Origin of the sequence: Chlorogloeopsis fritschii PCC 6912 (assembly GCF_000317285.1) — a bacterium.
GTDB lineage: Bacteria > Cyanobacteriota > Cyanobacteriia > Cyanobacteriales > Nostocaceae > Chlorogloeopsis > Chlorogloeopsis fritschii.
Genome location: NZ_AJLN01000050.1, coordinates 1 through 57,671 on the forward strand (window position 1 = coordinate 1; position 57,671 = coordinate 57,671).

The 57,671-nt window shown below is 40.3% G+C and carries 59 protein-coding genes (1 of these 59 running past the window's edge); 20 read left to right on the plus strand and 39 right to left on the minus strand.

The features are described from left to right. Nucleotides 1-55 precede the first annotated feature (55 nt). The 6 genes from UYC_RS0106660 to UYC_RS0106685 all read left to right on the plus strand — a co-directional run bounded on the left by UYC_RS0106660 (nt 56) and on the right by UYC_RS0106685 (nt 3,511). Nucleotides 56-436 (plus strand): hypothetical protein, encoded by a 381-nt coding sequence (locus UYC_RS0106660; RefSeq protein ID WP_016873939.1) that lies wholly within the window; start codon nt 56-58, stop codon nt 434-436. 61 nt (nt 437-497) lie between these two features. Beyond that, nucleotides 498-953 (plus strand): hypothetical protein, encoded by a 456-nt coding sequence (locus UYC_RS0106665; protein ID WP_016873938.1) that lies wholly within the window; start codon nt 498-500, stop codon nt 951-953. A gap of 269 nt (nt 954-1,222) precedes the next feature. Continuing rightward, nucleotides 1,223-1,774: a 1,2-dihydroxy-3-keto-5-methylthiopentene dioxygenase gene (locus UYC_RS0106670; protein ID WP_016873937.1), complete on the plus strand. Its 552-nt coding sequence runs from the start codon at nt 1,223-1,225 to the stop codon at nt 1,772-1,774. Between the two features lie 24 nt (nt 1,775-1,798). Then, nucleotides 1,799-2,446 carry an HAD-IB family phosphatase gene (locus UYC_RS0106675; protein WP_016873936.1) on the plus strand — a complete coding sequence of 216 codons (648 nt, stop codon included), beginning with the start codon at nt 1,799-1,801 and terminating at the stop codon, nt 2,444-2,446. Continuing rightward, the gene (gene mtnB, locus UYC_RS0106680; protein WP_016873935.1) at nt 2,439-3,068 is read left to right on the plus strand and encodes a methylthioribulose 1-phosphate dehydratase; all 630 of its coding nucleotides are present in this window, start codon (nt 2,439-2,441) and stop codon (nt 3,066-3,068) included. Before UYC_RS0106675 ends, mtnB begins: the two co-directional genes overlap by 8 nt. A gap of 140 nt (nt 3,069-3,208) precedes the next feature. Further along, a complete protein-coding gene (locus UYC_RS0106685) occupies nt 3,209-3,511 on the plus strand; it encodes a putative quinol monooxygenase (RefSeq protein WP_016873934.1) in 303 nt (100 codons plus the stop codon). A 286-nt stretch (nt 3,512-3,797) separates the two neighbouring features. Here the strand turns inward: UYC_RS0106685 and infC are convergent, their stop codons facing one another. After that, a complete protein-coding gene (gene infC / locus UYC_RS0106690; RefSeq protein ID WP_081588136.1) occupies nt 3,798-4,292 on the minus strand; it encodes a translation initiation factor IF-3 in 495 nt (164 codons plus the stop codon). A gap of 126 nt (nt 4,293-4,418) precedes the next feature. Next, nucleotides 4,419-4,628 carry a helix-turn-helix domain-containing protein gene (locus UYC_RS0106695; protein WP_039751029.1) on the minus strand — a complete coding sequence of 70 codons (210 nt, stop codon included), beginning with the start codon at nt 4,626-4,628 and terminating at the stop codon, nt 4,419-4,421. 233 nt (nt 4,629-4,861) lie between these two features. On the opposite strand from UYC_RS0106695, the gene UYC_RS0106700 reads away from it, so the two are divergent. Both UYC_RS0106700 and UYC_RS0106705 read left to right on the plus strand, forming a co-directional pair. Beyond that, nucleotides 4,862-5,641, plus strand: coding sequence for a class II glutamine amidotransferase (locus tag UYC_RS0106700; RefSeq protein ID WP_026087403.1), 780 nt, complete (start codon nt 4,862-4,864; stop codon nt 5,639-5,641). 156 nt (nt 5,642-5,797) lie between these two features. After that, nucleotides 5,798-7,381: an alkaline phosphatase D family protein gene (locus tag UYC_RS0106705; protein WP_016873931.1), complete on the plus strand. Its 1,584-nt coding sequence runs from the start codon at nt 5,798-5,800 to the stop codon at nt 7,379-7,381. A gap of 160 nt (nt 7,382-7,541) precedes the next feature. Here the strand turns inward: UYC_RS0106705 and UYC_RS0106710 are convergent, their stop codons facing one another. The 3 genes from UYC_RS0106710 to UYC_RS0106720 form a co-directional block, all read right to left on the minus strand. After that, complete coding sequence (locus tag UYC_RS0106710; protein WP_016873930.1) at nt 7,542-8,111, minus strand: HdeD family acid-resistance protein; 570 nt, start codon at nt 8,109-8,111, stop codon at nt 7,542-7,544. A gap of 304 nt (nt 8,112-8,415) precedes the next feature. Beyond that, on the minus strand, nt 8,416-9,045 hold the full coding sequence (locus tag UYC_RS0106715) for a thermonuclease family protein (RefSeq protein WP_392436158.1): 630 nt from the start codon (nt 9,043-9,045) through the stop codon (nt 8,416-8,418). A 232-nt stretch (nt 9,046-9,277) separates the two neighbouring features. Further along, entirely contained in the window at nt 9,278-9,541 is a 264-nt protein-coding gene (locus tag UYC_RS0106720) for a hypothetical protein (RefSeq protein WP_235082915.1), read from the minus strand. Between the two features lie 185 nt (nt 9,542-9,726). On the opposite strand from UYC_RS0106720, the gene UYC_RS0106725 reads away from it, so the two are divergent. Beyond that, entirely contained in the window at nt 9,727-10,473 is a 747-nt protein-coding gene (locus tag UYC_RS0106725) for a ferritin-like domain-containing protein (protein ID WP_016873927.1), read from the plus strand. 85 nt (nt 10,474-10,558) lie between these two features. Here the strand turns inward: UYC_RS0106725 and UYC_RS0106730 are convergent, their stop codons facing one another. Together UYC_RS0106730 and UYC_RS38815 are read right to left on the minus strand one after the other, a co-directional pair. Continuing rightward, nucleotides 10,559-10,873 (minus strand): hypothetical protein, encoded by a 315-nt coding sequence (locus tag UYC_RS0106730; protein WP_016873926.1) that lies wholly within the window; start codon nt 10,871-10,873, stop codon nt 10,559-10,561. 93 nt (nt 10,874-10,966) lie between these two features. Then, the gene (locus tag UYC_RS38815; RefSeq protein WP_016873925.1) at nt 10,967-11,110 is read right to left on the minus strand and encodes a hypothetical protein; all 144 of its coding nucleotides are present in this window, start codon (nt 11,108-11,110) and stop codon (nt 10,967-10,969) included. 260 nt (nt 11,111-11,370) lie between these two features. Between UYC_RS38815 and UYC_RS37595 the strand changes: the two genes are divergently transcribed. From UYC_RS37595 to psaK, 3 genes are all read left to right on the plus strand, one after another. Beyond that, nucleotides 11,371-11,547 carry a hypothetical protein gene (locus UYC_RS37595; protein ID WP_157171221.1) on the plus strand — a complete coding sequence of 59 codons (177 nt, stop codon included), beginning with the start codon at nt 11,371-11,373 and terminating at the stop codon, nt 11,545-11,547. Nucleotides 11,548-11,585: 38 nt separating this feature from the next. Then, the gene (locus tag UYC_RS0106740) at nt 11,586-13,349 is read left to right on the plus strand and encodes a Rieske (2Fe-2S) protein (protein ID WP_016873924.1); all 1,764 of its coding nucleotides are present in this window, start codon (nt 11,586-11,588) and stop codon (nt 13,347-13,349) included. A gap of 214 nt (nt 13,350-13,563) precedes the next feature. Then, nucleotides 13,564-13,824 carry a photosystem I reaction center subunit PsaK gene (gene psaK, locus UYC_RS0106745; protein ID WP_016873923.1) on the plus strand — a complete coding sequence of 87 codons (261 nt, stop codon included), beginning with the start codon at nt 13,564-13,566 and terminating at the stop codon, nt 13,822-13,824. Between the two features lie 128 nt (nt 13,825-13,952). On the opposite strand, the gene UYC_RS0106750 is transcribed toward psaK, so the two are convergent. Next, nucleotides 13,953-14,321, minus strand: coding sequence for a hypothetical protein (locus UYC_RS0106750; protein WP_016873922.1), 369 nt, complete (start codon nt 14,319-14,321; stop codon nt 13,953-13,955). Between the two features lie 651 nt (nt 14,322-14,972). Here UYC_RS0106750 and dapB point away from each other — a divergent pair. After that, a complete protein-coding gene (gene dapB / locus UYC_RS0106755) occupies nt 14,973-15,809 on the plus strand; it encodes a 4-hydroxy-tetrahydrodipicolinate reductase (RefSeq protein ID WP_016873921.1) in 837 nt (278 codons plus the stop codon). 88 nt (nt 15,810-15,897) lie between these two features. Then, nucleotides 15,898-16,659, plus strand: a complete 762-nt coding sequence (locus UYC_RS0106760) for a monovalent cation/H(+) antiporter subunit G (RefSeq protein ID WP_016873920.1) — start codon at nt 15,898-15,900, stop codon at nt 16,657-16,659. 3 nt (nt 16,660-16,662) lie between these two features. Here UYC_RS0106760 and UYC_RS0106765 read toward each other — a convergent pair whose 3' ends face one another. The 5 genes from UYC_RS0106765 to UYC_RS0106785 all read right to left on the minus strand — a co-directional run bounded on the left by UYC_RS0106765 (nt 16,663) and on the right by UYC_RS0106785 (nt 19,932). Next, nucleotides 16,663-17,295: a precorrin-8X methylmutase gene (locus UYC_RS0106765; RefSeq protein ID WP_016873919.1), complete on the minus strand. Its 633-nt coding sequence runs from the start codon at nt 17,293-17,295 to the stop codon at nt 16,663-16,665. Between the two features lie 140 nt (nt 17,296-17,435). Next, nucleotides 17,436-18,242, minus strand: a complete 807-nt coding sequence (locus tag UYC_RS0106770) for a TPM domain-containing protein (RefSeq protein ID WP_016873918.1) — start codon at nt 18,240-18,242, stop codon at nt 17,436-17,438. A 193-nt stretch (nt 18,243-18,435) separates the two neighbouring features. After that, on the minus strand, nt 18,436-18,969 hold the full coding sequence (locus UYC_RS0106775) for a DUF948 domain-containing protein (RefSeq protein WP_016873917.1): 534 nt from the start codon (nt 18,967-18,969) through the stop codon (nt 18,436-18,438). A gap of 14 nt (nt 18,970-18,983) precedes the next feature. Continuing rightward, nucleotides 18,984-19,337 carry a YtxH domain-containing protein gene (locus UYC_RS0106780; protein ID WP_016873916.1) on the minus strand — a complete coding sequence of 118 codons (354 nt, stop codon included), beginning with the start codon at nt 19,335-19,337 and terminating at the stop codon, nt 18,984-18,986. A gap of 289 nt (nt 19,338-19,626) precedes the next feature. Further along, nucleotides 19,627-19,932, minus strand: coding sequence for a hypothetical protein (locus UYC_RS0106785; protein WP_016873915.1), 306 nt, complete (start codon nt 19,930-19,932; stop codon nt 19,627-19,629). A gap of 189 nt (nt 19,933-20,121) precedes the next feature. On the opposite strand from UYC_RS0106785, the gene UYC_RS36420 reads away from it, so the two are divergent. Continuing rightward, nucleotides 20,122-20,268: an element excision factor XisI family protein gene (locus tag UYC_RS36420; protein WP_321164240.1), complete on the plus strand. Its 147-nt coding sequence runs from the start codon at nt 20,122-20,124 to the stop codon at nt 20,266-20,268. Here the strand turns inward: UYC_RS36420 and UYC_RS0106790 are convergent. Continuing rightward, entirely contained in the window at nt 20,265-21,062 is a 798-nt protein-coding gene (locus UYC_RS0106790) for an FHA domain-containing protein (protein WP_016873914.1), read from the minus strand. The genes UYC_RS36420 and UYC_RS0106790 overlap by 4 nt on opposite strands. A 663-nt stretch (nt 21,063-21,725) precedes the next feature. On the opposite strand from UYC_RS0106790, the gene UYC_RS0106795 reads away from it, so the two are divergent. Beyond that, nucleotides 21,726-22,310, plus strand: a complete 585-nt coding sequence (locus tag UYC_RS0106795) for a thylakoid membrane photosystem I accumulation factor (RefSeq protein WP_016873913.1) — start codon at nt 21,726-21,728, stop codon at nt 22,308-22,310. A 484-nt stretch (nt 22,311-22,794) separates the two neighbouring features. Beyond that, nucleotides 22,795-23,403: a hypothetical protein gene (locus UYC_RS0106800; RefSeq protein ID WP_016873912.1), complete on the plus strand. Its 609-nt coding sequence runs from the start codon at nt 22,795-22,797 to the stop codon at nt 23,401-23,403. 176 nt (nt 23,404-23,579) lie between these two features. Here UYC_RS0106800 and UYC_RS0106805 read toward each other — a convergent pair whose 3' ends face one another. From UYC_RS0106805 to UYC_RS0106815, 3 genes are all read right to left on the minus strand, one after another. Then, nucleotides 23,580-24,026 carry a tellurite resistance TerB family protein gene (locus UYC_RS0106805; protein ID WP_016873911.1) on the minus strand — a complete coding sequence of 149 codons (447 nt, stop codon included), beginning with the start codon at nt 24,024-24,026 and terminating at the stop codon, nt 23,580-23,582. Between the two features lie 177 nt (nt 24,027-24,203). After that, on the minus strand, nt 24,204-24,365 hold the full coding sequence (locus UYC_RS38820; protein WP_016879314.1) for a hypothetical protein: 162 nt from the start codon (nt 24,363-24,365) through the stop codon (nt 24,204-24,206). 662 nt (nt 24,366-25,027) lie between these two features. Continuing rightward, nucleotides 25,028-25,945 (minus strand): histone deacetylase family protein, encoded by a 918-nt coding sequence (locus UYC_RS0106815; protein ID WP_016873909.1) that lies wholly within the window; start codon nt 25,943-25,945, stop codon nt 25,028-25,030. Between the two features lie 460 nt (nt 25,946-26,405). Here UYC_RS0106815 and UYC_RS0106820 point away from each other — a divergent pair, with 460 nt between their 5' ends. After that, nucleotides 26,406-28,946: a CHAT domain-containing protein gene (locus UYC_RS0106820; RefSeq protein WP_016873908.1), complete on the plus strand. Its 2,541-nt coding sequence runs from the start codon at nt 26,406-26,408 to the stop codon at nt 28,944-28,946. A 56-nt stretch (nt 28,947-29,002) separates the two neighbouring features. Here the strand turns inward: UYC_RS0106820 and UYC_RS0106825 are convergent, their stop codons facing one another. From UYC_RS0106825 to UYC_RS0106880, 12 genes are all read right to left on the minus strand, one after another. After that, the gene (locus UYC_RS0106825; protein ID WP_235082914.1) at nt 29,003-29,728 is read right to left on the minus strand and encodes a DUF928 domain-containing protein; all 726 of its coding nucleotides are present in this window, start codon (nt 29,726-29,728) and stop codon (nt 29,003-29,005) included. 722 nt (nt 29,729-30,450) lie between these two features. Further along, nucleotides 30,451-32,340: a CHASE2 domain-containing protein gene (locus tag UYC_RS0106830; RefSeq protein WP_016873906.1), complete on the minus strand. Its 1,890-nt coding sequence runs from the start codon at nt 32,338-32,340 to the stop codon at nt 30,451-30,453. Nucleotides 32,341-32,520: 180 nt separating this feature from the next. Further along, complete coding sequence (locus UYC_RS0106835) at nt 32,521-33,198, minus strand: response regulator transcription factor (protein ID WP_016873905.1); 678 nt, start codon at nt 33,196-33,198, stop codon at nt 32,521-32,523. Nucleotides 33,199-33,355: 157 nt separating this feature from the next. Further along, complete coding sequence (locus tag UYC_RS0106840) at nt 33,356-34,063, minus strand: hypothetical protein (RefSeq protein WP_016873904.1); 708 nt, start codon at nt 34,061-34,063, stop codon at nt 33,356-33,358. A gap of 240 nt (nt 34,064-34,303) precedes the next feature. Then, entirely contained in the window at nt 34,304-35,716 is a 1,413-nt protein-coding gene (locus UYC_RS0106845; protein ID WP_016873903.1) for an HlyD family secretion protein, read from the minus strand. A 60-nt stretch (nt 35,717-35,776) separates the two neighbouring features. Next, nucleotides 35,777-37,927, minus strand: coding sequence for a peptidase domain-containing ABC transporter (locus tag UYC_RS0106850; protein WP_016873902.1), 2,151 nt, complete (start codon nt 37,925-37,927; stop codon nt 35,777-35,779). 85 nt (nt 37,928-38,012) lie between these two features. Then, entirely contained in the window at nt 38,013-38,330 is a 318-nt protein-coding gene (locus UYC_RS0106855; protein ID WP_016879315.1) for a hypothetical protein, read from the minus strand. A gap of 357 nt (nt 38,331-38,687) precedes the next feature. After that, nucleotides 38,688-38,954 (minus strand): CTB family bacteriocin, encoded by a 267-nt coding sequence (locus tag UYC_RS0106860; protein ID WP_016873900.1) that lies wholly within the window; start codon nt 38,952-38,954, stop codon nt 38,688-38,690. 530 nt (nt 38,955-39,484) lie between these two features. Further along, nucleotides 39,485-39,634 (minus strand): hypothetical protein, encoded by a 150-nt coding sequence (locus UYC_RS38825; protein WP_016873899.1) that lies wholly within the window; start codon nt 39,632-39,634, stop codon nt 39,485-39,487. Nucleotides 39,635-40,198: 564 nt separating this feature from the next. Continuing rightward, entirely contained in the window at nt 40,199-40,672 is a 474-nt protein-coding gene (locus UYC_RS0106870) for a lipocalin-like domain-containing protein (protein WP_235082911.1), read from the minus strand. Nucleotides 40,673-40,765: 93 nt separating this feature from the next. Continuing rightward, the gene (locus UYC_RS0106875) at nt 40,766-41,686 is read right to left on the minus strand and encodes a dioxygenase family protein (protein WP_016873897.1); all 921 of its coding nucleotides are present in this window, start codon (nt 41,684-41,686) and stop codon (nt 40,766-40,768) included. Between the two features lie 277 nt (nt 41,687-41,963). After that, on the minus strand, nt 41,964-43,325 hold the full coding sequence (locus UYC_RS0106880) for a cytochrome P450 (protein WP_016873896.1): 1,362 nt from the start codon (nt 43,323-43,325) through the stop codon (nt 41,964-41,966). 266 nt (nt 43,326-43,591) lie between these two features. Between UYC_RS0106880 and pdxR the strand changes: the two genes are divergently transcribed. Further along, nucleotides 43,592-45,169, plus strand: a complete 1,578-nt coding sequence (gene pdxR / locus UYC_RS0106885; protein WP_016873895.1) for a MocR-like pyridoxine biosynthesis transcription factor PdxR — start codon at nt 43,592-43,594, stop codon at nt 45,167-45,169. On the opposite strand, the gene UYC_RS0106890 is transcribed toward pdxR, so the two are convergent. From UYC_RS0106890 to UYC_RS0106930, 10 genes are all read right to left on the minus strand, one after another. Next, the gene (locus tag UYC_RS0106890; RefSeq protein WP_016873894.1) at nt 45,095-46,192 is read right to left on the minus strand and encodes an NAD(P)/FAD-dependent oxidoreductase; all 1,098 of its coding nucleotides are present in this window, start codon (nt 46,190-46,192) and stop codon (nt 45,095-45,097) included. The genes pdxR and UYC_RS0106890 overlap by 75 nt on opposite strands. Nucleotides 46,193-46,212: 20 nt before the next feature. After that, nucleotides 46,213-46,416 (minus strand): hypothetical protein, encoded by a 204-nt coding sequence (locus UYC_RS36425; RefSeq protein ID WP_071588429.1) that lies wholly within the window; start codon nt 46,414-46,416, stop codon nt 46,213-46,215. Between the two features lie 108 nt (nt 46,417-46,524). After that, the gene (locus UYC_RS0106895) at nt 46,525-47,046 is read right to left on the minus strand and encodes a hypothetical protein (RefSeq protein ID WP_016873893.1); all 522 of its coding nucleotides are present in this window, start codon (nt 47,044-47,046) and stop codon (nt 46,525-46,527) included. A gap of 309 nt (nt 47,047-47,355) precedes the next feature. Continuing rightward, nucleotides 47,356-48,276, minus strand: a complete 921-nt coding sequence (locus tag UYC_RS0106900) for an ATP adenylyltransferase family protein (RefSeq protein ID WP_026087401.1) — start codon at nt 48,274-48,276, stop codon at nt 47,356-47,358. Between the two features lie 591 nt (nt 48,277-48,867). Next, on the minus strand, nt 48,868-49,554 hold the full coding sequence (locus UYC_RS0106905) for a LabA-like NYN domain-containing protein (protein WP_016873891.1): 687 nt from the start codon (nt 49,552-49,554) through the stop codon (nt 48,868-48,870). Nucleotides 49,555-50,597: 1,043 nt separating this feature from the next. Continuing rightward, nucleotides 50,598-51,665, minus strand: a complete 1,068-nt coding sequence (locus UYC_RS0106910) for a photosynthetic reaction center family protein (RefSeq protein ID WP_016873890.1) — start codon at nt 51,663-51,665, stop codon at nt 50,598-50,600. 267 nt (nt 51,666-51,932) lie between these two features. Continuing rightward, nucleotides 51,933-52,898 (minus strand): hypothetical protein, encoded by a 966-nt coding sequence (locus UYC_RS0106915; protein WP_016873889.1) that lies wholly within the window; start codon nt 52,896-52,898, stop codon nt 51,933-51,935. A 167-nt stretch (nt 52,899-53,065) separates the two neighbouring features. Continuing rightward, nucleotides 53,066-53,557 (minus strand): universal stress protein, encoded by a 492-nt coding sequence (locus UYC_RS0106920; RefSeq protein ID WP_016873888.1) that lies wholly within the window; start codon nt 53,555-53,557, stop codon nt 53,066-53,068. Nucleotides 53,558-53,694: 137 nt separating this feature from the next. Next, complete coding sequence (gene ppsA, locus UYC_RS0106925; RefSeq protein ID WP_016873887.1) at nt 53,695-56,163, minus strand: phosphoenolpyruvate synthase; 2,469 nt, start codon at nt 56,161-56,163, stop codon at nt 53,695-53,697. Between the two features lie 825 nt (nt 56,164-56,988). Continuing rightward, on the minus strand, nt 56,989-57,213 hold the full coding sequence (locus UYC_RS0106930) for a DUF4327 family protein (protein WP_016873886.1): 225 nt from the start codon (nt 57,211-57,213) through the stop codon (nt 56,989-56,991). A gap of 398 nt (nt 57,214-57,611) precedes the next feature. On the opposite strand from UYC_RS0106930, the gene UYC_RS39850 reads away from it, so the two are divergent. After that, a protein-coding gene (locus UYC_RS39850) for a hypothetical protein (RefSeq protein WP_016873885.1) crosses the window boundary here: on the plus strand, nt 57,612-57,671 show its 5' end (the start). Its footprint extends 72 nt past the window's final position; 60 of the gene's 132 nt are visible here — the first part of the coding sequence; its start codon is at nt 57,612-57,614; the stop codon falls past the right edge of the window.

Sequence of the window (57,671 nt, forward strand, 5' to 3'; positions counted from 1 at the left end):
GTTACCGAAATTTGAGGCTGAAAAAGATGACTAATTTCACAAAAAGGATACACCCATGAAGAAAGTTCTTGGCTTGGCAATTTTGGCTGCTTTTTTTGCTACCCCTGCTTTGGCTGGCGAAACTTTTGTTCGTAATGAGTGGACAAATAGCCATACCCAAACAAAAACTGATTTAAATCTTGATTCTAAAACCTATTCAACTCGGAATGAAAAATATGAGTCTTGGGCAGATAAGATTTACGTAGATGGTGATGTAGAAGTCAAATACACTTTGGGTGGTAAAGAAGTTGCATTTGATGATTTTACCGTTCACACTGCTGGTTCTTCTTTGTATGGTAACTACCATGAAAGTAATTACACCAAAGTCTATGGTACTATCCATAGCATTATGAATTCATACAGTAATGCCCACGAAACCACTGCTGGTGTTCGTTAATCTTCAGACTGTTTGATGTTAACTGAAATGATTTTGGGGTGGGTATTCCACCCTTTTTTCTATGAAATATTTAATATTTTTATCGATTGCACTGTCGGGATGGATTGCTTTTATCTATTCCCATAAAGATTTTTTTCTGAATCACTTTCCGATTTTGTACATGAACTCTATGTTCAAAATACCTCATCAAAATCCCCAAGGAAATATGCAGATTCAGCAAAAAGATTCTCGGTCTAATCAAATCAACCAAGATTTATATAATTCTATCTCTACAGGAATGACTTATGCTGAAGTTCGTGCGATTATTGGCTGGGATGGTGTTTTGATTTACCAAAATGAGATTAATTTTGCTGGTGGAAAGATTCGAGAGAAGATTTACCAGTGGAATAATTATGATATTTATTCAACAGATAATGAATCTCAAACAGTAGATGATCCTAACCCGTACTGGAGCATCACACTCCAATTTCAAAATGATATTCTTATTCATAAAGCATCCTTTAACCTCAACCCTTAGGCTTTAAGCTGTAATTTGGCTGTCTGAGATCCTGCATCTTTCTCAATAAAAGTAAGGTGGGCACTGTCCACAAAGTAAAAATCAGGATTTGAGGAAAGCTAGGCAGTGCCACCCTAAAAAAATTGCTTAGGCTTTAAGCTGTAATTTGGCTGTACTCAAAACCTGTTAACAATTGATGAAAAGTCGCTCTTTCCTAGTAATACTGGGATAGATATACTACTAAATTGAGCGAGATACCGTATAATATTCATTTGTGCAGGAGATCTATTATGGCTAGATTACAGCTAGAAGATGGCAAGTTATACACCGATCTCAAGGAAATCACCCAGGAACTTGCACCCTTACATATTCAACTCAATCGTTGGTCTGTAGGAGACAATCCTCAATTAAATCAGTTATTGGCGAAAGATAACCTTGATGAAGACGAAAAAGAACAAGTTCTAAAAGCTTTGGATGGCTACTTTGAGCAATTGAAACAAACTGCTGGCTACGAATCTCGTGATTTAATTGTCTTACATCCACAAACGCCCAATCTTGATGGGCTTTTAACAAAATTTGACAAAATTCATACTCATGCTGATGATGAAGTTCGCTACATCGTTGCCGGAGAAGCTATTTTTGGCTTCGTTCGTCCCGATGGTAGTCAAGTAGAGCTAACTGTGCAGCCAGAAGAGTATATTAACGTACCAGCCGGAACGGAGCATTGGTTTTATTTAACACCAGCACGCCGAGTTAAAGCAGTACGTTATTTCGCTGGTACAGAAGGGTGGGTTCCCGAATATACGGGTACACCCATTCGCATCCATCAGGTGGTAGCTTGAAAAAGTTGGGTTGCGGGAGAGGAAGTGAAGAGAATCGTTTTTTGTGACTTTGATGGCACGATTACTGTAAAAGAAACCTTTGTTGCAGTTCTCAAGCATTTTGCGCCGCAACTTTCTGCGCAGTTAATACCCCAAATGTACGCACGAGAATTAACGCTACGTGAGGGAGTGCGGCGAATTTTGGAATCAATTCCATCCTCTCGCTACCCTGAAGTTTTAGAGTTTACACGGTGTGAGACAATTCGTCCGGGATTTACAGAACTGCTGGATTTTCTAGAAGCACAGAAAGTGCCTTTAGTTGTAATTTCTGGCGGGCTGCGGGGGATGGTGGAAGTTGTTTTGGGTGAACTGATACCGCGAATTCATGCTCTCCATGCAGTCGATATAGATACTAGTGGTGAGTATTTTCAAGTAAACTCGGAATTTGAGGGTGAAACGGAGTTAGTCGCCAAAGTACAAGTGATGGAAAAGTACTTGGTTGATGAGAAAATTGCTATTGGCGATTCTCTTACCGACCTAAATATGGCATTAGAAACACCGATAGTGTTTGCCCGCGATCGCCTTGCCCAATACTTAGAAGAACACCAAAAACCCTACATTCCCTGGCAAGACTTTTTGGAAGTGCGTGACTACTTAGCAAAATTGTGGAATTTAGTCTCAAACGATGAATAGCTCAACCCTAACTGATGCCCGTCTAGAGTTAATCGCTGCTGCCCGTCACTTTTACCAACAAGGTTGGATGGTGGGAACTGCGGGCAATCTCTCGGTGCGTTTGCCTGATGGTAGCTTCTGGATTACAGCTAGTGGAAAGTCTAAAGGCGAATTAGCACCCAGTGATTTTGTTCGCATTTATCCAGACGGTAGGGTGGAAAAAGCTGCTGATAATTCCAAACCCTCTGCTGAAACTGCCATTCACCAAGCTATCTATAATCTTTTTCCTGAAGCTGCTAGCTGCTACCACATCCACTCGGTTGAGGCAAATTTGGTATCTCATTTTGCCCAAGCAGATGTTCTACCCCTGCCGCCACTAGAAATGCTGAAAGGATTGGGAGTTTGGGAAGAAAATCCAAATTGTGTAATGCCTGTATTCGCAAACCATTTACAGGTGAAGCGCATCGCCGATGAGATAAAAGAAAGATTCAGTGTCACTCCTCCACAAGTGCCAGCCCTACTTATCCGCAATCACGGTGTTACAGTTTGGGCACCTTCTCCCACAGAAGCTCGTAATTATATTGAGTTAGTTGAGTATATTTTTCGTTATATGGTTGCAGCCCATCGAGTAGGGATGAGATGAGAGAGGGGAGATGGGGAGACAAGGGGACAAAGAGACACGGGGAGCAATAGACAACCAACTATTAATTGTACAGACGCGATTAATCGCGTCTGTACCAAATGACTAATGACTAATGACTATTGACAAATGACCAATGACTAATGACTAACAAAATGACTATTCGCGTTGTTGCCCGTATTATTGCTCTACCGGATAAAGTGGAAGCACTCAAGGCTGTACTGCTGGAATTAATTGAACCTACACGGCAAGAAAACGGCTGTATAAAGTACGAATTATTACAAAATCAATTCGATCCTACAGACTTGACTTTTGTTGAGGAATGGTCTTCTAATGATGCTCTTGATGCTCATCTTGCATCAACCCATATTGAAAAGGCAGTAGCTCAACTAGATGGTTTAGTCGCTGCTGAACCAGATATTCGCCGCTATCATCTTTTAAAATAGTAAAATCCCCTAATAGTTGTGCCTCTAAATTCGCTTCCAGCATGACAATAGCAAGCCCCTCCAAGTTGGCTTTACTTGGAGGGGCAGTTTGAAGAAAGAGGGTGATCGGGGGCAGCAAATCTCTTAGTTTAGTTGACAACTGCATAACTCTTGGGAAACTTAGGATTCAACAAGAATGCCTAAACACTTTCAGTTGCTGCAACCCAGTCATACTCTGCCAGCAATTTTGGAATGATTTTCAGTTGTTACTCGCTCGTTTTCACTTAGCGATCGCACAAATTTTCATTTAGGCAGGAATGACTTGAACAATTAGTGAGCGTTTATCAAGCGACTGGACTTTACCCACTGAACTAAGATCGCTGACAATGCGATCTAACAGTTTTCCAGCAGCATCGCGATACTGATGCTCTCGACCTCGTAAACGAATGGAAAACTTAACTGAATCGCCTTTACTCAACCACTGGGTAGCTTGATTGATGCGTAAATTATAATCGGCCGCACCTACGTTTGGCCGGAACCGAACTTCTTTTACTGTAGGTCTAGAACTCTGACCCTGACGTTTTTTCTTTTGATACTGAAGCTTGCCGTAGTTGAGAATTTTCGCCACTGGTGCCTCTTTGCCTTCGGAGACTACAACTAAATCGAGATCTACGCTCTCGGCTAGCTGTAGAGCCTCACGGGTGTTGACTAGACCACGATTGTTATTCTCATGATCTATCAAGAAGACTTGAGGTGACTTGATCTGCGAGTTAATTAGTTGTTTTTGGACTACGATAGTTATTTCCTCTCAATTTTTCAATTGTTTGCTTTGCAATTAATGCTAAGGTAGCACAATCCTAACTATGAACATAGATGCGGACATAGTTAGGGTAAGTTATGTGTTAAAAATAATACTTCTTTGGGAAGTTTAAAGCCTGTAATCAGAACTAGGACGATGCCTGACTTGATATGCCCTTAATGCGGCTTGAGGAATTACAGTTCTTCTATTTCTTCTAAAAACAGGGATTTGACCTTTTTGCACAGCTACATACAAATCGCTCTGGCTCATGCCCAAACGTCTTGCTGCCTCTGCCAGTGAAACACCTTGCATCCGCATACGCTGTTGCCTTCCTTGCAATCGTAATTAGATTGCTATCTAAATTAAATTGTAACTAATTATTGAAAAATGTTAAAAATAATAAATAAATTTTGAACAAAAAAGACAAAATCAGCGATCGCATAAAATGAATGCAAAATCGGTGCAAACCAATGGAATCATTAACAAAGTAATAATTGCACCAGACAAGTTGACGCATTCTAAAGTATCTTAAGACCACAGACATTAGTCTAAAGTTCACAACCACAACTGCTATGTGTCAACTGCTGGGAATGAATTGCAATGTTCCGACGGATATTTGCTTTTCTTTTGAGGGCTTTTCGGCACGGGGAGGAAAAACTGACGATCATAGCGATGGTTGGGGCATTGCTTTTTTTGAGGGAAAAGGGTGTCGGATGTTTATAGATCCCAAATCCTCTGTCAGTTCTCCGATCGCAGATTTCGTGCGATGCTATCCCATCCACTCTACCCATGTAATCGCCCATATCCGCAAAGCCACCCAAGGTGAAATTGCTTTAGAAAATTGCCACCCCTTCCGCCGCGAACTGTGGGGACAGTATTGGGTGTTTGCCCACAACGGCGATTTACCGAATTTTTCTCCGGTTGGTATGCAGTTTTATCAAGCTGTAGGTAACACCGACAGTGAAAAAGCTTTCTGCTTGATGTTAGAAACTTTACGAGAACGCTTTCCCTTTGGTAAGCCTCCTTTAGAAGAGTTATATCCAGTATTACAAGAAGTTACTGATAAACTCGCTTCTACAGGTATTTTTAATTATTTACTAACCAATGGCGAACACTTTTTTGCTCATTGCTCAACTAAACTTTGCTACATTGTTCGGCAAGCACCGTTTGCTGCTGCTCATTTAATAGACGAAGACGTAACAGTAGATTTCCGAGAATTGACTACTCCTAGCGATCGCGTCGCCGTGATTGCTACTACTCCTCTCACCGACAACGAAGTGTGGACACCGATCGCACCAGGGGAATTACTGGTTTTTCAAGACGGTTTGCCCATAACTAAAGAATTAAGCTGATATTAACTCCACCTTTGCAAACAATTAAAGTCTCAATGGTAGCTTCATCTCGGCAAAGTAACAGTTAACACCTTGACATTGGCAGAGATGCGATTACCCTGCTTGTGTTGTCTGTTGCTCTGCTTTTATTCACCTGTTAGCCAGGGAGAAAGTATGATGGACTACCAGAATTTTCAGCGGTTTCTAAACAGCCGAATCAAGCGGCGTAACTTCATCATTGGAACAGGGGCATTAACTGGTTTGGCGATCGCCAGCCAAATTCCTCATCCCAGAGCGATCGCCAAAGCAAGATTTTCTGATTATCCTTTTAAACTTGGTGTAGCATCGGGTGAGCCTTATCCAAACAGTGTAGTCATTTGGACTCGTTTAGCTCCCGATCCTGTAAATGGGGGTGGAATGCCTCTTGTGAATGTACCAATTCGCTGGGAAGTCGCAACCGACTCCAACATGAGGCAGATTGTAGCTAGAGGTACCGAGATTGCCACTCCAGAATTAGCTCACTCAGTTCGAGTTGTGGTTGAGGGACTCCAGCCGGAACGTTGGTATTGGTATCGATTCATCTCAGGTAAAGAAGCTAGTCCGATTGGTCGCACTCGTACAGCACCTTCACCAGGTAACTATGTAAATAAATTTACCTTCGCACTCGCTTCCTGCCAGCATTACGAGCAGGGATACTACACTGCCTACAAATACATGGCTCAAGAAAATCTGGATTTGGTAGTGCATGTAGGTGACTACATTTATGAAGGGCCAATTGTACAAGGACGTGTCAGACAACACAATGGCCCTGAAATTAAAACTTTAGAAGATTATCGCAATCGCCACGCCCTCTACAAAACCGATCCCAACCTGCAAGCTGCCCATGCTGCTTTCCCCTGGATTGTGACTTGGGACGATCACGAGGTGGAAAACAACTATGCTAACGCCATCTCTCAGCTCGACGATGACGATCAAGATCCTAACGAATTTCTAGCTCGTCGAGCAGTAGCTTATCAGGCATACTACGAACATATGCCGCTACGTCCATTCTCCCGACCACAGGGGCCAAATATGCAGCTTTTCCGGCGGCTTTCCTTTGGTAACTTGGCAACATTCCACGTCTTAGATACCCGACAGTACCGTACCGATCAGCCTTGTGAAGATGGAGTCAAGGAACGGTGTGCAGGAACTTTCGATCCGAATGCAACGATTACTGGCAAAGCACAAGAAGATTGGTTACTCGAAGGTTTAAATACTTCACAGACTCAATGGAACATTTTGGCTCAACAGGTTCCCATTGCTCAAAGAGATATGACACCAGGAGAAGGCGCAACTTTCAGTATGGATAAATGGGATGGATATCTAGCTTCCCGTAACCGACTGATGAGCTTTCTAGAACAGCGCAAACCATCCAATCCAGTTTCCTTGGCTGGTGATGTACATTCCCACTGGGCAATGGATCTTAAGGCTGACTTCGATCAGCCAGATTCTACAACTGTCGGAAGTGAATTCGTTTGTACATCGATCAGTTCTGGTGGAAACGGAGCCGATACAAACCCTACCGTAGCAGCCTATCTCCCAGATAACCCACATATTAAGTTTTATAACGGTCAACGGGGGTATGTTCGTTGCTTGCTAACTCCTATAAACTGGCAAGCAGACTTTCTGGTGATGTCAAATGTGACAACTGAGTCTGGCACCATCAGTAAACGTGCTTCATTTATCGTTGAAAATGGTCGTCCAGGGGTACAGCAAGTCTAGTTATTTGTTTATTGGCGGGTTTTTTTCTCATTACCATGCTCTGCATGGTAATGAAAACTCTGAGGCTCTGTCTCCAATCATCAAGCAGAGCCTCAATCAATGTTTTCCCAGGCTGGAGCCTGGGAAAGAGAAAAAACGGGATTACCCTACTCACTCCAGCTTAAGCTTCGGTAGGTTGGTTAGGTTGACTCAAACTAGAACGTCCATTCAACGAGAGCATGACGCGTGAGATGCCAGTAAACAGAACGCTAGCACCAACTAGTGTCCCAATTAGCCAACGCGCATTGAAGGGCCACTGGAACCAAATCATTGCACCTAAAAGCAGGGTTATAATACCATCACCCAAAACCCATGTCCAGTTTTGTTGTGGACGCAACCGAAATGCCAAGATTAACTCAAATATGCCTTCAGTTAGCAAAAAGCTACCCAATAATAGAGTCAGCGTCAGGACACCTGTTAAAGGGTAAACAAACAGCATCACACCAGTACCAATATATAATCCGCTTAACAAGAGCTTCCAAATAAAGCCGCCGCGATCGCGAGTTTGAAACGCATAGATGAGTTTGCTAACTCCGGCGCTAGCTAAAATCGCAGCAATCCAAGTTTCAGCAAAAATTGTGGAGACAGCTGGTGCAGCGATCGCAGCAATTCCCAGAACAATCAAAATAACACCAATTAAGAGCGAGTTGTTAAAACTCTTGTCAATTTCACCAGAAACATTGGTTGTCATATAAATTTTTCCCTTAGTATCGTGAACTCTACGATTAGGCTAGGGAATTTTTCAGGAACTTTTTAGAACCCTAAGGTAGATTGGGGAGTAGGGATTAGTCATTAGTCATTAGTTAGTGGTTAGTAGTTAGTAGATAGTAGGGGCGGGTTTATCAAGATAAATTATCAGTTTGAATAGCAAGATTATCAGCAAAACCCGCCCGTACAGTTATTAGTAGTTATTCTGCCCCTCTGCCCCCTGCCCTTGGTGCTTTCTTGTCTCCTTGTCCCGCCCCTCTTCCTAGTACCCAATCCCCGATCCCCAATCACTTTTTATAAAGACTTCTATATTCCCAAGGTTTAACAAACTTGGCATCACTCCAAACTCCTCGCTGTTGTTGCTTGGCTTGTGCTTCAGCTTGTTGAATTATGTCTCGACTCGGACATTTATTTAAATATGGACGATAAACCAGCGCTAATCCTTCACGCACCAATACTTCTTGAACAAACGTGCCATTCGGCAAGCGTACTTCAGCAACTTTGCGTCCGTAGCGATCGCTATCTGTTACTGTTAACTTGACGCGATCGCCTGCTTGTTGTACCAATTGCTGTAACCGTTCTTGCGCTTTTGCACCCCAGGCAAATTGGTTGCGATCGCTTGCTGTTTTACTTTCCCTTTCTTTTTTGGAATGTGGTATTTCTGGTGCATCCACACAAGCAAAGCGCACATTGAACTCATTGCCTTGAGAATCTTTCACTTTGAGGGTATCACCATCACTCACTCGCTCTACTACATCGCCGGAGGGGAAAAGCTGGGTAAAGAGGCGATCGCATCCTATTAAACCCAAAATTATGATTGCAGTACAAAGCCAAATTAAAGCCTGTTTGGTCAGTTTCACAACATCAACACATCCAATTCTCTGTTGATTGATAATACCAAAATGAACAGAAGCCAGAATCACCGCATCATAAGGGAATTGAAGAAGAATCCAGAAGCCAGGAGCCAGAATCCAGAATAAATTCTTTATTCTGACTACTGAATTCTTTTTGATAAAGACAAACTAATAGGGACGTAGCCACGCTACGTCCCTGTACTTTTTGTATCCTTTTTTGACATACTTAGTGTTTGCGATTCGCTTCCTCCAAAAATGACAGAACTTACTTAATCTCTAAAACTAGGGAAAATATTCAATCTTCATAACTAGTTACTTGTTTCACTGCTGTATTCTCCCCTTCTTGAGGGCGACTTAACAAGTAAACACAGCCTACTAATAAACTACCCAAAAGCATAGATCCACCCATGGAACTGCTAGTATCTTCAGTTTGAATGTTTTCACTAGAACTACTCATGCTTTTTTCAGAACTAGCTTGCGCAGAAGTCATAGAAAAAAACAAGGTGCCACTAGTAACAGCAGCAGACATCATTAAAACTAGAAATCGATTCTGCTTCATATTTCTACTAGTTAGGATTCAAAATTTTTAGTTAATAAAAAATTGTCAAAAAAATCCCCTTATTTACAATATAAACCTTGAGAAGGAAGCTACGCAATAGCAAATGAGCTATTTAAGCATTGAAAAAATAAAAGATTACTATAAAAAAAGGCATCTCACTTTCCAAAAATGAGGGCAAATCTCTGATGAACTTCTTGACTTACGTCTTGCATTTGATGGGTTCAGGCGCTGTTGCATATTACTCTGCCGCTCAGATCCGCGATTTCAAAACCCGTCCTAACATCCTAGCAGGGTTTCAACTCGCAGAATCTGGTTCTGTACCTTTTCTGACTAAACTCAGTGAACGAGCCGCAGCAGAAGGTGATACATGGTTGGCAGAAAAACTATCAAAACACGCAGCAGACGAAACCAGACACGGCCAAATTTTTGCTCATGCTTTAAAACAGTTGCAAAAACAAGTTATTGATTTTAAAAGTTTGCCAAAAGACACTGAAGAAAAGAAATCACAGGAACGACGCAGTCCTTTTTTTGCAGCATATTTTGAGGATTTCACTCCAGAACAATTAAAACCAGATGTAATGGACTGGAATGTATTTATGGGTAGTACCTACATTCTAGAGTTGGATGCTAGTAAGGATTTTACGCGCATGGCGAATGTTTTGCCTGAGGACGATCCAAAAACTCGCAATTTAAAGTTGGGTATGTTAAGTATTGCTAAAGATGAAACTGGTCATGCTGCTTATTTGTACGAAGCGATGATGCGGCGAATGTCAACAGATGAGGTGCAAAAACTAGTAAATCATTGGCGTACCCGTAAGGTAAACGCTATGTTGGCATTTGCTAGTAACCTGTTGCAGGGTAAAGGACAAACCCGTTCTTTAGTTCAGGATAGTGCGCCATCAGAAAATGATTCGGAATTAATTGCTGCGTAAGTAATACAAAAAATAAGGTAAAAGGTAATTATTTTCGCTACCTTTTACCTCTTGTCTGTTCTCTTGTTCTCTTTGTTTAGCTCCTCTAATTCTGAGGTTGCGAACTCTGGAAAGGTTGTTGCTGTTTTTCTGTTGGTTGTACTTGCTCAAATAAAGCAGGTGGCGTAGCTTGGCGAAAAGCTCCACAGTAATACATTGTCATCACCGCTTTAAAAGCCCAATGGTTAGATGGCACGTCACTAAAAGGATTGGGTAAAGTTTCAGCTTGGTTTTGAATGCAAGCGTTGAGAACTGAATTCGATTTTGCTGGAACTTTATTGCTAGGTTCTTGTGCGTCTACAGGAACAGCTAAACTGCTAGCAGCCATTACTATGACGCTAGCCAGAATTTTGATGTTCATAAGTTTTAAAAAGTTATCTGTTCTCCACCTCTAGTTTAGTGTTCTAGAGATGTTAGCGCCCTCTATTATCTATATCAGGCAAAGTCACAGAAACTATACGTAAGCAAACATCGCAACTAAAGTTAACATCACAGCTAACCCAATCATCCAAAGTATTAATGCTCCCCAACTAACAGAATCTTGTTGAATTTTTTGCCATAAATTATTAGTTTCTGAATTATTGCTGCGAATTGCCATATTTATCCCCTCCGATTATTTTTGCGCTTCACCAGACACGCAATTTAACCAATTAATCCGAGACAAAGAAAGATAGTATGATTCTGTTTGCTATCTTCTCAAGACTAACTAATTGAGATTGAAAGAAACATCTAATACTTTTTCTCCAAAAATTTGCACCCTATTATCTTCCTTTAACCGATAAAGTTGGTGTTAAGGGAATTGATAATATCTTGAATTGATTAGGAGAATAAGTATGAATTCAGTGCCAACTAATACTTATGTTTGTTAAGCGTTCCCTTACTAAAAAATTACCAACAGTTTTTTATGATGGTAGGATAGTAAATTTTATTTTCCCACAAAGAAACGAAAAGAGCGATCGCACTCTTAAAATTGTGAAGATTCTTAATTTATTTGTTGTCAGTTTCCTCCGATATAAAGCGCGATCGCTAAAGTAAAAGTAAGAACTTGTCATCTTCTGAGGAGGAGATGCAATATGGCTCAAGCTTTACATACCAATACTCAGACTAAACATTACATCCGTGTAGCTCAAGTTAGTGATGTAAAAGTTTCTGGTTTTTTGGTTGTTTATGCTGAAGGACAAGCGATCGCTCTCTTCAATCAGGGTGACAAAATTTACGCTATTGATAACCGTTGCCCTCACATGGGTTTTCCTTTACATCGAGGCACGGTCAAAGATTGTATTTTAACTTGTCACTGGCACCATGCCCGTTTTGACTTGGCTAGCGGTGGTACTTTTGATGCTTGGGCTGATGATGTACGTGCTTTCCCAACAGAAATCCGCGATGGGCAGGTGTGGGTAGATCTTGCACCCCATGCAGATCCGGTTGTTCATCAGCGTCAGCGCCTGCAAGATGGTTTAGAGCAGGGTATTTCCTTGGTAATAGCTAAGTCTGTTATTGCCCTATTAGATGCAGGTGTTGAACCCACCGAACCATTCCGCATCGGGCTTGATTTTGGAGTGCGTTACCGTCAAGCAGGCTGGGGAGCAGGTTTAACAATGCACACTTGTATGATAAACCTCCTACCGTACCTCGATCCAGAAGACAGGCCCCGCGCCCTTTATCATGGACTTGCAGCTGTGGCACGTGATTGTGCAGGGCAACCACCACGCTTCGGTGTTCAGCCACTACCTACTTCTACACCAGATATAGACACGCTGCAAAGATGGTTCCGTCAGTTTATTGAAGTGCGAGATGCAGAAGGCGCAGAACGGTGTTTAGTTTCGGCGGTACGTGGAGGTGCCAGTCAAAGGCAAATAGCAGAGATGTTGTTTACTACTGCAACAGATCATCGTTATATTGATGTCGGTCATGTTGTCGATTTTACAAATAAAGCATTGGAAGCTCTCGATGCTACCCATTGGCAGAATGCAGAATCAGTACTGACGAGCTTAGTGTCTGAGTATGCCAGCGCCGAACGTATGGAAGAGGCTAATTCTTGGCGTTATCCAGTGGATTTGGTAGCTATTTTGCAGCGTGCTTTTGCACAGTTACCAGCAGCTTTGGAATCGGGACAAATTAAGCGGGGAAATTGGTCTGGTCGTGAAGAACTGGTAAAAGTACTATTGGGTGAAGATGCCCAAGCGATCGCAGATTCTCTGGTTGAAGCACTGCGAGCAGGTTGCAGCGAAGAAGAACTAGCAGGTGCTGTAGTGTATGCGGCAGTATTGCGAATTGCTCACTTCCACACAAACAACGATTTTGGTGATTGGGATACAGCTCATCATACTTTTACCTTTGCCAATGCTATGCATCAAGGATTGCGGCGAGTACCTTCCCAGGCATTATTGCGGGGCGTATTCGACGCGGCGATGAGCACATATCTAAATCGGTTTTTAAATGTACCGCCAGCACGTTTGCCTGAACCAAATCAAATTGTAGAGAATCCGGAACAGTTGCTACACCAACTCCCAGAATTACTGGATCGGCAGCAACAAGTCAATGAAGCAGGCTCTTTAGTTGCTCGTTACCTTTACAGTGGTGGTAACCCCGATCGCCTTTTAGCCTTACTTGGCAAATTACTATTACGGGAAGACCGTAGCTTCCATGTTATTCAAGAAATAGAAGCGGCTTTTCGTCAGTATAGTTTGCTCGGCACTACAGAGGCAGGAATTCATATCTTAATTGCGGCAGCACGGTACTTGGCTGCTCATGCACCAACCATGCGATCGCAAGCACAAACTTATCAAATGGCTGAACGGTTACATAGAGGCGATCGTGTATTTGAAGAAGCCTAAAATTATGTTTATGGAGAGTAACAATAAAGATTTTAGGAGCGTTAATGTGTACCTAATTTTTTTAACTACTAGGAGAAATGGGAATTTGTTTATATTAAGTAATAAGAAAAAATATTAAATATTAATGCAAAATTAAAATTTAGATTGAATTTATTGGTATTAAATTCACATGAATAATTTCAGATGCATTAACCTATTTTAAGGAGAAAATAAGTTGTTGACATCGACTTTACTAGCCGCTGCAACCACACCCCTGCAATGGAACCCAACGGTTGGGGTAATTATGATTCTCTGCAATATCCTTGCCATTGCTTTTGGTAAATCAACCATTAAATATCCCAACTCAGAGCCTGCTTTGCCCTCATCTCAGTTTTTTGGTGGTTTTGGTTTACCAGCACTATTAGCTACTACCGCCTTTGGTCATATTTTAGGAGCAGGTGTCATTTTAGGGCTGCACAATCTAGGAAGGTTCTAGATTTATTCCATGCATGGCTTTAGTTTGATGCTAATGAAGGCTTTTGTCTCCAGTTATAAGCCAGAGAAATAATTCTCTGGCTTTTTTGTAGCTATTAAAATAAAACTCAATCGATAAACGTCAGTTTGCTAGACTCGCATAGGAGCTAAACCACGCATTTGACGTATAGCATTGAGACAAACAGGGCAATCACAGCCAAACATGGCTATAGCAGCATCACTCTCTTCTTCAGAAAAATTTAGTTCTTTAATATCACCGGAATCGTTATTCTGTTGTACCTTTACCTCTGGTTTAGATGTTATGGCATTGGTTCTGGTTACCTGTGCACATCCAAAACGAGAGGATACTGAGTGGGAATTTCTGACGCAGGAAAGGCGAGCTTCCGACGAATTCACTGTTTGATTTGCCCGTGCTGGATGAGCGATCATGAGCATAGACAGCATGGACGCAAAGAGCACAGGGCTGGAAAGTAAAGTGAGGGCAAATTTCTTGTTCATCTGTACTCCAGGAAGTTTTTGATTAACGAAGGTAAGGTGACCATATTCTCACATCAGTTAGTTGATGTTCAGTAAATTGTATACAAAGTTGTCTGAAGACATAACCCAAGTATTGCTGAAAAAGCAGGCGCGACTATTATCTTTGTTTTTGCATCTAGTTTATGCAGCGCACCCTTTCGCTAAAATTAACTAAAAAAAGGCAGAGGGCAGATGGCAGAAGGGATTCTGTGTAAGCAGTTCATGAAGGCTACTTGGAGTTTCAGCTGAACTTTGAACGATCACACAACCAACTTCAGCTAGATCAAACCAAGTTTAATTCATTGACTAACTCTACAATAGCCAAGTTCCTTGATCAGGCAAAGGAATAAGCAACTTAAAAAAGGGAACAGGGTTGGGGAAAACAGTGTTTGTAATTAATTCAGTCTAATAGGGACTAGAGACTAGAGGCTAGGGGCTAGGAAGAGGAGGGGGAGAGGGGACAGGGAACAGGGGACAGTAAACAGTGAAAAAATTGATAACTGGTAACTGATAACTGATAACTGATCCCCAATCCCTGAGTACATATTGCACTGTTTTTGGTAAGGAGCAAAGTTCTAGAACACCAAATTCTCCTACAATGCGCTTGTTGGGTACAAAAGTATTTCTTGGCTTATGGCAAATCAAAATCTGATTCCAGTGATTGTCAATGGTGCTGCGGGTAAAATGGGACGTGAGGTAATCAAAGCTGTGGCACAAGCACCAGATTTGAGTCTGATGGGTGCTATTGATACCAGCCCAGAACATCAAGGTAAAGATGCGGGAGAGGTGGCAGGTTTAAGTGAACCTTTAGAGGTGCCTATTACCAATCAATTGGAACCAATGCTGGGATATGTGGCTGGTGAGAGGCATATGCAACCAGGAGTAATGGTAGATTTTACCCATCCTGATTCTGTGTATGATAATATTCGCAGCGCGATCGCCTATGGTATCCGCCCAGTTGTTGGTACAACAGGATTAAGTCCTGAACAAATTCAAGATTTGGCAGATTTTGCCGATAAAGCCAGTACTGGCTGCCTAATTATTCCCAATTTCTCTATTGGCATGGTTTTGCTCCAACAAGCAGCAATAGCCGCATCTCAATACTTTGACCACGTAGAGATCATAGAATTGCATCACAACCAAAAAGCTGATGCTCCTAGCGGTACTGCCATTCAAACAGCTCAGATGTTGGCTGAGATGGGTAAAACATTTAATCAGCCAATTGTCAAAGAAACAGAAAAATTACCAGGAGCAAGAGGTAGTGTGGCAGACGAAGGAATTAGAATCCATAGCGTGCGTTTACCAGGATTAATTGCCCATCAGGAAGTTATTTTCGGTGCGCTTGGTCAAATTTATACTTTACGACATGATACGAGCGATCGCACTGCCTATATGCCAGGAGTACTACTAGCAATTCGCAAAGTTCTTCAGCTAAAGTCGTTAGTATATGGTTTAGAAAAGATACTCTAAATTTTCAATCCACAATCACGCCACGTGCTACAACGGGGGAAAACCACTAAGTGTGCAGTGGCTTTATCATCTCACATTCAAAATCCGAATGCTTGTCCCACTGACTCGCGAAAAATTTAATCAACTTGTCCCCTTAATTGCCACCGGGCCACAGTATAAGTATTACTGGGGAAAATTTCCAGATTTTTTACAGCGGCTGTTAATTTCTGTAGTTGCAGCAGCCATCGTTCTAGTGATTAAAGTCATTTTTCGGCTTGATTTTGGCCCCATAGTATTTTTACTAGGATTAATCGGTGCTCTTTATTGGTTGTGGGGGCCAGTTTTTTGGGCTAGTATGCAAAATGCCAAATGCCGCCGTTACAAATACAGTGGCTTTTTCCGCGGGCGAGTTTTGGATTGGTGGATCACTGATGAATTAGTTGGCAAACAAGAAACCGTTGATAGTAAAGGCGATTTGGTAATCGTAGAAAATCGAGAAAAACGGATTAACTTGGAAGTGGGCGATGACACGGGATTTACAGCCCAAATCAAAGTACCGCTACGGGTTGAACATAAGGCGATCGCTCGCGGGCAAGTAGCAGAAATGGTGGTGATGTCAAATCGTCCAGATTTGAGCAGAATCGAACAAATCAGCGATATTTACATTCCTAGACGCGAGTTGTGGGTGAGCGATTATCCTTATCTACGTCGAGATTACTTTCCTGAAGTTAGTCGCCGCTTGCGCGATCACGAACAGCAAAGACGCAATAGGCAACCTCGCCCAGAAATAGATACTAGGGGAAGCAGAAGAAGCAAAGAAATTAGGGAAAATCGGAGGAGATGGGAAGAAGAGGAAATAGATAACTACTAACTTTTAACTTCGCTGACTATTCCCTGCTTGCCCATAAGCTTGCCACGCTAAATCTACTAACCCATCGATAATTGCAACAGCCACCACAGCACTACCTTTGCGGCTATCAATTGTAATATTTGGCACTAGAGAGTCTCGCAAGCGTTCTTTGGCAGCATCCCCATTGATAAAACCTGCTGGTGTAGCTATTACTAAAGCAGGCTTAATTTCTTCCGTTTCAATTAAATCAACTAATGTTGTCAAAGCAGTTTGTGCTTGCCCTACCACAAATATGCCCTCTGGGTAGCGCTTGGCTAAAGTTTCTATTCCCCAAGCTACACGGGTTTTTTCTTTCTGAGGGCGAGTAGGGGTGTCTGTGCCACAGTATATGGGATTAGCGAAGGTATTTTGAATATCATAGCTAATTCCCACTTGTACCATCGGTAAATCTACGATGATAGTTGTACGCGCAGCCAGAGCCGCAGCCCCCGCTTGCAAGGCATTCTCAGAAAAGCGAATCAAAGATTTATACTCAAAATCTCCTGTAGCATAAATGATCCGTCGCACAATTTCGTACTCGGCAGGAGAAAAGACATGATCGCCAAATTCATCGTCAATTATTGCCAAACTTTGAGCATCAGTTGCGTGCCATTCCATTGTTATTAAGCTGTCAGCTAACAGCTTTCAGCTTATCAGTAAAGATTGGGGATTGGGGATCAGTTATCAGTTATCAGTTACCAGTTATCAATTTTTTCACTGTTTACTGTCCCCTGTTCCCTGTCCCCTAATCCCTAAACTTACGTCTCCGAAGCTGATGAGCGACTAAAAACAGGAGATAAGTACGCAACTAAAGCACCGATTAGAAAACCGGAGATATTGCGAATCAGAGGTAGCCACTCAGAGGTGCGCGATACTACTGGGCCAATACCGAAGGCAATAAATAAGATTCCCCACAAAGGAGAGAAAATTAAAGCCCATTGCCAAGCCAAGATTTGTCCTTCGCGCCGGGGTTGAGCAGCAAACCCACAAATAACCCCACCAATAACTGAGGTAACTAAGGTAAGAATCCACTGCTCTCTGGGCAGCCCAGGAACTACACGGCAACCTCCCTGACGCAAACAAGTTTCAATCGACTCCAAAGACTGTAAAATAGCTTGGTCTTCACCTTGCTCGCGTACAAAGTATAAATTGCCAAAACGGGTCTGTAATTCTACCCAAAATGTACGAGGAAGCAACTTATAAACAGCATCACCCACGTTGAAGTTGAGAATATTACCACCACTAGCATCGGCAACTAACAGAACGCTTTTGTCATCTAACCCCCAAAAATCTTTCACTGCTCTACCGGGTGTGCGATCGTACTGAGTCAAAACTCTTAGTTTCCAGCCAGTTTCAGCTTCAAATCGCTCTAGTTCTTGAGCAAGGTTTTCTTCTTGAACGATGGTAAGAGATTTGGCTAAATCTATGACAGGGGTTGGAATATCGGGTAATAAATCCGGGTTGTCGTAGGCGTAAGCGCGGGGAGAATGGGTTGCCCAAATTGACCCTGTCAGAAGAAACACCGCGCAAAATACCAGAATCCGTCGCCAAAAACAATGCTGCATGGGCTTTTCTATACAAATCTTCACAATGGACTTGAATTAGTTATTTTTAAAGATTAGGTGAAAAGTGATAATTCTTTACACTTTTTAACTTTACTCTAATTTATTTTATATGACAAAAGCGTTGCTTTCGCCTCCTGATGCTTGAATTGTAAGGGGCGACTCGGTATTTATCTGTATTCAGCTTTTCTAATTTCTATTCTTTGTCCAGCCAATCTTCCGTATTATTGCTGTCCCAGCTATTGGCGTCATCATAGACATCTTGATTCCGATAGGATTTGTACTGCCCGATCGCTTTTTGTGATCGCGGCGACAGCACACTTTTTTGGTTTACCGACAAGCGATCGCTGCTTCTGCGAGAAGATTTTGGGCGCGTAAAGGTTTTCCATGCCGCTTTGAAACCAACAAACAAGCTACGTGTACCAACTTGAAGATTTTGAGCCTGCTGTTTAGCGCTGTTGAAACTTTGATCGACTTGTTTGACTACACCAGAAGCACTTTTAACACCTTCACTGACGTCATCAGTTAAATCGGTGATTTCCAAGCTAGTCATGCGGATAGCATCTAGTGTTGGTGGCAGTTCCCGTGAAAGAGTATCAAAAAACTTTTCCGCACTACGAGCGGCACGCGCCACCTCTTGCAAAGCTGGTATCGCCGCCACCAAAACCGCAGTCAAACTGGTGGCGACTAGGAGTATAGATAGTCCCAGCCAAAAAAGAGGTTCACTCACAGTTACGTCGTTGATTAGCTATCTCTGTGCTGGGCAAGGGGATCTGAGTTAGCTTCTGAGGGAGCATCTTTTCGCTTGATTGCTTGGTTTTCCCGTTGACTGGCATCAATCCCAGCAGCGATCGCTTCCCGGAGCCGCTCTAAAGTTTCATCCCAATTTCGCAATGCATTTGCAGATAGACGATCTGCCTGAATTTGGACACTTGTTGATAAATCTTCTGCCAATTCTGGCAGGGCATTGGCAGATTTTTTTAGTAGTTGACGTGTTTCGCGCCCTGCACGTGGAGCCACGAGCAACCCAGTCAAAGCACCGATGGTAGCTCCTAGCATCAAACCGCCAAAAAATACTCCAGAACGGTTGTTAGACATTTTGCTGTTTTTCTCCTTACACCCATTTTATGCAGGTTTTCACGCCTTGCAAGCTCCAAAGGTAGAAATCATCCCAACTTACAGACAATATATCAGCCATAAAGGTTGCCTTGACGGTGCTATTGTTATGGACTTAACACAATTTTGATCGGGGATAGTGGTTAACAAGTTAAAGATTAACTCCTACCTACTAACTACTGTACGGGCGGGTTTAGAAGATAAATTATCAGTTTTAACCCAAAGATCATTAGCAAAACCCGCCCCTACCCTACTAACCACTAACTCCTACCTACCAACCTTTTCGCAAATATCTACGCCAAATTCGCTGCCCAAAAACTAGTAGACTAATAATCTGTCGCAATTGTTGGAGTTGTATTTCTAGCACTTGGTTGGTTTGTCGCAAGTTTTGAATTTTGTGCTGGCTAATATAAATAGCTTCCGGCGCATTACGCAATACAGCATGAGAGCAGCGTTCAGCGAGAATGAACCAATTAGTGATCCTAGTCCATCGTAGTCTTAGTTGCCATACTCGCCAAGCCACATAAAGTAGAGTCAACGAGATAAGCACATTAATTACAACTACAGTTTGTACCATTACTTTCCTTTAGCAGCACCAAAATTGAGAAATTTTTGCGGAACTTAACTAGGCTCTGACTTCATGATAGCGGGAGAGAATTTTGTCTAGCTAAGTTTGTGCCACAAATATTGAAAGTTATAGTCAATACCAAGAAAGCTAAAGCTGTACTGGATTTTTTAGGCATGGATACCTTAGATAAATATCGTCATTAACGATAAAATTTGGATTCAAAGGGACGGAATAGAAGACGGTATTGCCAACGAATTAGTCAAAGCCGGAATTCCTAAAAGTCAAATCGTTCTGGCTTTCCAACCGGTAGATGTGAGAAAGCATACAGCATTTGCGGTAACTTAATTACCTCTGTGTTTCTTTACTAGCACCTGGAGAGTCTGCAAATCGTACTTCCAAACTTTGCCAGAGGTAAACAACTGATATCCCGCAGCAAACAAAGCAGATGCTACCAAAACAGACAAAAGATTTATTGAGGCAAATATACCACCAGTAAAAGCAATAACTGCTATTCCTCCCAATATCAACAACCATCCTATAATGCGGTTGACACGACCCACTACCAGAACTGCAACTCCAGCAATACTCAGCAACACACCTGGTAGACGTACAAAAAAACCAACTTGAGTACTAGCAGCCAAAATCAAGATGGCGGCAACTATTAGGGATGCGCCTAAAATTTTGCTTGTTCGATCCACGCGATGTTGGTTTTGGTTATCAATTTGTTGAGTTTGAATCACTGTGGGATTGGAGATGGAGCCAATATTTGTTTGATCTTGTTGTTTGTGTCGAAAGATAAAAGTTACTTTGCTGTTTTGTCCCAGGTCAATTTTATCTCCTGGCTTCAGAGAATAGTGAGTGCTTGGCTCTAATCTGATGTCGTTGAGATATGTGCCATTAGAACTGCCTAAATCTTCTATATAAAAGCTACTTTCTTGTACCTGGATTTGTGCGTGTATGCGAGAAACTATATTCGCATCTGGTAAACCGGAAACATCTATATCAGGGTTAATTGTTTCATTTGGCTTACCTATACGCATGACAGGTAAACTTGGCCGTATTTCAAAAGACGTATTAGTTTGAACATGAAAAAGCTCTAAACCCAGCCCTGTTGTTTGTAATCTGCCTAAATTTTGCATGGCTTGTTTTCAGGGAGATTTTTTTCATTTATCCAGATTCTACAATCTAGAGGTAAAAAGTTTTCCGTTGATAATTAGAAATTTTTTATTTCAACTCTAGTAATAATTGTATCTACCAATTACCAATTATTAATGTGTGAGTATATTATCAAAGTTAATTAATAAAAAGACCCGGTAGTTAGCCGGGAGATTTGCACAAGAACGTATGGTGTTTCTACAATAATCTTCTGTTATTTCAAATATTTGCCAGAATGCCAAAATCAAGCTTATACCTTGCTAATAAAAACCCCGGCGGTTGCCAGGGCAATGCTCTACGAACCAGCTTGTAACTGATTCCCTTCATCTTAAAAGTCACAACTTAAAAAGCGTGCCAAAATGCCCAACAATCAACTTTCCACAGGATTCTGTTAAAAAAGTAATTGAACGAACAAAGTCAGAGGAGTTCTAAGAGCAGAGGAGAATTGGGACAAGGGGAATCGTGATTCGCGATCCTTCTACTTGTCCCCGTGTCCTCCCTTTCATTCTCGCCTACTTGAACTTTTCGAGAGATAATCCCTAAGAGGCGTTATCTTAAAAACTAATGGCAGACGTAATCAAATATTTACACCGTCTGCTGAGTTCAGTAAAAACTTACAAAGAAATAAAAGTTCAAGGTTTTTGTTGATGAAAGGCAGAAAGTTGCAATTTTTACCCAAAAATGTTCTTAACTGGCGACGCATTTTGTCTGGATGCTTGCTACTTGCGTGCCTGTTCATCCTTGGCATGACACCAGCGTTTGCTGGTCTTAAAGATGACAAATATGATGGGAATATCTTCGTAGTTTATGCTGGTAACGGTTCATTGGTACCCTCTAAAGCTACACTGGCAACAGCATTAAAAGAGCATAAACCCGCACTATTAGTTTTTTATGTAGATGACAGCAGTGATTGCAAAGAATATGCGATCGTTGTTTCTAAACTCCAGGCGTTTTATGGTGGAGTAGCAGAGATTATTCCCATCAATGTGGATACAATCGTACCCAAACAAAGTTATAAGCCAACTGAACCTGGTTATTACTACTCAGGCAGTGTGCCACAGGTAGTGGTGTTTAATCAATCAGGACAGGTAGTCTTGAATGGTAAGGGTCAAGTGCCGTTTGAACAAGTAGACGATAAATTTAGAGAAGTGTTTGATTTATTACCTCGTACCGAATCAGTAGAATTAAGACGTCGTTCCTTCAATGAATTAAATAGTGAGCTAACTCAGTAATTTTTGGGGCAGGCACATTTTGTCTGCCTTGGATTTTGGTTGAATTTGATACTAATTTTTTAAGAAACTTAATGGAGAATATCTAAACAAGCTCAGGAGGTTAAACAACGTAATACTGTTTTACTTTAAGGTTGTTACCTGCATGGCAAGCAGGGGAGACAAGGAGACAAGAAGCAGGGGAGTATTGAAGAAGAATACAGAAATCCTAGCTTCTGGTTTCTGGCTTCTGTAGACGCGGTAGACGCAAAGCAGCTACTTGCAGAAGTCGCTACTCTACGAGAACGTTTCGTGAACGCGCCTACCGTAGGTACGGCTTACATCGGTAGCGGATAGAAGTAGGTACGGCTTCCCGCAGGGTATTCTATTTAGATAAACCACTACGGGCGAGTTTAGAAGATAAGTTATCTGTTTAAACCCAAAGCTCATCGGCAAAACCCGCCCCTACCAATAACTAATGACCAATGACTAATTAGAGTGTGTTCTGATGTCAAAGGTTTATACTACAGAGGAGCTAATCAAAATTTTGGCTGTTGAGCGCCAGGCGTGCTTGAAAGGCGATCGCTTGAAGTTAGAGATCAAAGTCTCTGGTAATCCTGTAATTGACCAATTTATTAGAACCGATGGGCTGCAAAAATTTACTGCCTATCAAGATTTTAAAGCCGCTATTCATGATTATCAAAGGAAATATCAAGTTTCTGGTATCGTCTGGCGTGAGGTGACGGTGAAGGGTAAAACTCTACGCTACCCAGAAGTAGATTCTCAGTTAATTGCTTTATCTAATGATTTAGATATACTCAAGGCTGCCAAAAACTCTATTTTAGAATTTTGGGATGCAGTCACTGTGGAGATGGACTTGTATTTAAGTGTTAATCATGGCAAACAATATCAACAAATTCTAAAAGTTGATGTTGATAGAATTGCTCAAAGAACAGAATGGGCTAATTTGTGTTCTTTTGAAAAATCTCACTTTTTGGAAATAGTTTTACAAATGGGATGGGGGCAACCAGAAGAAGCTTGTTATAAAAGAGGGTTTCCAGCATCTGGCAGTGAGTTTATTCATGCAGTCAATCCTGGTAATTCTCCAATTGGATAATGAAATTCTGGTTTGCTGCTCCCTTGCTTAAAGGCTTGCATATTTATAGCCGCCTAAAAGCGAGATGGTATTACAGGGAGAGTAGGAGAAGAAAAGTTTTCTCTCACCTCCTCTGTTTTCCTATCTCTAAGATTCCCTGCTCTGATTGAAAATAAATTTTGGATGTTAAACAGAGATTATCCCCGATTTTTTATCAACATTACTTGTACAGCTTGTGTGGCAATATCAGTGGTGACGCCTAGAGCTTGATACAAATCGTTCAAAAATTCCTGCTCTTCTTGAGTTACGATTCCATCTGCTAATACCAAATCCGCAGTTATTACAAAGGCTGCTTCCCGCAGTTCATGAGGCAAAGACTCTTTGGCAGTATTGAACAAAGCATTAATACCCTCACGCCTCAAAATTACGAGGAGTTTGTCAAGCATTCCGCTCATCATCTCGTTGGAGTAACTTCTGAATAGCTTCAACCGAGATAGTGTAGATAAGATAGCACGTGCCTCCTCTTGGGAAGGATAACCATCTGAGGCAGTCGCAGCCAGGGTAATAGCAGTAAAAGCTTCTTCTGGACTGAGTCCGTTTTCAAGTAAGCTTTGTATGCCAGACATCTTGTCGAGTGAATCCATTGTAGTTTGCTCCGTTAGTAACGTCTCCATAGCGGTAAAACTACTGATATCTTCCTGACATCCTGGTAAATAATACAACGCTTTGAGACTTTCAGTATCTAGTGTTCCCAGGTTTGTCACCTAGCAAACAAGAGCACTCAATGGTTTCCGACAATAAGTTAAATTTTTAGCCTTTAGTTAACGAAACTGCTTGGGAGAAGTTTGACGAACGCCTGTTTTTTCCATTGTTTCGATAACTGCCAAACCGATACCGGAAGCTGCAATTAGCATGACTGCTGAGATTAAAAAGGCGTTGACAAGCATCCGGAGGGCATCGTCGAAGAAAATGTAGGTAGTCATAGCTTGCTCTTTTGAACTCGATGTTACTAGTACTATTTCTTTCTCCACACCCTAATAGTCGTTTTTCGCTCTTTAAAGTACTAGCATATGCATCTTAACAAAACTTTAGGTCTTTAGCGATAAGGCAAGAACTTTTTCTTTTGAAAGATTCAACAAGCTTTTGCCAATATTTGGTGAAGTTCTACATAATAGTTAGAGATATGGTAAGAAATAAGCACCTGGAAATTACTTAGGTAGCATTTGTACTTATTGGTAAATTAAGGCATATGTAGTTAGTTGGACAAGGTGATGTAATTTTGACAATATTGGTATTTACCTCTTAGCCTTATCAGCTATCTAGAATGATTACAACAAAAGAAAAATCATTATATGGATTGGGAGAACCTTTGGAAGCTGTATTGTGTACTTTAGTTATTCATAAGACATTTATAAAAATGAATCACGAATAAAATATTTTGCTCTTAAGATAATTATAATATATTGCTTTTATCTAAATATTGAAAAAAACATTACAATCCTAATAGGAATATACTGAAATTTAAGTCTTCAACAAAAAACTCTCAGCTAACGCAGTCAGAGGAGAAGATTTGAGCTGTTGTCTGACCTACACATTTCTTCACAACATCTACGACTTTAGCTGTTGTCAATTTACCCTTCGTTGGTTAAACTAAACACCGTTCAATTGTCGCTACAACCGATCGCGAAAGTGCTTCTAAATCGTAGCCACCTTCTAATCCAAACAAAATTTTTCGAGTTACTCCTAAACAATAGTCGGTAAATAAACCGTAATCTTGGGGTTGCAAATTAATCATTGCTAGTGGATCAGCAGCATTGGCATCGTAACCAGCACTAACAATCAACAAATCCGGCTGAAAGTCTGCTAAAAACGGTACTACCTTTTTTTCAAACACTGGCTGGTAAATGCCAATATCGCTGCCGGGGGGCATGGGCAAATTTAAGATGTTATTATGAAAACCTCTTTCGGAAATTTTGCCAGTACCGGGATAGCAGGGATACTGATGCAATGAGCAATAAGCTATTTGGGAATTAGTTTCTACAATTGCTTGGGTGCCATTACCGTGATGCACATCCCAATCTAAAATAGCGACTCGGTTAATGCCTGGTTGTGTTAAGGCACCTAAAGCAGCGATCGCCGCATTAGCAAACAAGCAAAACCCCATCCCATAATCTTTTTCGGCATGGTGCCCAGGTGGGCGCGCCATTACAAAAGCTGGATTGCCAGTTTCTAGTACTGCATCAACTCCATCCAACCAGGCACTCACTGCCAACAATGCTACATCATAGCTGCGGGGAGAAACGGCAGTGTCTGTATCCAAAAAACCACCACCACTAGAGGCGATTTCTTGAACTTTCTGAATGTAGTTCTCGGTATGTACCTCCAATAGCAAAGGCATCAGCAGACGCTTGTCAACTGGTGTAGGCGATCGCCATTCAATTTGGGAAGCAAACTCCGCTGCTTTTAGGGCGGTAGTAATGGCACTCAAGCGCTCTGGCTTTTCTGGATGGAGGTATCCAGTCTTGTGTTCCAGAAATTCATCAGAATAGATGACTGGCAACATACATTAGTAGATGTCTTAATCTCGAAACTACATGAAGTCTAACTTGAAAATAGGGGCTAGGGGCTAGGGAAAAGAGATTTTTATTTCCCTCATTGTGTTATTTGTTACATAATTGCTTGTTTTGAAAATAAGACAGAGGGTAGAAGGAATAAAGTTTTTCATACCTTTACTTGTGTATTAAATTTTTATAGAAATAGTTTGATGAATCAATAATTTGATTTGTGTAGTTTTGTGTAGTATTGATTTTGAATGAAGAGTTCAACACTACAAAAATTTATACATTTTATTACCTATCAAACCTTTGCGTTTACACATAATTTATTTACACAATATTCATAAAATCTCAGTATCTCTTCGGAAGTGGGACGTTAAATTAAAAAAAGATTTAACGGAAAATACAGCAAACTGTCTGTATCTAAAGTAAGCACGTTTGTTAACCATTTACCATAAAACTGCTTTTATGTTAGGCAGATATCGGACATATGGTGTCCGTCGCTTATTAAAATTATTATTTTTGTTCATTTTTACATCCAGCTTATGTCTGGTAAATTTACTGTTACCGCTTGGGCAGGGAAGATACGAACTAGCTACAGCACAAGTAACACATAAAAGTCTTGTTTCTTCTCACTTTTTTGATGTGCCTGTGAATGCTAGCCAATTGCTACAGCAGGGTAATCAAAAATACGAGCGGGGAGATTTACAAGCTGCGATCGCGGATTGGGAGCGAGCGATCGCCTATTATCGGCAAGGCAATCACTGGTTGAATGTAGGACAAATACTGCTCAAACAAGCTCAAGCATATAATAGTTTGGGAAAACCAGAGAAGGCTATTATTTTTTCTGAAAGTGCTTTACAGATTGCCCGTGCTTGCAATGACAATTCTTTAGAAGCGGCGGCTTTAGGAAGTAGAGGAGAAGCTCATCGACTACAAGGCGATTATCAGCAAGCGATTATTGATTTAAAATCGAGTATCGAAATTGCTCAAAATATTCATAATTCTGACTATTATGATTTTGCTTTAAATCAATTAGGAAGTACTTATATTAGTCTAGCTCTAATTAATTATAATCGTGCCTCTTCGGCTTTAGAGTCAGGCGATAATGACGAAGCTGAACTTTTTACTAAACAAGCTTGGGAATACGATTTAAAAGCATTAGAATATTTAAATAATAGTTTGAATATTGCTCGTAAAAAGCAAGATAAACTTCGTGAAGTACATTTATTACTCAATTCTATTTTACCTGCGTATCGCGTTAAAAAATCAAACTTAGCTATAACTAAATTGCAGTTGGCTTTACAGCTACTAGAGCGTTTACCAAATTCCCGGCAGAAAGTATATGCCGCGATTGAATTAGCTCAACTTGTACAATCTCTTCCTTCTGGAACAACTTCATCTTTAAATGAATGTTCAGTATCTCAAGGAGAGCCACAAGCTTTAGATTTGCTTGCACAAGCAATTTCAATTTCTCAAAGTTCAAACTATCAGCGCCCTTTGTCTTTTGCTTTAGGTTATCTCGCTCATATTTATGAGTGTCGCCAGAATTACCAGCAAGCGCTCAATATAACTCGACAAGCACAACAAGCTGCAAAACAAAAATTGAACGCTCAAGATAGCTTGTATTTATGGCAGTGGCAAGCAGGAAGAATATTAAAAGCACAAAATCGGCTGGTTGAAGCGATCGCTGCCTATGAACAAGCTATTGCTACTTTTGACAATATCCCCAATCCGATAGTAATTCATAATTCAGACTTACAAATTAATCATAGATATGCCATAGAAAAAATCTATCGCGAGTTGATTGCACTGAAGCTAAATTTAGAAAATGTCGAAATAAATAAACCAGGTAATACTTACAATAGTAAAGAGAATCTTAACTCTGTACTCAAAACTCTTGATGCTCTAAAAATTAGAGAGCTACAAAACTATCTTCATCAAGATTCTAGTGTCAGAACGCTTCAGCAAGTAAATTTGGATCTCAATATTAATAAAGATACAGCCATATTTTGGTCAATCATCCAAGATGAGCGTACTGCAATTATCGTTTATCTGCCTAACAGGGAAATTAAATTTAAATGGATACAGCTTGATAGTCAAAGCCTGAAGGATGAAATCAATAAATTTCGGATTGGGCTGGAGAAACGTAGTGACATAATTTATCATCGAGGTCAAGCACAAAGGTTGTATGACTGGATTGTTCGTGCTTTTGAAAATGATTTAGAGTCATTGCGTATCAAAACACTGGTTTTTATTCCAGATGGGCTTTTCCATAGTGTGCCGATGGCGGCACTGCATGATGGCAAGCAGTTTTTAATCCAGAAGTATGCGATCGCAACTGCCTCTAGTCTCAGTCTGACACCTCCACTCCCAACCAATCCTAAAAAATTACGAGTGCTAGCTGTAGGGTTAACTAAAGATGCGATCGTTGACGATCAAAAATATCAAGCTTTGATTAACGTCAAAGCAGAAATCAATCAAGTGATGGAGATAATTCCAGACGGCAAGCAGTTGTTAGATGAAGATTTTACACGCGATCGCTTATATGCAGAAATCCGTCAAGGAGTTTATTCCATTATTCACATTGCAACTCACGGTGAATTTAGTTTCGTTCCAGAAGATACCTTCCTTGTCACAGGCAATAATGGCAAGCTCTCTGTCAGCGACTTATACACTATGGTTCACAACATACCTAGCAGTCATAATTCAGTAGATTTATTAGTGCTAACCGCTTGCGAGACAGCCAGGGGAGATAACCATGCTAACCTTGGTTTAGCTAGTATCGCAGTACTCGCTGGCGTCAAAAGCAGTTTAGCCTCTATATGGGCGGTAAATGATGCCGCAACCGTAAAATTAGTCACAAAATTTTACGAATATTGGCACAACTTTGGATTAAGTAAGGCAGAAGCTTTACAAAAAGCACAGCAAGAACTAATAGCCTTAGGAAAAAAATACGCCCATCCCTATTATTGGGCACCGTTTGTTCTCTCTGGTAATTGGCTCTAAAGGCTAATGCATATGTGAGCTTGCCTGGTGGCTATCCTTCCCTACTAAATATTCGCTTAAGGTAAATTTAGAGAAATGCCTTCTTTTGATGGTTCTTCTAAATTAGCAAGATCTTGTAGCAAACTTGCTGCAACTTTACCTAATTCTCTTTGATTGCTGACAGCTAGAGCTTCAGATAGAGCATCGTACCATATACCTGCTTCAGCATACAGAGTAGCTCTTTGCAAACTGTTTTGGCTGCGAGCTAGTAGATTTTTCAAATCTGGTGGTATTGGTACAATATCAAGTTCTGTTCTAGCAACTAAATTGTGTGATGGGCGGTTGCGGTTACACAAAACTTCTACTTGCCATAAATATCTTTGACCAACAGTTAAACCTGGTACGGTTTGTGGTAAAGATAATTTCATGATGCCAGGGGAACTCTGCATTTCCAACTTATAAGCTAAATTCAACTGCTCGTTGGTATCAATTTTATAAAGAGTAAATTCTATCGGCGTTTTTTCCCGGCTGGCTACCAACCAAGCAAAGGTTGGATGAGATGAAGTAGTTTGCCCAACATGGGTGATGGGAGCAAGTAATCTTAAAGAGGGAGCACCAGAAGCCTTGCATCTCCCCCTAGTTCCTGATGAATCTGTATAACCACTAGGCGATTTTTGATCGCGCGGTGGTTGATAGGCAGCTAGCACCGCCTGAGTTAACGAAAGCGTTATCGTCAAAGCACTAATTACTAAAATCCTGAGATTAAAAGATTTGTGCAAGAGCCACTTTCTGCGAATCATCATCTTTCCCCTCTGGCATTGCACTAGAAAGTTATCAATAAAAGGTTATAAATTTACCCTCTTTGATTACTCTAGTCAAACCAAAAATTTGGTTCTTCTACTGCAAGTCTGATGTAATTTACGTTTTGGATGTGTACAGGCAAGAATTATTATTCTTTAATTCCTTAGATTTGAAATGATTAATAAAATTCTCGCCTCTGGTAACAAGCACACACAGCGCTCTGGCAAAAGTAATTATAGAGGGTTAAAGGACTATTTACCATAATTATATTACTAGAAATAACTCAACTCATTTCTGATTCTAGCGGTTTCTTTTGCAGAAAAATACATTAATTTTTATGGATATTATTTGTATATATATAAATAGTATAACCTATCTTTTTTATTCTGACAGTGTAACTACTCTAAGTTTTTTAGTTATTAGGATACAAATTTAACATACATCTGAAGAAATCTTGTGTTTAGTTTCCTAAATTTTATGTTTGCAAATGCTTATACAGTAAGACTTTAGGCTTTTTAACACCTGATTTTAATTAGAAATTAAATTACTTCAAATATTAAATCCGAAGTATAAATTATTGAGTATTATTTTTTCATTATCATTGCTGTAACTACATCATATCTTTAAATTTACTATTAATATTTCATGAAATTTTGTTGATATAAAAAACCTTAATTAATTCTTAATTAAAAATTAAGTAAATATTAAATAATTAATTTAATAACTAAAAACGTATACCAAAAAATAACCTAGTCGCTGGCCAAGATAATTCACAAAGAGTTCCTCTCGGAGAAAGGGGCGATCGCGTAAATTTTCCTTTCAATTGTCGAGCTAAGTTTCTAAATTGCTGCGTTCCTCGACCTTCTCTATACGAAATTATTCCCAAGCCATCATCGACAATTTTTAGGGTGTACCAACCTTCGTTTTTAGTGTAACTAACTTCTAGGCGAGTTACACCTATGGCGTGTTTACCAACATTACATAAAGCTTCCTCTAAAAACCGACAAAGTCCACGCTTTTGTTCTATATTCAAGTAGCGTTCATCTATAGGGTCGAATGTTACTATTTTGACTTTTAAAGTACTAAAGCATGGAAATTCTCGCTCTAGTGTGTGGTTATAAACTTGGTAAAGAACTGCATGAATAGGATCTTGCAAACTTAGCGATAAACCATTTCCTAAATAAAGGCTTCTATCTTGAGATAGAGGTTCTCGTTGTAAAAATTCATATATTCCTCGCAGTTCATGGTTTAGTTTCTCCAAGTCTTTTTCTAGTACTACAATCACTTCATCACTTGAATCTTTTTCTCGCACGCGTTTTAATGCTTTAGCAAGGGTTTGGAGAGGGCCATTGTGAATGGTTTCAAATGTACGCTCGATTAAAGCTTGACGAGCTTCAATTCTAGAACGCAATGCTTGGTCATATTGATACAAAGCGGTCATTCCAATCCCATTTAAACTCAAAACAAGTATTGCTGGTATTAATGGAACCCACCAACCCCAGTACAACAGAAGTAAGTAACTAATAACAATTAAACCACTGCTGGCAATACCAACAGCCAAAAGATTTATGTATGGAGACTTGGTGAGTTTGGCTAAAGCAATCCCCAATATACCCCAGCCTAATATCCATATATAATCCCAACCATCTGCCCAAGAGTAGAAAAGTGGTCTAGAGTTAAGCACTGCACTGATAATTTGGGAAATGGCGTGTGCTTGAACTTCCACTCCAAAAATGCGTCCGCTCGCAGGTTTAGCTGATACTACCGCAGAAGTAGTGATGAAGTCTTTAACACTAGAGGCAGTAATTCCAATAATGACAATGCGATCGCGTATCCACTCCGGTTTAAAATTTCCCGTTTGAATATCATCTAAAGATAAAATCCGAAATCGCTCTGCACCACTGCGGAAATTGAGCAATACCTGCACTCCACCAGCATCAGTTCTGACATATCCCCCAGAATTGGGAAAAAACCTGGGTAGCTCGGTGTTGCCGAACCTAATCGCAGCAGGATCGCGAATACCGTTTTCTAAGCTCAAACCTTCGCGAGCTAAGTAAGCTTGTGCCAAACAAAGAGATAGAGAAAATTTATAACCTTGAGATGTAGGTGTTGATAGTAGACTGCGCCGCAACTTACCATCAGCATCGGTAATTTGATCTGTAAAACAAACTTGCTTTGGAGGTAGTGTTGGTGGAGGAGCAATTTGCTCAGGTAATACTTTTTCTATCGCAATTAAATTTTTGATTTCACCAAATGCAGCAACAAGCTCAGTATGCCCAGGTTCTACAGGTAAATCCCTGACAATATCTAGACCGATGACTCTAGGAGCCAAAGAATGCAATTTATAAAGTAGTGCTGCAATTTCTCGATCTGGTATTGGGTATTGTCTGAGATTGCGAATATCTTTTTCATTAATTCCAACAATGACAATGCGTTCATCAATAGGTTCAGCAGGGCGCAGACGGAGGAAATTATCAAAGGCTAGCCACTCTAAAGATTGCATGGAACCAGTTAAACGGGCAAGTATCACCAGACCAATCACCGCCATTCCTGGTAATACACCCACCCGCCAAATAGCAAATTCTTCTTTGACTCTTCTCCACAATCGCGCCATAACTTTTTTCTTTTGTCATCTGTCAAAAGTCAGTTGTTAGTAGTTAGTGGTTAGTAGGGTAGGGGCGGGTTTTGCTAATCATCTTTGGGTTAAAACTGATAATGTATCTTCTAAACTCGCCCGTACAGTAGTTAATGGTTAATGACTAATAATCAATGACTAATGACTCATGACCAATGACTAATCTATCAATCCTTCTTCTCTAGCTCGCATTTCCGTTTGAATGCGCATATTTTTTCCCTCTTCAGGATAAACGTCCAAAGCGTCTTGCAATTTGCTCCAGTAATGACGCACCATTCGTTCGCCAACACACATTCGCTCTGCAATTGCCTTGTCTGTTAATCCTTCCTCAAATGCGAGAGTTAGCACCCTCAGCCATTCTGGTTTCACCTCTAAGCCAGAATGAATTCCCTTGATATCTTTTGTATGAGTTAATCCCTGTAGTGCCCAATCTACTCTAGTTAGCATCTCTTGGCTAGCAAGACTTTTATCTGCGACTGTAAAACCTCCTTTATGGACATCAATGTCAGGTCGAATCCTGACTAAGGTTCTCACATGAGCACTTTGGACTACAATATTCAGGCTAGAATAATGTAGCATCAAAGTCCTGAGTAATTTGACACCTGTCTCCGGTCGTGCCGTTTTTCCAGAGCTTTCTGGAAGAGAAAGATCCATAACTACAAGATCTGGCTGTATGCTTGATACCTGAGAGAGGGCTTGTTGGGCAGTTAAAGCTGTGATAAACTCAGCGTCTGGATATTTGTTCCTTAAAACATCAATAGTTCCGCCCAAAACTGATTCGTGATCGTCAATCACGAGAATTTTCAGCAAAGCTGTTCTGGATAAAACTTGTCTCATAGTTAACACCCCCCACTATGAGTAGATTATTATATGTTATGTGTTGTGTTTCTTAAATTTACACCAATAAAATCACTTATGTTTAAAGTAGTAAATTTAAATTTATATATGTAAAAAGTATAGTTATAAATAATCGACACAGCAAAATAATTGCCAATTACCAAGAAAAGTTGCAATTTAAGCTCAGATTTTTACTGTGACAAACGCATTTGCCTGATGTTAAAAATTTAAAACTTTGGCAGAGATAATCTAACTCTGGCAAGTGTGTATAAAATGCAAGAGTAGCTAGATCGGGATAAGTAATTTTTACTAATAAATTTCCTAAGTTTGCTTTTTGTTCCAACCTGATATAAATAGAGGTTTGGGTTAAAGCTTCCGAAAGAGTAATCTTTAATAACTCTTCCAAAGCTCTTAAAATTACCAAGCTCCGTTCTGCTGGCTCATGCCGCCAAGCACTAGGTAATTCAATCTGAAAATATATATGGGAATGGGATACAAGCCAAGGTTCTAATAGAGATTGAATAGCAAAAGGTAGGCTATCTTGGAGATAGACCGGAAATAAGCGATCGCTTAGTTGTGCTAAGGATTGATGAAAATTATCAATTTTTTTTAAAAATTCCTGAGTTTTGTTTGTTGATAATTCTCTAGACTCTACTGGTAAGAGTTCTAAATTACGGCGGATTGTAAAAGATTCTTGTAACAAATCGTCCCGAATTTTTTCTGCTTCTAGGAAGAGTTTTAGAGATTGTCGGCAAGACCACCACTGTAATGCTTGTTGAACCTTATAATAGGATTTAACAAACAAAATCAGTGTAACAATGTAGACAATTAAGATTATAATCTGTATAGCTAGTTGGTAGTTCACAGTCCATTGCGATTTGATTTATTTTCCTACTGTAAGAGGTCAACACTAAGTAGAATATGGCATATTTCTGCCAAATAAATCGTTGAAAGCAGACAAGATGATTGTCAGAATAAGATATTTGGATTACAGAAAACTGCATAGTTAATAACTAAATTAGTTTTTGGCTGAATAATTTAGTAAACAGTGCACAAAGTTGATAGCAACAGATGAGGAATAGATTATCCCAAATAAATAACCTAGTTATAAATCTGTAATCAGCCTTGCCTTTCTTAGTATAAATTGCAGTGCCGTTTCTTCTTTAGAAATAATGTCGGCAGTGGCGTTCATACCTACTTGGAGATTGCAAGTTTTATTATAATCTCCAAAACTTAATTTTTCAGGTTGAATGCTGGCTTCAAAATAGCTAGCACCAGGAGTAGCAGCTGTTGGTGCAATTGCACCTGTATTTTGAACGTTAGGTGCGATCGCATCTGGGGAGACATTAGTGACAGTACCTTTAAGAGTACCGTAATCGGGGTAGGGGCAGGCATCAACCCGCAGTTGTACTTTTTGTCCGATTTCGACTTTTTTGATTTCGGCGGCAGGAACATTTGCCTTTACAACCAAGGGTGCATAATCGGGAACTATTTCTGCAATTGGTTCTGAGGGGCGCACCACTTGCCCGGCGTTTCGTAAATTGAGCTTGAGAATAATGCCATCACTAGTAGCACGAATGACGCTACTTTGCCTTTGAAAAATATTTCTTTGAATTTCTTTTTGATATTGTCTAATTTGATTGCGCATTTCAATTTTGCGCTGAATTAAGGAATTTTTCTCTCTAATAAAAGCAGCGATACTTGATTCACCTTTAGCACTTTCTTGGGCGATTCTTTCTTGGGCGATCGCCACTGTTGCCGTACTGGGATTAAGAGCCGCTTTAGCAGTTTCGACATTAGCACGAGCAATATCAATAGCCTTTTGTTCAGCTGCAACTTGTAATTCTGCTTGCCTTACGGCTAATTTTCTCTGCTCGTATTCACGCTTGCCAATCGCCCCAAGTTGTGCCAACTCCTGGTAGCGATCGCGATCTTGGATGGCAAAATCTAAATCTGCTCTGGCTTTTTGTAAGCCTGCCTCTGCTTTTTGTAAGTTTGCCTGTGCGATCGCCAAATCGTTGAGAGTTTTTACTTGCCGATCTTGATAATCTCTTTGATTGCGTTCCAAATCAGCTTCGGCGGAAATAATCGTTCGTTCTGTAAGCTTTTTATCAGCATTAATTTGATTATCTAGTGCTGCGATTTGAGCTTCAATTTGATCTAGTTGTAACTTGCTCTCTTGAATGCTGCTTTGTAATTGACTATTTTTAATATCTACTTCTGTATCATCAAGGCGAGCAATAATATCTCCCTTTTTAACTATCTGATTTTCTTTGACGTATATTCCTTTAACAGTACCTTCTATTTCTGGTTGTACTATACGAATATCACCAGCAGGACGTACAGTCGCAGAAGTTTTGACCGTAACATTATATTTAATATATGAAGCCAGTGCGATCACTGCCACGCAATTACCAACAAGAAATATCCCCGCTAGAGAAGTCCAACGACTTACAGGAGGCAAAAATTCCTCAGTGCTAACCGATGGGAGTAATTTGTGATTGTGAGTGAAGAGCATATGATTCGTTTAGTTATTATTTGCTAGTTGTTAAGTTGGTTATTAGTAGTTCTACTAATTTTAAGGAATTAAAAAATCTAAATGTGCACCATTTATGGAGCGTAATTCCTCTAAAGAACCTTGAAGTTTTAACTTACCCTGCTCTAAAAACACGATCCAATCAGCACGATTAATTACTCTAGGGCGGTGACTAATTAAAATCGTCGTTTTGCCACGACGATGTTCTATTAATCTATCTAAAACTTGCGCTTCACTTACTGGATCGAGTCCAGCAGTAGATTCATCTAAAATCAGGACTGGTGGATCGGTAACAATAGCTCTTGCTATTGCCAATCGTTGACGTTGTCCTCCAGAAATATTAGCCCCAAATTCACCTAAAATCGTTTGATATTTATCAGGAAGCTTACTAATAAATTCATCAGCTTCGGCAATTTGACAAGCTTTGACAATGTCTTCAAATAATACGTGAGGTGTTCCTAAGCGAAAATTTTCAACAATTGAACGGCTCCAAAAGTGGGCTTCTTGGGGAACAAGAACTATCTGTTGCCGCAGACAATCAAGAGCAAGGTCATCTAAATTATATAGTCCAATACGGATATTACCTGATTGCAGTTGGTATAAGCCAGCAATTAATTTAGCAAGGCTGCTTTTCCCACAACCAGATTTACCAATCAAGGCGATAACTTTACCACCGGGCAGTGTTAACGAAAAGTCTTGAAGTAAGTCAAGTCTACCAGCATAGTGAAAATTCACATTGGTACAAATAATGTCTGCATCTCCAGGAATCTTGGCAAATTGCTTTTTACCATCTTCATCATCTTCTGGAGTGGCATCTATCACTTCTGTTAGACGTTGAACAGCAGTTTTGGCATGAGTATATTCATCCACAAAACTAATCACGCTACTAATTAAAGCCAGGAAATTGGCATTCATTGCATTAAATGCCAATAATTGCCCAATACTGAGATTTTCTTGTGGCTGAATCACCAGATTGCCGCCAAACCACAGTAAAATCACACCACCAATTGCTGCTACAAAACCAGAGAAAGTACCATTAACAATAGCGATTTGCATGGTATTCAAAGTCAGTGTAGCAAGACGACCAAATCGGCTTTGAAATTCGTCCCAAAACTGTGGTGCTGCTGTTGTGGTTTTAAGTGTAATTGCTCCTTTAAATGTTTCTACTAAAACACCTTGAGCTTCAGCTTCTTGAACTAAAAGCTCGCGAGTTTTTATGCGTAAAGTTGGTAAAAATAAAATTGTAGATATAGTCATTGCCAGAGCTATAACTATAGCTACAGCAGTTAGCTTCCAGCTATAAAAGAGCATGAAGCCAAAAGAGACTACCGCAATAAAAAATTGACTGGGTAAACCAATAATAACTTGAGAAACTAATTGATTAATTTGATTAATATCTCGCAAGCGGCTAACAATTTCTCCACTGCGACGGGCTTCATAATAAGAAAGAGGTAACCGCAGTATTTGTCGCCCAAACTCTAACACCAAACCTAATTGCAGGCGTTGAGCAAAGTGAGCAATTAAGTTAGACTGCACAAAGGAAAGACTTTTGGAAATAAAATGCATCACTACTACAGCTATTGCTACAGTAGTCAGCAGTCTTGTATCTCCTCGAACTAATACATCATCAGTCAGAATTTGCAGCAAAAAAGGGGATGCTAAGGACAGTACCCCCAAAAGCAAATTTAATGGTAAAGCTTGCGCCAGTATGCCGCGAAAATTCCAAACTCGTTTGAAGAAACGCCAGAAACCGCCGAGTTCATCATCTTTTTGAGCCGAAAAACGAATTGGATCTGGCTGCAATAACAGCATCAACCAATCTGTCCAATTATCTGCTACTTCTTTTTTAGACAGATATCGAATGCCTACTGCTGGATCGGCAATTACACATTTGTTGCCTTTCTTACCATATAAGACAACCCAATGATTGCCCTGCCAGTGAATAATTGCTGGCAGAGGCGCTTCCTTAATCCGGTTCAAAATATCTGGTGAAGTTTTAACTGGGCGGGCATTAAACCCAAGTGTTTCTGCACCCCGCTTCAGCCCTAGTAAAGTAGTTCCGAACTGCCCAGTACCTACTGCTTCACGAATATGACTTAAGGTGAAGTTACGCCCATAATGTTTGGCGACGGAAGCAATACAAGCAGCCCCGCAATCTTCTTCACTATGCTGTTTAACAATTTTATATTTCATTGGTAACCCACCCAAAAGATTGAAAACTAAAACCTAGATAGAGTTATCAATCTATTTACCTGTTGCTAAAATTTTTGGATGTCTTTTACATAAACATATAGACAAGCAAGCGGTAAATTAAATTTAATGGGCTTAAACCATATTTACGCACCCTGCTTATAGTACCTTCTCCTAAGAGAGAATCTAAATTAAATCCAAATGTGACTTGCGAAAGATTATATGCAGCACTTTGTTTGTAAGAATAGTTCACAGAACCATTAGATAAAGTACTTTCATCACTTGCCGAAGAATTTATATCTGTCCTTTGAATGAAAAAACTATATCCTCCAGTAGCCTTTTCTTGGTCATACTCTGATAAATCTGTAAATAAATCAGAGTTTTGTAACACGTTATGCTCAATCACAACATTACCTCTTTTTTTAGTAATTTTCTTGCATGGATTTCTCTATCCATAAGCAGCAAGCTACCAGCCGAAAAGGGTTAGATATTCGATGACATTCATCGCATCTATAAGAGTTACCCTATAATTAGCTGATAGCTGACTGAATTATACAAAAAAACCATACAAAAAAGAAGCAAAATTAAAGAAGGATTCCAGAACCACACTTTAATAATTTTGATGAATTATACATCAAAATGCTCAATTACTTTATACGTGAAGAAATAAAGCTTCATAGTTCTGGAATCCAAATTAGGTAATTAAATTATTTAATAATTTAATTACCTAATCTCAACTAATTATCTAGTTTCAAGTTAATATCTAACCATAGATGGCTAGATATTCACTAGCGTTAGAGTATACGCTCTCGTCGATAGCGGTAAGCTTCTTGGTTGCATAAGATCCGCCTGGGCCAGCTACTACTGTTGCAGCGATGTCAGTTACTTTAAAGTTGCTGCTGAAGTTAGCGTACAGAGACTCTGAAATCTTGGGATAGTAATATCCGTAGTAGGAACCTCCAGCAACCATTTGCTGTTGTTCTTCGGTTACGTCAGCAAACAGTTCAGTTGCGAAATCTTGGTTAGACATAGTTTTAAACTCCTTCGTTTGTGTAATGATTGGTGTTGACTCTTTTTTCTAGTTGATTGCCTTTCGGCTGCTCAACTTCTTTGCTTGTTTCTTAAACATATACGGTTACCCATAGGTAAGTCATTTACACTTTCTGTAAACTTAGTTGCCAAATTTAGAACTACAAATTGTAGGATTATACTTATGACATTTCCGAAAAATACATAACAAATCATATAAATATCTACCGAAAGGATGATTGACTAAAAACAAAAATTATCAATATATGATTTATTTAGATTGATTACAGAGAGCCATTGCAATCTGGCGCTCTTTTATACGTTTAAGCAAAACACGATCGCATACACTACTCTTCAATCTTCGATTTTTTCTTTACTATCTCACCAAAAGCACAGATACCCGACTTCGCTTGGAAGTCGGGTATTGTGACAGGACGCATTTTAAGTTTAATAGAGCTATTCTACTGAACTAATAGTTAATAACTAATACCTAATAGTCAATCACTAATCAAGTAAAAAATTATCTAATTACTAGTCTTCAACAACCCATTTAGCAACTAAAATTTCACGCTGTCCCTTATATTCTTTTGTCCAAATCATAGAAAGTTTTGGTCGCTTAGTAACCACACTATTTGTCATAGAAGTTGATGTGCTGTTACTGTTGATTGTTAAGAGTTGCATTATTTTTCTCCTGTGTGTGATTAATAATTTGAAACTAGCTGAAGTTTGAACGAGTTTTTTGAGATAATGATGATTTTTTCTTGATAGAAGATACATCAATAAATTAATGGATAAGCAAGCTAGAAAATATTATATTTACAGCTTATGGAAATGATGAAATATTTAATTGTGAAGTATAACCATCTATATGAGATGAACAATGCGATCGCTTTCTGTAAAGCTGCTTAGTATTGACCCACTCATTTGTGCTTTAGAAGGATAAAGATAGATACACAGTAAAATTGCAGTGTTCCGGATTTTATCTAAAAAATAAAAATAAATATTCTCAAGATTGACTAGAGTAGTATTATTAAAAAATATAAATTTAAGAAATTGAAATTATTAGTTAAAAACAGGCGTTGCTGAATCGCGGTATGAATTTGATGTGTAGAGACGCGATATATCGCGTCTGGGCAGGGGTTTTGGCATTACGAAAAATTATTTTCATAGCCTAAATCAGCAACGCCTAAAAACAATATCCCCGACCTCTTCTAAGAAGTCGGGGAACTGTATCTTTTAGTGTCATTACGGCTCGACGCGTTCCCATATTAATTCAAAAACCTTGAGGACACCATTACTCATAGTTGGCAGTGTTTTTAACGTAACTCGATTTCCATCTAAAGTAAAAGTACGAACTAGATCCGTACCTACCCGATTGGGAATAGATGCAACCTCTAGGTGATGGGTAACCGTATTTCCATTGAGCCTATATGTCCCTGCATATGCACTGAATGTAGCAAATGCTTGGGCGCGTTCTTTAATTGGTACAGAATACATATCTTCACTCAGTGGTGAGCGTATTTCCTCACTAAATGGTAGCCGATCGCTTCTTGAGAGAATGACCATCATCTGACCTTCAGGTGTATAGGTAATATAGCCTGTGGGATTTGGCCCGTATACATCAGGCTCAACAGTTCCGTCAGCAAGTGTAGCGATCGCAGAAATTAGTTTCCAAGTCCCAAGCAAAGGGTTATTCTGAGTAAAAGAAAGACTAGACATAACTAACTCACCGCTATAGAGAGCGAACCGCACGATCTGCAACATCGTGAATATTCAAGCAATTGGAGCTGAAAGCCTAGCTCACGCTATATTTTACACAACAGTTTTTAGAGAACTGGCTGTATTCTCCATTGCTCCTATCTCTTCAATAACCGGACTCAGAACAAAGTCGAACTCGACTGTATAAAACGGTTTGCTCTGATTGCGTGCCAACATTTCGTCGGGCGCTTCATGTTTTTGCAGTGTTATGATTGTGGAGGGGACTACCGCAAAAACCGTATCCGAAGAAATGTAGGGGTCATCATTCAAATATGTCTGTGTAGTCAGCACCTTAAAACCTGCTGCACTGAGCTTAAAATGGATATGTGCAGGTCTGTGAGTGTGCCGCCCCAACAGCCGCAGCACCTCGCCACACGGCCCGTTAGCTGGGATATCGTACCCAATCGGAACTACAGTCTCAAACGCATAATAGCCATCTGCATTACTCTTGAAGCATCCTCGGAAATTACCTTTTGGTTGATTTGGATCTTGGATATCGTAAAAACCTTTTGAATTCGTCTGCCAAACATCAATGAGCGCATTGGCAATAGGGCTGCCGTTGACATCCAATATACGCCCTGACATAAAAAGTACATCACCGCCCTCGTCAATTCCTAAGCGATCGCCTATCTGGCGCGGTGGTGCATCAGGTACGTACATTGGCCCTTCCAGAGTACTTTCTGTAACTGTGTTTTGGTTAGTGCGGTGTAGCAAATCCACCAATTCTGAAATTCCCAATAAATCTGTAAGCATAGTAATCTCTCCATCCGGCATATCACCAGAAGGACGAGCTACACGAGTAAAGAAATCACGCCCCATCTGCAACTCTTGCTCAGTCAAATTAACCTCTTGTACAAAGGTGTGCAGATGTGTAACCAGGCTTGTGTAAATTTCGTAAAGTCGTGGATTTGTCTTGGCTTCATCGCCATGATTAATTACTGTCTGAGTAATGTTGTCGAGAGTAATAGGGTTCATGACTTAACTCCTTTGGTGACAAGCTTTGTTGAACAGAGAAGTGCTTTTGTGTTTCTGTATTTCCTTTTAATCTTCAATTCTCTTCAATTCATATCTTCACGATAGAACTGGCTGATGATAAATAAAAGCGCCAATTATTGTTTAATCAATGGTGCCATTTTGGATTTTGCGTTCTGATGTAGTGAAAAGAAAAATCAAGCGATCGCTTCTAGGGATGGAAACAAGAGGACAAAAAGACAAGGGGCAGGTACTTTTCCCAGTCCCCAGTACCGAGTCCCTAGTACCCAGAAGCAGCTACCTCACCGCAAAATTTCAGCTTGACTCCACTCTTTGGTGCGAGGGTAATACCTCTGCGTTGTGGTTGTTCTGGTCGAGGATCAACCAACGATAGTTGATAGCGTGACACAATAGTTGCTAAAACAAGCTTAATTTCAAACGGAGCCAAAGCATCGCCAATACAGCGACGAACACCACCGCCAAATGGCATAAATTCATAGGGAGAAAATTGACGCTTAAGAAAGCGTTCGGGCAAAAACTGCTGATTTTGCGGGTATAAATCCTCACGTTGATGCAAAAGATAAATGCAACCCATTACTATTGCCCCAGGTTCTAAAGTATATCCGAGAAGTTCAGTTGGTTCTTGCACGACTCTAGGGAATGTAAGCATCGCTACAGGGTGAATTCGTAAAGTTTCATTGCAAACGGCAGTCAGATAAGGTAGTTGAACAATGCTCATCGGGCTGGGAGAATCACCAAGGGTATTTAGTTCTTGGAGTAGTTTTTCGTGTACTTCTGGTAGACGATGAATCCAATACAAACCCCAAGCCATTGCCGATGCCGTGGTTTCTTGTCCAGCCAACAGCAATGTCATCATTTCATCGCGCAACTCGCGATCGCTCATCGATTCGCCTTGTTCATCCTTTGCTGCCATAAGTAAGGAAAGAATATCGATGCGGTTGAGATCGCCTTGCAACCGACGTTCTGCAATTTCTGCGTAGAGTAATTCATCAATTTGCTGCCTGAGGCGTACAAACTTTCCCCAAGGACTCCAAACACCCAAATCTTTTTGTAAAAAAGAGAAATAAAGAAAGCTAGACGTAAAAGGAGACTGAAATAAATCCGTAATCAACATCAGCAAGTGCTTAAGTTGTTGGTAACGTTCTCCCTCAGATAAACCGAAAACAGCTTGTAAAATTACCTCCAGAGAAATCTGCTGCATCGCAGTTCTAGCTAAAAAAAACCGATCATGTGGTAACTGGCTAAAGATTTTTTCGACTAGATCGCAAATAAGTTTGCCGTAAGCTTTCATACGATCGCCATGAAAAGGAGGCATCAACAGTTGCCGCCGTCGTTTGTGGCGTTCTCTCTCCAGCATGATAACTGAAAAGTTCCCAATTAAAGGCTCCAAGGTTTTATTCGGCTCACCTAGAGCGGCAAACTTCTTTCTATCGTTGGTTAAAATTTCTTGAAGTGCTTTGGGATGCTGTACAAATACCACCGTATCTCCAAAACCCACGATTTCAGCCGTGAATAAATCGGGATATTTTTGAGTGGCGCTTTCCATATATCCTATGGGATCGGCAACCCAATGAAGTTTTTGGAGAAAAGAGGGAGTGTTGAGAGTATTAGGTAGTTGCATATGAAGGCAAGGGAATAGGGAAGGAATACAGCGATTTCAGTCGTGTTGAAAAATGGTTAGATATTTATGTATGAGTATTTAAACAAAACTGTGGGGGCGATCGCTCTTTTGCAATCCTAGAGTTTAGCGGCAATGAGGCTAGTAACTAAATTTTTGTCTCTGTAATCAGCTTATAATGCTATTAGTTTGAATAAAAGTGCCAATTATTGTGTAATTAATGGTGCCATTGTGGTGTTTCGCGCTCTTAACTGGTAATTGGAGAATTTATGGCGAACCAAGTAAAGTCTGGCATCACAAATATATTTGAACTTCAGCCTCAAGACTCTACACCACTATATCGCCAATTGTATGAGCGCCTGCGCTTGGCTATCCTGACAGAACAACTGACAGCCGGAGTGCAACTTCCCTCCACACGCTCTCTGGCAAGCGAGTTAGGAGTTTCTCGGAACACAGTTCTGCTTGCTTACGATCAATTACTAGCAGAAGGCTATATAGAGGGCAAAGTGGGAAGTGGAACCACTGTAGCTCAAGTTCTACCCGAAAGTTTGCTTTCCACTTCCAATAATAAATCTAAACCCCAATTTGAGTATCAGCAGTCCAGTCAAAAAAGGCTCTCACATCGAGGTAGAGCCTTAGCACAAACTCCCTTAATTCCGAAGCCATTGCAAACTTTACAAGGAAAACAACAACGGATATTTCGGGCGGGGATTTCTGCAGTTGATGCTTTTCCCCATGAACTATGGTCACAACTAATTGCGCGTCGAGCCAGGAACTCGCTGCAAAACTTGCTCACCGATCGCGAGCTTAGAGGATATCTCCCATTGCGCGAAGCAATAGCAGCTCATATTGTTGTAGCACGCGGAGTTCGTTGCACACCGGATCAGATAATTGTGGTTGCAGGTTTCCAAGGAGGATTTGACTTGGCAGCGCGAGTGCTGCTCGATCCAGGCGATCCTGTTTGGATGGAAGATCCTGGTTATTTGGGCGCTCGTGGTGCTCTGATTGGAGCAGGAGCTAACCTTATACCAGTGCCAGTCGATACAGAAGGACTTGATGTTACTGCTGGCATGGCAAAGTGTCCACAGGCACGTCTAGTCTACGTGACACCTTCACACCAATTTCCGCTTGGCGTAACTATGAGTCTTGCACGGCGGTTGGCGCTACTGGAGTGGGCAAATCAAAATGGTGCTTGGGTACTTGAAGATGATTACGATAGCGAGTATCGCTTTGTCGGGCGTCCGTTAACCGCATTGCAAGGAATTGACAGTAGCGACTGTGTAATTTACTTTGGCACCTTTAGCAAAGTACTTTTTCCCGCTTTGCGTCTGGGCTATCTTGTTGTGCCACCTGATTTAGTAGAAGCTTTTATTGCCGCCCGTCACTTTATTGGCACCCGCGTACCAACACTTGAGCAAGCTGTACTTGCCGACTTTATGAACGAAGGACACTTCAATCGCCATATCCGGCGGATGCGATCGCTTTATGCAGAGCGCCGAGTCACTTTAGTTGCAGCACTGAAGCGTGAACTAGAGTTTGAAATTTACGCTCCCGAAACGGGAATGCATATTGTGTTGTGGCTACCGCCAGGAATGAATGACAAATTAGCATCACAGCAAGCTGCGGTGGTTGGGATTGACGCCATGCCATTGTCATTATTTAGCATGACACAGACAAGGGCTGGGCTGCTACTCGGCTATGCTGCTGTAGACGTTCATCAAATCCACGACGGAGTACAAAGACTGGCAACGGCTTTAAGAGCAATTCAAATACTAAGGCTCACCTGCTGCCCACTGGCTAAGAAAAGTAGGTGTACAACGATGTGCGATCGCCTCTGCCAATCTTAAGCCCAGCAAGGGGCCAAACTTAAAGCCATGACCGGAAAAACCAGACATTACCCAAGAATTACCCAACGGTTCCACAATAAAGTGTTCTTCGGGAGCTACAGTATAAAAACAAGTGCAGGCGCTTTTTAATTGGTAGCGGTTAAAGTCTTTAATTCGTCGTTCCAGCTGCTTGTATATCTGTTGTGCTTCAGCTTCACCAGCAGTGCGATCGCGATCGGGATTACCAGTTAACGTAAAGCGATGATCGCCAATTTTCAGATCTGTTCCCAGTACGGGCGGTACAAGATAAAAGCCACATTCGGGATCGATGTCGAGAATCATTGGTGCATTGAGCCATTGAGCTTTTGTCTCGACAGGCGGCTCAACATAAACTACTACCTGACGCGACGGTGTGACACGCTTGCCGAAATCTGGCAGCAGACGTGTAACCCAAGCACCAGCAGCAATTACCAATGTATCAGCATCGGCGATCGCTCCTGCTAACACAATTCGAGAGCGATCAGGATCGATGTCACGTACCTGCGTCTGGGTATGTAAAATTACACCTTTGTGAGACAAATATTCTGCCATCGCTGCAATAATCTTTTCAGCCAGCAGAACATCGCCACTATCGAGATAGAAAGCACTCTCAACTCCATCAGCCATAAGGAGTGGGAAAGCCGCTTGCAGTTGTTCGGCATTAAGCCAGCGCACACCGATACCCAGTTGTTCAAGAGTTGTTGCTGAATCGGATGCCCAACTCTCGGTTGCTGATGCTAGTACTAAAGTTCCAGTAGGTGCATAAAGCTGTTTGCCAATATCCGCCCATAGCTGTTCCCATGCTCGATAGGCATCAAAAACCATGCGAGTATAACCCAACTTCCTACCGTAGGGAAAGCGAATTAGACGATGTTGATCTACCGATGAGCCAAGCGAATTTGGAAGCGTTCCTTGCTCGTACACAGTCACTTGATGCCCCTCACGGCAGAGCGCCCAAGCCGCAGATAATCCGATGATGCCAGCACCCACAACCGTTACTTTCATAGACGCACCCTGCTCAGAGTTCAATCATCTGGAAACTGCCAGCACGAGATATGTTCAACATCTTTGCTACCGCATTGAGTGCAAACTGCCTTCGTAGAAGAATCTACCCACTCGTAGCCGCAACTGCGACAGTGGCAGAAAATATTGTTGCGATTAGCCGTTTGAATGCCTGAGTGCCACTCACGCAATTGGGAGTAGTCTGAGAAAGGAAAAGAGTCTGACATTTTATTGTATACAATTTGGAAATTTACCTTTAGAGAAGATTCTAAATTGCTATTTTCGCTTTCGCTACTAACAGTCCAAATTGTGTACCTAATTTAATTAGCTCATTTTCATCTAAAGATGTCTTCAATATCGGGGCTAAAATGGAAATGTACTATTCTCCAATCCTTTTCAGTTTTCAGAGTAATAAACTCCATAAATACAGAACCTTTTTTATGTTGCATTTCTAGATAGATAGTTCGAGTATTTTGATTTCTTGGAATTGACTTGATGATTGAATAGCCTTTACAATCTCCATATTGTTTGCTGACTGCAACTAACATGGCAGTCATAATAGGACGCGATTGATTAAACAATCGAGTCTGTTCTTGTTTCTGTGCAAAATCTATAGGAACCTCGTCGAGCAAAGCAAGTGTGCTATCTGCCCATTTATTAACAGCAGCCTCAACATCCCCCTGTTTGTAAAGCTCTAATCCTTTAGCAACAACATCTGGGATGTTTGCTTTTTCCTGTACTTGGGCTATGGCGCTCTCTAATTTATAGGAATTCGGAGGTTTCGCGTAAGTTACAAATATAGGATTGATGAGAACTATAGCTACTGTTAAAGCCGTACCGATTAAAGTGGTTTTCACACCCCTTCACCCCCTTATTTTATGCCTCAAATCTTAGGGTTTCTCAGGGGGGCTATTGGCTTTGGAACATAGTCCCTCTACTTTGATTATAACTTTTTTTGTTACTTTATTTCGACCAAAATGCTATTTTATTTTGTCATCAAAACTGACTAAAGTTTTTTAATAAAAATACAAAACTAGTCTCAAATAATTTTTTGATTTTAAGTTAATATGAAAATATTAAGCAAGAAAACATTATAATTTTTCTAAACATAACTTAAAGTTTGATATTAAAAGCAAACTACAAGTTACTATTTTTCGGTACTTTATTTAGCATTCTTGCGATCGCATAGCAACATTCTTCAACAGAGTCATTGGGCCGTATTTTTTGAGCATCTGCATTTGTTCTTCGTTTTTAACAAACAAAGTACCAGCAAATCCTAAAGAATTCACTGGTATAGACTGGAAATATTCTTGCGATCGCCGTACAAGCAGCATCCATTTTCGTGTTATCAAAAGATTGTAAGCACCCGATTGTTTATTACCCTTACCTACTTCTAAACCTACCGCTTTGAGCAAGGAGCGATAGCACAAAAGTGTTGTCTCGGCGGCTGCGAATGGTGACTGTTTCCAGCAGGAATCTAATAAGGTGAAGGCGTGTAAAAAAGGAAGCCCAGGTATAGTTGCAATCGAGTTTTGAAATTGGGCAGATGTAAGTAAAGGTTCAATGGGAATCTGAGAGCCTGTTGGTACAAGTGGCAGTGGCACAATTTGCAAATGTTTGTGTCGTTGACTTGCACCAGCAATTTTTCCAGCATTGTAGAACGTTAAACCATCATACTCTGCCATACAAGCCCACATAGCTGTAAAATCTTGTAGATTGAGCCAGTTTTCTTGTTCCTCAAAAGCACGGGTAATCAGCAGCAGATGATAGTCAGCAACGTTATATTTGTTCAAAATACATACATGAGAATCAGAAATATCTGCAACAAATAAATCCTCTTCATAGGGAAGAAAAGGATTAAAATCTTTGTTAGAGGAAGTACTTTGCTTTTGTTGTTTGAGCTTGGCTTCATCTTTGCGAGCAAGGTTAGACAAAATCCTCACTAGAAAGCGCACACCATCTTGCTCTACAAATTCAGACTCAGTTGGTATAGGAACGAGTGCACCAGTCGAGAGAGCATATTTTGTTTGCTCTTTAACTTTTGTCCATAAAGTGCCAGGTTTGAGCAATATTTTCCCTTCTACCATTTTTTCTTGAGACATTGTGAAACTTTTGTTAATAAAAAGTTATAAACAGAGCGTAACTGCCAGTTTAAATTTACTGCCCAAATCTTCGACTTAGTTGCTTAACTTATTTTAATTTATACAAATCTAGTATTATCAATGTATGTTAACCACATAAAAAAATAGCAAGCCTTGACCAACTAATAATGTGACACAGCTAAAATTGTGTACCATAATTTGCAGTCAAGTCAGCTAAAACAGCGCTAGTACTGGTGTGGCAATAATAAATAAGTTGGGTTAAAGATATGAACCCAACCTAAACGAACCTGATAAAAATACTCTGTACACCTGCTGGCTTTGCCTGTATAGCCAAGGCAGAGCTCCCCGTTGAATCACCAGTTTTGAAAAATTTTACATTTTAAGTGTAGCTTAAGACTAAAAATTTTCTGACAATTTAATTTGGATTGTTATAGGTTTGGCGATCGCGCAGTATTTCCTCCGAAGAAGAGTGTTAAGCATACTTTCCCAGAAATACTAGGGATGAAAATAGCACCTTTTTTCTTGCCGTAGGAGGCTAACCTTTCAAGACAAATTTGATGGTATAAATGTTACCCATCACAGACTAGTGTTAGACAAAGGACGGTAGCTATAACCAGAAGAAGGATCTTTTTGAATATACTGCTTAATAGTATCAAGATCAATAAAACAATCAGCCACATCAATCAAGCTGTCGCTAGTCATCGCTCGCACACTGACAACTTCTACCCTAGCTCCTTGGTAGCTGACTGCATTCACAGCATAAGCTAAATCTCCATCTCCACTCACCAAAACCGCAGTATCGTAGTGGGGAGACAAATTCATCATATCTACAGCAATTTCTACATCCAGATTTGCTTTTTTTGAGCCATCTGGAAGCTGGGCTAAATCTTTGGTGACTACACGATAGCCATTTCTACGCATCCAGAGGAGAAAACCCTGCTGTTTTTCGTTAGTCCGATCAAATCCTGTATAAAAGAAAGCTCGCAATAGCCTTGCACCCGCAGTGAGACAATAAAGTAGCTTGGCGTAATCAATTTCTATTCCAAGTTGTAAGGCTGAGTAAAATAAATTTGAACCATCAATAAAAATAGCAACTCGACCGCGATTTAAGTTATTGAAAATATTTGATTCTCCTGAAGTTTCTGGCATCTTAGGCTCTTCTATTTTGATACCAGTATCCATAAGATGCTCTCCTTGCCATTGTGGTCTTTCTTTCAAATACTTATATTGATTTGTGTGTTTGCTAAAAGTTGTAAAATTCATTGATACCTCTAGATTTTAAATGAGGAAAGTCTTTTAGGTCGCTAACCAATTAAATCATCTGTGCTAATACCTAATTTTCATAGCAGACGTGATTGTGGAACTATGCAGAACTAAACATGGCTTCTTTGTCACTATTCATATAGGTTGTGGTTTGCTCAGGGCTTTTGGAAATTTCACTGTTGGCTTCTGAATCTGCCTAGAAGTATGCCCAATCTAAAAGCAGCGTACCAAGTGAGGAGAAACCAAGGAAAAGTGTCGGCATCTATTTGTATTGTACCTAGCCTACTAATCATCGCTGCATGAGATTATTTGACTTGCTTAATTTAATGGTTAACGAATGATAATCAACAAAAAGAAAATACTATGGATTGTAGTTAAATAGGCGACAACCTCTAAACATTATATTTTTACATCATTCAATTACTGAGATAATTTCCCTTTCAGCAATTCTCTATACTGCCTAATTGTTCGTATTAGACTTTGAATGAGATCCAGATGTATTTTATTAAACCCTCTTTTAGCAAGGGCTTGTCCCTGTAAATGAAAAGAGCAAGTAATGATGTTGGAAAAGTCATTTAATTTACTAAATCTGTATTGGTATAAACTAAAGATTATACTGACTTAAATCAATATAATAATACTTTTAACTCAGTTAATTACCTATATTTATTACTACTATTTGCTACTATATTGTTATTTAATAGATACGTTACCTTAATAAAAATACAAATAAATTATAGGAGTGATAAGTATTTTGAATTTAAATTACTTTTTTGAAATATAATTTTTACACACTAAATTAGTTAAAATTACCAGCTACCTAGTAGTGGTAAAAAGCATTCTAAACTATATGTAGTGCCGTGTCCAGTTGATGAAAATTTTCTAAAGAACTGGTTAACAGCAGTTTCCATCTCCATTTCTTGTTGTTCAAGGGTGTAGGGACGTAGGAAGAATAGTTCTTCATCAAACCCTCACCCTTAAACCAGCCTTAAAGGGCAAACTCACTCGTATGTTCTAAATTACAGCAAAAGAAAATTTTTCAACTAACAGGTTATAGATGGACTGCTAGACAGAATAGGTGGAAAATGATGGGTGTTGAGACCATGCATTGCTTGTAAACCAAGATTAGCTCGGTTAAGTATATCGGCGTCTGTCGGAATTACTGTGCCTCGACTATCTAAGACAGAATGATTAAAGTTAAAGCCGTTAAGGTTAAATGCGATCGAGCAAACGCCACAGGTTGCAAACCAAATACCTATAGTTGGCAAAGCAGCTAGCAGGAAATAAAAAGCGCGATGATTTCGGCTAGCAAAAGGCGGAATTAAAAGGCGTCCTAAATAACCATAGTGTCCTGCCAAGTAGCTGTAAGTAGCTTGCTTTTGCCCAAATTTGTACCCGGTATTTATGGATTCGTTTTCGTCGGTGTTGCGGATGAGCGTTGAGGTAACCAATGAGCCGTGTAAAGCACTCAAGAGCGCGCCGCCAAAAACTCCAGCAACCCCCAGCATATGGAAGGGATGCATGAGGATATTATGATTTGCTTGAACAGCCATCATGAAGTGAAATGTTCCCGTAATTCCTAAAGGCAGACCGTCAGAAAAGCTACCTTGACCAATAGGATAAACTAGCAATACAGCTGTTGCGGCGGCGGCTGGTGCAGAGAATGCAACAGCAATCCAAGGGCGCATACCAAGGCGATAGCTGAGTTCCCAAAGTCGCCCTAAGTAGCACCAAATACCAATTAAAAAATGCAGTACTATCAACTGATAGGGGCCACCATTATAAAGCCATTCATCAAGGGAAGCCGCTTCCCAAATTGGATAAAAGTGTAAACCGATCGCAGCCGAAGTTGGCACCACAGCAGCTGTAATCAAATTGTTGCCGTCGAGCAAAGAACCTTTAATTGGCTCTCGAATACCTTCCATATCTACGCCAGGGGCGGCAATAAAAGCGAGAATGAAACAGATACTAGCAGCCAGTAAAGTAGGAATCATCAGCACGCCAAACCAGCCGATATAAATCCGATTATTGGTACTGGTAATCCACGCGCAAAATCGTTCCCATTGCTTGGTAAAATCAAATTCCTTTCCACGTTGAACGATGGTAGTCATTGTCTATGCCTCCTCTGAAAAGAGAATATGTATTAATTGTTGAAATTTAGTTGAAAATAAACGCAACACGCAAAAAATCAATTAATTTTTTGTTCTTTGTTTGTAATTACAAAATCTGACAGTATTATTTGTACTTTTATTTTAGAAAATGTGTTCGCAATGCTTACAAAGGAGTCAAATAACTTTGCAATCCTTTGCGCTTTTTCATTCAAAAAAAGTTTTACAACTGTTTTTTCTTATTTAATTTAAATTAAGGAGCAGAATGTCTTAACCGAAGAATCTCTTTTCTCTAGCCCCTATTTTCAATTCAGAAGCGGCGTGTTGTGCACCTGGTGTATTGTGTTCTCTGTCAAAGCCCAGACGTAGGAGAATTTGCGGATAGCCTTGTTCATAAATCAAGTTGTTTAATTGAGTTCGCAGCGATGGTAATCTAACCACTTGATTTAAAAATGATGCTGTTAACCCTACTGCTTGCCCTCGCAGTAGTATTCGCTCTAGAGCTTGCCCAGTGTTTAGCCAGTTGACTGGCAGATCGCTTTTTGTTCCCAGTACTGCAATTACAGGTGATTGAGTTACTAATTGACGGCTGATGTCAGGATAAAACCCTTGCGCCAACTCACAAGGAAAGTTTAAATCTGTCATTTGCAAGTAATGACTACCGACAAGCCACTGCCTATCTAAGCTTTGTACTACTAATTCTGCGATCGCTTGACGGGCTGTATTACTCTTAACAACATATAACCATGTCCTCTCTTGTTCTGCATCTACTTTCAGCCATGAGAGTAGTGATTGAGGAACATTCCAGTCTTGGAATTTTTTGTGATTTATGTGTCGATTGGGAATGGCATCAAATAGCATTTGCTCGTCAGCACTTGCAAGTATAGGCTCGCTGATTTGAATCTGGGCTAATACATCTGGGCGACTTGGATCGGGAAAAGTTTTAATTTCGTCTTTATAGCCGAAGTGACGCAAAGCAAGCCGGAGGTTAAACAATGCCATTCCACAACTAATTATTAATTCTCGATGATGAGGGTCAACTGTAGGTAAAGCATGGCTTAGATTGGCATAAAGAAAAATAGCTTCATTTACAACTTGAAACAACCAAGGTTGGGTATTAGAACAAGAAGAAGCTAAGAGTGTGTAATTTAATATAAAATTGAGTTTCTCAACAGTTGTGCCTGTTTTGGGAAATTCAATTTCTCGAATTTTTTGAGTATCCCATATTGCAGACATAGGGATTACCTCTGATTAAACTTATTAACGGTTAGTGGTTTATCTAAATAGAATACCCTGCGGGAAGCCGTACCTACTTCTATCCGCTCCGCGTCTACCGCGTCCACAGAAGCCAGAAGCTAGAATATTCTGTATTCTGTATTCTTCTTCAATACTCCCCTGCTCCCCTATTGTGCGGCAAGTGGGCCTTGTACTGTCAAAACTGAGCAAGGAGCGTGATGTAAAACATAATTACTGACACTGCCTAAGAACAACTCAGATAAGCCTCTACGACCTCGACGACCTACTATAATTAAGTCAGCTTGCCAATTTCGAGCTAATTCACAAATTACTCGCCCTGGTTCACCAAAATTTTGGCTAAATTCAGTTGCTACACCTTTTGCGATCGCTTGTTCGTAAAATAATCTTAAAAACTCAATTCCTTCTTTTTTAAGTACTTCCCACTGACCCATATAGTAATTCATTGCTTCGGCTTGAAAAGTTGGGTAGAGGGTATTTGTTTGGAAAGCAATAGAACTTGGGGAACGCTCATCGAAAGGATCGAGAACGTGCAACAACATTAACTTTCCACCTATTTGTTGTGTCAAAGTTAAAGCTTCATCAAACACGTGCTGTCCAATAGCTGAATTGTCTATAGCAACTAAAATTTTTTGAAACATAGTATTAGTCCTTAGTTAGTAGTCATTTGTCCTTAGTCAATAGTTATTTGTCATTTGTTAGTAGTTAGTTGCTAATAGCTAATAGCTCATAGTTAATTATTTATTGCCATTAGCCATTAGCCATTAGCCATTAGCCATTAACTATCTTGCTCTGTAGCAGCAATTTCTAAAAGAGTTTTCAGTACAGAGTCAGGATTGAGACTGATAGAGTCAATACCCTGTTTGACAAGAAAGCGGGCGAATTCGGGGTAGTCACTCGGCGCTTGTCCGCAGATACCTATTTTGCGATGGTGTTGTTTGGCAGTTGCGATCGCTTGGGTGATAGTCCGCATTACTGCATCGTTACGCTCATCAAACAGATGAGCGACTAATTCAGAATCTCGATCCAATCCTAGCGTCAACTGTGTTAAATCGTTCGATCCAATCGAGAATCCATCAAATACTTCGCTAAATTGATCTGCTAGTAAAACGTTACTGGGCAACTCGCACATTACGTAGACTAGCAAGTCATTTTCAGCGCGTACCAAACCATTTTTTGCCATTTCTGCCAAGACGCGCCTACCTTCTTCAGGAGTGCGGCAGAAGGGAACCATTAAAATTACATTGGTTAAGCCCATTTCGTTGCGAACTCGCTTCATAGCCTCACATTCGAGGGCAAAGCCTTCACGATAGCGTGGATCGTAGTAGCGAGAAGCACCACGCCAACCAATCATTGGGTTTTCTTCTTTGGGTTCAAATTGTTTACCACCCAAAAGATTGGCATATTCGTTGCTCTTAAAGTCACTGAGGCGAACAATAACAGGCTTGGGATAAAACGCGGCGGCGATGATAGCAATACCTTGGGCTAACTTATCTACGAAGAATTCTGCTTTGTTTTCGTATTGAGCAGTCAATTCTGCAATTTTGTATTTGGCAAGTTCATCTTCTAATTCATCAAAATGAAGTAGTGCCAGGGGATGCGCCTTAATATGGTTGGCGATAATAAATTCCATTCGTGCCAGCCCAACTCCATCGTTGGGAATTGCTGCATAGCCGAATGCTTCTTCTGGGTTGCCCACGTTCATCATGATTTGAGTACGAGTGCGGGGCAATTGTTCTAAGGGTATTTCTTGCACTTCGTAGGGCAATAAGCCTTGGTAAACTTTTCCAGTTTCGCCTTCTGCACAACAAATGGTGATTTCTTGCCCTGTTTTGATCGTAGTGGTGGCATTACCACAACCAACAATAGCGGGTATTCCCAATTCTCTAGCAATAATTGCAGCGTGGCAGGTGCGCCCTCCAGAGTTAGTAACAATCGCACTCGCTTTTTTCATGATTGGTTCCCAGTCAGGATCGGTGCGGTTTGTCACTAGCACTTCTCCGGCTTGAAACTGATGAATTTGATGCACATCGAGAATAACTCTGGCTTTACCTTGTCCAATCATCTCTCCGACGCTGCGCCCAGTCACCAAAGGAGGAGGAGGGGGTAAATTCTCCTTGTTTCCTTGTCCGTTTACAAGGCGATACGTGCGCAAAACATTCTGCACTTTCTGAGACTGCACTGTTTCTGGGCGTGCTTGAACTATAAATAATTCATCAGTGATACCATCTTTCGCCCATTCGATATCCATTGGCGTGTAGACACCACGCACTTGCGAATAGTGTTCTTCTATAATGCAAGCCCATTGTGCTAGTTGTAAAATTTCTTGATTGTTGAGAGCAAATAGTTGCCTGTCGCTGGCTGCAACTGGGATATTTTTCGTTAATTTTGAGCCGCCCACATCATAGACCATTTTAATTTCTTTTGTACCTAAGCGCTTGGCTAAAATTGGGCGGAATCCTTGTTTGAGAGTGGGTTTAAATACTAAATATTCATCTGGGTTAACTGCCCCTTGAACGACATTTTCACCCAAACCATAAGCGGCAGTAATTAAGGCAGCATCTTTGAAACCTGACTCGGTATCGATGGAGAACATCACACCAGAAGCTGCTAAGTCAGAACGCACCATTTTTTGTACGCCTACCGAAAGGGCGATGTTGAAGTGATCGAAGCCTTTGATTTGACGGTAAGAAATAGCGCGATCGGTAAAAATGGAAGCAAAGCACTTGTGGCAAGCTTCTAGCACAGCTGCCAATCCGTGAACGTTTAGATAAGTTTCTTGTTGCCCAGCAAAGCTAGCATCTGGTAAATCTTCGGCGGTGGCACTAGAACGAACGGCAACATCAGTATCTGCACCATATTGCTGACAGAGATTTTGGTAAGCTTGGGCGATCGCTTGTTGTAATTCCTCTGGAAAGGATGTTTGCAGCATTAAATAACGGGCTTGTTTGCCTCGTTGGCGAAGATTATTAATATCTTCTACATCTAAATCTGCAAAAATCTCACGCAATTTTGCTTCTAAACCTGCCACCTCAATGAAGTAGCGGTAAGCATAAGCAGTTGTAGCAAAGCCATCGGGAACTTTTACACCTTTGGGCTTTAGCTGTTGAATCATTTCTCCTAGAGAAGCATTTTTTCCACCAACTAGGGAAATATCTGCAATACCGACTTCAGTCAAAGGCAACACCAAAGCTTTTTGTTTAGCTACTGTGCTAGCAGATTGTTGACTGAGAATTGTTTCTAGCATGGTTGAGCTTCCTTACATAAAGCTACTTGACTGGGAATTGCAGTGAGTAAATTTGCTCTGCTCGTCCCACACTTATGGTTATAGGAAGTTAATTTGAGGAACTTGTGAGGATAGTAAGACTGGGTACTGGGGATAGGTGACAGAGGCTAGAAAGAGGAGGGAGATAGGGAAGATGGGGAGAATAGGGAAGAATTTATTTATTACAGGAAGACGACGATTTCTTCCATCCTTTCTACGCATAGGAGGAATCATCGCCTCATTGTCTTGGTCATTAGCTAACGACTAATGATTCTTATTAAAGTAATTGCAATCATGAATATATAAATATATTAAGCAAATTAGCAATATTTTAAATTACTCACAACTTCCTCACAATTGGTAATTATTATGAAAGCATAACCAACCAAATTAACATTCCATGAGGAATGATGAACTAATAGTCAAGAATTGCAATTCTCACATTTAGGATCAAAATTTTTACAAAATATTATGAATTACTGTCCTTGCTGTTCTAGTCCTCTGTTACTACATATACGTGGTTCTGAAACTTATTGGTTTTGCCGTCATTGCTGGCAAGAGATGCCACTACTAAGTAGAGAAAACTCTAGTTCTTTACCGAAGATTCTGATAGAAAAGCTAACGAGAAAGCTTCAAAACCCAACAAAGCCTCATGCTACACTTCCCGTAAGTTAATAACTAAAATCAATACGAATATACATCACATCTTTGCTTATAAAGCCCTCGAAGTCATTCGAGGGCTTTACAAATTGATATTGCACTGCTACTAAGTAAATCAAAGCAAATAAGCTAAAAACACAGATTTCCTCAATCTTCAGACCAGTCTTCACGACCAAGCAAATCAATAATCTTATCTCTGAGTAAAAATTCGTTTTTTTCGAGTTCAAGCTCTACACATATCCAATCACGACCAGGAATGTATTTACAAAGAGCGTATATGGGTTGGTTACGTTGAACAAGCCCCTTCTTAACCAATTGACGCGCTTCTTCTTTGATGACCTCTATATCGTATTTAACAGCAGTATCAAACATAACTATATATCCTTATATCTTGTATGGCAATTTAAAAGGGAAAACAGAGAACTCACAAGACGCTTTTGCGCTTGCTTATCCTCCAAGAAAACCTTTGGTGTACAGAAGCCACTACTCTACGATAAGTCGGACTGCATTCGTCTTAGTGTCTACCTGTAAAGTGCGGAGGCTTTCTCCGCTCAGAAGTTCGGAAGAACAAATAAAATATACTCGAACTGTATGTTTAACCTATCAAAAAAATGTGAGGAAATTGTGAAGATTATCAGTAACAAATCTCACTCCGCACGAGTTATACAATTGTGGATTATAGATTTAAGATTTTGAACTTGGAATCACTTTAGCGCATCTAGGTTGTATCAATACATCTGTTGCAATCATTTTTCCATTTGGTATTACTAATGAAAAGTATTAAATATTACTATAGAATTCATATTTCATTTTTGGGTGTTGCTGCTCCA

Coding starts and splice junctions, on each gene's coding strand:
- UYC_RS0106660 (WP_016873939.1), top strand. CDS start 56: ATGAAGAAAGTTCTTGGCTTGGCAATTTTGGCTGCTTTTTTTGCTACC.
- UYC_RS0106665 (WP_016873938.1), top strand. CDS start 498: ATGAAATATTTAATATTTTTATCGATTGCACTGTCGGGATGGATTGCT.
- UYC_RS0106670 (WP_016873937.1), top strand. CDS start 1,223: ATGGCTAGATTACAGCTAGAAGATGGCAAGTTATACACCGATCTCAAG.
- mtnB (WP_016873935.1), top strand. CDS start 2,439: ATGAATAGCTCAACCCTAACTGATGCCCGTCTAGAGTTAATCGCTGCT.
- UYC_RS0106685 (WP_016873934.1), top strand. CDS start 3,209: ATGACTAACAAAATGACTATTCGCGTTGTTGCCCGTATTATTGCTCTA.
- UYC_RS0106700 (WP_026087403.1), top strand. CDS start 4,862: ATGTGTCAACTGCTGGGAATGAATTGCAATGTTCCGACGGATATTTGC.
- UYC_RS0106705 (WP_016873931.1), top strand. CDS start 5,798: ATGGACTACCAGAATTTTCAGCGGTTTCTAAACAGCCGAATCAAGCGG.
- UYC_RS0106710 (WP_016873930.1), bottom strand. CDS start 8,111: ATGACAACCAATGTTTCTGGTGAAATTGACAAGAGTTTTAACAACTCG.
- UYC_RS0106720 (WP_235082915.1), bottom strand. CDS start 9,541: ATGAAGCAGAATCGATTTCTAGTTTTAATGATGTCTGCTGCTGTTACT.
- UYC_RS0106725 (WP_016873927.1), top strand. CDS start 9,727: ATGAACTTCTTGACTTACGTCTTGCATTTGATGGGTTCAGGCGCTGTT.
- UYC_RS0106730 (WP_016873926.1), bottom strand. CDS start 10,873: ATGAACATCAAAATTCTGGCTAGCGTCATAGTAATGGCTGCTAGCAGT.
- UYC_RS38815 (WP_016873925.1), bottom strand. CDS start 11,110: ATGGCAATTCGCAGCAATAATTCAGAAACTAATAATTTATGGCAAAAA.
- UYC_RS37595 (WP_157171221.1), top strand. CDS start 11,371: ATGTTTGTTAAGCGTTCCCTTACTAAAAAATTACCAACAGTTTTTTAT.
- UYC_RS0106740 (WP_016873924.1), top strand. CDS start 11,586: ATGGCTCAAGCTTTACATACCAATACTCAGACTAAACATTACATCCGT.
- UYC_RS0106750 (WP_016873922.1), bottom strand. CDS start 14,321: ATGAACAAGAAATTTGCCCTCACTTTACTTTCCAGCCCTGTGCTCTTT.
- dapB (WP_016873921.1), top strand. CDS start 14,973: ATGGCAAATCAAAATCTGATTCCAGTGATTGTCAATGGTGCTGCGGGT.
- UYC_RS0106760 (WP_016873920.1), top strand. CDS start 15,898: ATGCTTGTCCCACTGACTCGCGAAAAATTTAATCAACTTGTCCCCTTA.
- UYC_RS0106765 (WP_016873919.1), bottom strand. CDS start 17,295: ATGGAATGGCACGCAACTGATGCTCAAAGTTTGGCAATAATTGACGAT.
- UYC_RS0106770 (WP_016873918.1), bottom strand. CDS start 18,242: ATGCAGCATTGTTTTTGGCGACGGATTCTGGTATTTTGCGCGGTGTTT.
- UYC_RS0106780 (WP_016873916.1), bottom strand. CDS start 19,337: ATGTCTAACAACCGTTCTGGAGTATTTTTTGGCGGTTTGATGCTAGGA.
- UYC_RS0106785 (WP_016873915.1), bottom strand. CDS start 19,932: ATGGTACAAACTGTAGTTGTAATTAATGTGCTTATCTCGTTGACTCTA.
- UYC_RS0106790 (WP_016873914.1), bottom strand. CDS start 21,062: ATGCAAAATTTAGGCAGATTACAAACAACAGGGCTGGGTTTAGAGCTT.
- UYC_RS0106795 (WP_016873913.1), top strand. CDS start 21,726: ATGAAAGGCAGAAAGTTGCAATTTTTACCCAAAAATGTTCTTAACTGG.
- UYC_RS0106800 (WP_016873912.1), top strand. CDS start 22,795: ATGTCAAAGGTTTATACTACAGAGGAGCTAATCAAAATTTTGGCTGTT.
- UYC_RS0106805 (WP_016873911.1), bottom strand. CDS start 24,026: ATGGATTCACTCGACAAGATGTCTGGCATACAAAGCTTACTTGAAAAC.
- UYC_RS38820 (WP_016879314.1), bottom strand. CDS start 24,365: ATGACTACCTACATTTTCTTCGACGATGCCCTCCGGATGCTTGTCAAC.
- UYC_RS0106815 (WP_016873909.1), bottom strand. CDS start 25,945: ATGTTGCCAGTCATCTATTCTGATGAATTTCTGGAACACAAGACTGGA.
- UYC_RS0106820 (WP_016873908.1), top strand. CDS start 26,406: ATGTTAGGCAGATATCGGACATATGGTGTCCGTCGCTTATTAAAATTA.
- UYC_RS0106825 (WP_235082914.1), bottom strand. CDS start 29,728: ATGATGATTCGCAGAAAGTGGCTCTTGCACAAATCTTTTAATCTCAGG.
- UYC_RS0106830 (WP_016873906.1), bottom strand. CDS start 32,340: ATGGCGCGATTGTGGAGAAGAGTCAAAGAAGAATTTGCTATTTGGCGG.
- UYC_RS0106835 (WP_016873905.1), bottom strand. CDS start 33,198: ATGAGACAAGTTTTATCCAGAACAGCTTTGCTGAAAATTCTCGTGATT.
- UYC_RS0106845 (WP_016873903.1), bottom strand. CDS start 35,716: ATGCTCTTCACTCACAATCACAAATTACTCCCATCGGTTAGCACTGAG.
- UYC_RS0106850 (WP_016873902.1), bottom strand. CDS start 37,927: ATGAAATATAAAATTGTTAAACAGCATAGTGAAGAAGATTGCGGGGCT.
- UYC_RS0106860 (WP_016873900.1), bottom strand. CDS start 38,954: ATGTCTAACCAAGATTTCGCAACTGAACTGTTTGCTGACGTAACCGAA.
- UYC_RS38825 (WP_016873899.1), bottom strand. CDS start 39,634: ATGCAACTCTTAACAATCAACAGTAACAGCACATCAACTTCTATGACA.
- UYC_RS0106870 (WP_235082911.1), bottom strand. CDS start 40,672: ATGTCTAGTCTTTCTTTTACTCAGAATAACCCTTTGCTTGGGACTTGG.
- UYC_RS0106875 (WP_016873897.1), bottom strand. CDS start 41,686: ATGAACCCTATTACTCTCGACAACATTACTCAGACAGTAATTAATCAT.
- UYC_RS0106880 (WP_016873896.1), bottom strand. CDS start 43,325: ATGCAACTACCTAATACTCTCAACACTCCCTCTTTTCTCCAAAAACTT.
- pdxR (WP_016873895.1), top strand. CDS start 43,592: ATGGCGAACCAAGTAAAGTCTGGCATCACAAATATATTTGAACTTCAG.
- UYC_RS0106890 (WP_016873894.1), bottom strand. CDS start 46,192: ATGAAAGTAACGGTTGTGGGTGCTGGCATCATCGGATTATCTGCGGCT.
- UYC_RS36425 (WP_071588429.1), bottom strand. CDS start 46,416: ATGTCAGACTCTTTTCCTTTCTCAGACTACTCCCAATTGCGTGAGTGG.
- UYC_RS0106900 (WP_026087401.1), bottom strand. CDS start 48,276: ATGGTAGAAGGGAAAATATTGCTCAAACCTGGCACTTTATGGACAAAA.
- UYC_RS0106905 (WP_016873891.1), bottom strand. CDS start 49,554: ATGAATTTTACAACTTTTAGCAAACACACAAATCAATATAAGTATTTG.
- UYC_RS0106910 (WP_016873890.1), bottom strand. CDS start 51,665: ATGACTACCATCGTTCAACGTGGAAAGGAATTTGATTTTACCAAGCAA.
- UYC_RS0106915 (WP_016873889.1), bottom strand. CDS start 52,898: ATGTCTGCAATATGGGATACTCAAAAAATTCGAGAAATTGAATTTCCC.
- UYC_RS0106920 (WP_016873888.1), bottom strand. CDS start 53,557: ATGTTTCAAAAAATTTTAGTTGCTATAGACAATTCAGCTATTGGACAG.
- ppsA (WP_016873887.1), bottom strand. CDS start 56,163: ATGCTAGAAACAATTCTCAGTCAACAATCTGCTAGCACAGTAGCTAAA.
- UYC_RS0106930 (WP_016873886.1), bottom strand. CDS start 57,213: ATGTTTGATACTGCTGTTAAATACGATATAGAGGTCATCAAAGAAGAA.